Raw genomic sequence first — 57,671 nt, forward strand, 5'->3', positions numbered from 1 at the left:
TTTTTATTTATGAAATTTTTTCAAACCCCAACAAATATTATAGAGCCTTAAAAATCACAGTTTCTTACCTTCTTTTAAAAATAAAAAAAACTAGGTAATCACTTAATTTAAGTGCTTACCTAGCCATTTAGCTGAAATGAAAATCGATCACTTCTATATAAAATCTCGGTATATTCTAATTGGATATTTCGATCTTTATCCCAATTATCTGATTCTACTAATATTAATGGTACCAAGTTTTCACAATGTAGCATGAGTCTCTCATATTTTCCTGGGAAAATTGTTGATAGTCGCGTGAATTTACTTTCAAAACGTTGAATTCCGTTTAACTTATAAAACTGATAAATTGAAGATAGTTTATTCTGTTCTTTTTTTATTTCCGGAAAGAGCTCTGAATTCACATAGGAACGATGAATTGCAGCTGGCTCTCCATCGATATATCTTAGTCTTTCAACAATATATAGTGAAGCATTTTCTACCATTTGTATGGATTTAAAAGCCAAATCGTTTTTATCGATTTGTTCAAGCCGAGTTAAAATGGAACGATAGTCCTTCGTCTGTTGTTTCATTTTTTCACTAAAACTTACATCCCCAGTCAGTACTATATCGAGTAATTTCTTTTTGGGTTTTACGAAATGCCCAATACCTTGTCTTGATTCAATTAATCCCATTTGTTCGAGATAAACATACGCATCTCTTACTCGTTTCCGAGGGATTGAAAATTGTTCAGCGAGCATATTTTCGCTTGGTAGTTTATAATTTTCTTTGGATTTAGTATTCAGAATTTTTTCTATTAGGTAATCTCGCACTTCAATTTGTTCCATTACCCCACCCTCTAAAAACCTAGAATATTTACTTCGTTTCTACAGGTAAAAATAATTCTTTTATTTCTTTCCAATTACGAACCCTTCTGAATTCGTTGCAATATTCATTGTAGCTTTGTGAATATAGGATCCCTTCGCCGGAAAAGGATCTTAGCTGTCTTACGTTATCATCAATTAGATAATCTGCTTTTACTACTTTTTTATCTCCACAGAAAATAAAGTGAGCCGGGTTTAAAAATGGGAAATGTTCTAATAACCATTCATATTTCGCATTAAAGCACCCCGGCACATCCATAGCTGCAGTTGCGATATAAATTTCATAATGTTGATTTAGTTCTTTTAAAACAGGGACTGCATCTTCATCCTCTAATTCAAAATCTCGGAAAAAATCCGGCTCATTAATCATATAATAGAATTCTTTTGCTAGATTTGGATATTGAGCTTCAAGTTTTGCAATTTCAAAATCTTCTCTGGCAACATTTAAATTAAAACGTTTATTCACTTCTCGATGAGCTTTCCCAATAAAATCCGCTAATACTTGGTCCATATCAACAGCTATACTCTTCATGAATACCTCCAAATAATAGGTTTATATCTTTAGTCTAAAAAAGAAATAGACGAAAGACAAACGATAATGAACAAATTTACATATTCTTTACCAACCAACAAAAAAAGTGACAAAAGCGTAATATATACACTTTCGTCACTAGTTACATTTAAATTAATTTGCTGGACTTTCTTCAGGAGTGGTCGGTTTATTTCCTTTGTCTTTTGATATGATTTGGAGTACAAACATTAGACCGAATACGACTAAACCACTAATATCTGAAACACGCTCTGGATAAATCATTGCTAGACCAGAGACTATTACAATAATTCGTTCAATCCAGTTAATTTTACGATACCAGAATCCAATTACCCCAGCACCAATTGCAATCATACCTAGTATTGCTGTGATTAACACCCAAACAACTTGTAGTATTGTTACATCAATCATAAGTAGTTCCGGTGATAATACAATGATGTAAGGTATAATAAATGCCGCAATTGCCAGTTTTGCAGAGTTAACCCCCGTTTTAATCGGATCTCCACCGGAAATACCTGACGCTGCGAATGCGGCAAGAGCAACAGGTGGTGTAATGTCGGCAATAATACCAAAGTAAAATACAAAGAAATGAGCAGATAATAAAACTGTAACTGGTATTAACGCCTGCGAAACGTCCGGCGCTAATAATGTAATAATTGCAGGCGCCGCAATTGTTGATGTAATTACATAGTTAGCTGTTGTTGGTGCCCCCATACCTAAAACAAGGGATGCGATCATAACAAATACAAGTGTTAATAGGATATTGCCTCCAGCTAAATCAACTAATGTATTTGCTAAACTTAAGCCTAAGCCTGTTTTAACAACAACACCAACGATAATCCCTGCACAAGCCGTCGCTGCAACTACACCAAGGGCAGTTCGAGCACCATCTACCAATGCTTCTACAAATTCTTTTGGTCCAAATTTTACTTCTCTATTAATGACCCCAACAATAATACAAGCGACAATCCCATATAAAGCTGCATGTATAACAGGAGTCCCTGATACCATCAGAACGATAATTAAAATAATAGGAATTAAAAGATATAATTTTTTAAATACTTCTTTACGGTTAGGCATTTCATCATCTCTTAAACCACGTAAGCCTAAACGTTTTGCTTCAAAGTGTGTCATTATCCAAATTCCCGCAAAATATAAGATAGCCGGAATTAAAGCTGCCTTTGCAATATCCCAATAAGTCACACCACGTCCGATAAATTCAACCATTAAAAACGCAGCTGCACCCATAATTGGTGGCATTAATTGTCCACCTGTAGAAGCTGCAGCCTCTACCGCTCCTGCAAACTCCTTCTTATACCCGAGTTTTTTCATCATTGGAATCGTATAGGAACCAGATGTTACTACGTTTGCAACAGAACTACCAGAAATAGTCCCTTGTAAAGCTGAAGAGAAAATTGCCACTTTAGCAGGACCACCAGTTAATTTACCTGCAACCGATACTGCTAAATCATTAAAGTATTGTCCAACTCCGGTTTTAACAAGGAATGCACCAAATAGTAGAAAGGCAAAAATATAAGTTGCTGATACACTAATAGGCGTCCCTAAAATACCATCTGTTGAGAAGTACATTAGGTTTACAATACTTTCTAATGATTGACCTCTATGAGATATAAAATCAGGCATGTTTCTACCAAAGAATGCATAAAGCAAGAATAAAACAGCGATTATCGCTATTGGTAAACCTACTGCACGTCTTGCACCTTCCAATACTAAAAGAATGACAATTAGACCAACAATAAAGTCCAATTGATTAATTTGTCCAAGACTCGTTACTAGCCTCTCGTAATTCAATGTCCAATAAAGACCGGAAATAGCCGACAAAATCGCTAATATATAATCATAGAAAGCAATTTTTGTTTTCGAACCTTTTTTGCGAGCAGGAAATAATAAAAAGATAAACGTTAAACCAAAACCTAGATGAATCGTTCTTTGGATGTACGCAGTAAATTGCCCAAAAATAGCTGTATATAATTGAAATAATGAGAATGCTAGTAATCCAAAGAAAACAACCCATTTCATTATCCCCATTAAACGTCTAGTATTGGATTCACTATCGTATTTTTCCAACAATTCCTGCTGTTGTTCTAAAGTTAGTGTTTCTAATTGGTCTGTCGCAAGCTGTTTTTTCTCATTTCCCATCTGCTATCATTACTCCTCTCAGCTTGTCATATAAAGATATATTTTTTACTTCAAATAAATAAGAACTACCGCGAATTAACGATTTCTTTAAATCATACTCTTCTCCTTTATACTGGAAGAATAAGTCGTAATCCACATTTCCTATGAGCAATGTAAAATTGTCGATTGTTTTATCTTTATAAGACAATTTGTACTTCCCATCTTCAAAGGTTAATGTTTGATCCTCTTCAGCATGAGCTGGCATTCCAACATTTACATCTTCATACTCCATTGACACAAGCTTCAGTCTGTTTGAATCAGTTATTTCATACGTTTCTAAAACATCTGTCAAATGAATAGAATGAGTAAATCGTATTTGAAATAAATTGTCTTTTGAAACATTTATGTAATACATATGTGGATTATTCGTTCTTGTTTCTGTAAATGAGAAAACCTTAAATATCGGTATAAACATTACGACGATGATTAGAACGATTATAGTCGATATAAGGAGGGTTAACCGTTTCAAATGCACTCGCCTCAATTTTAAAGATTAGCTTAGTAATACGCTCATTCTGATAACCACCGTTTATCCAAAGTGAAAAAAATTTCCTTCATGTCAAAAAAGGGCTTGAAGTAGCGTTTGCCTTCAAGCCCTTCGCTTCACTTAATTATTGTTCGTCAAAGAATTTTTGTGCACCTGGGTGAACTTCAATTCCGACACCATTTAATGCAGTTTCAGCTTTAATTAATGATCCCTTAGCATGAGAGATTTTATCTGTATTTGCATAGATTGCTTTAGTAATACCGTAAGCAACTTCTTCAGGTAGATCTGTAGTAGTAGCAAGCATTGCTAATACTGATACTGTTGGTACTTCAGATTCTAAACCATACGTACCAGCTGGAATAGTATCAACTGCATAGTATGGATATTTTGCTATCAATGCTTCAGCTTTATCAGCAGCAACAGGAACGATACGAACATCAGCTGTAGCGCCTAATGCTTCAACTGCAGCAGTTGGATATCCTGCTGTGATGAATGCAGCATCGATTTGTCCAGATTGAAGACCGTCAGTAGATTCTCCGAAATCTAAGTTTTGAGGTTGGATATCATCCATCGTTAAACCGTGAACTTCAAGTAATTGTTCAGCATTTGCATAAGTACCAGAACCAGGAGCACCTACAGATACTTTTTTACCAGCTAACTCTTCATATGAAGTAATGCCAGAGTTTGCAGTAGTTACTAAATGAATTGTTTCTGGGTATAAAACACCAATTGCTACTAGGTTATCCATAGCAGCTCCATCGAACATTAACTCACCATTTTTAGCATAGTAAGCAATGTCAGTTTGCATAAATGCAACTTCAGCAGTGCCATCTTTTAAAGCATTAACGTTTGCAGTTGAAGCTTGAGAAACCTCAGCAGTTGTTTTAATGCCAGTTTCATCTGTAATTAAATCTGCAAAAGTACCACCAAGTGCATAATAAGTACCTTGCGTACCACCTGTAGCTAAGCTTAAGAACTCAATATCAGAAGTTGTTTCTGTTTCTGATGAAGTACCTTCTTCACCTGTTGTTTCTTCACTAGTATTCTCTTCTTCAGTAGCAGTTTCACCGCCGCCACAAGCTGCTAATACCATAATTAGCATTAAGCTTAACATTGTAAGCAACCAAAATTTACTGTTTTTCAAAAGAACCCCTCCTGTACAAATTTTGTTACAGTACAGTCTAAATGTAACAAGTAAATTACGAATGTGTCAACAAATTTTAATATTCTGTCAATAGATTAATATTGTTAATTCGAGTTTTAAATTACTTTTAACAGTTAGTTTTAAATATATCTGAAAAATTTATTTTTATAGAAATTTTAGATATATAGTTGATTGACCTTTATATAAGCATTTGTTATATAACATAATTATGTAAAAAGATGAAGCAAAATTAACCAAACTACAGGCTAATCGCTTCATCTTTTTAGTCATTATTCAATTGGCGTAATTACACCGCAGCCAATACGGCCACCTGATTCTCCTGATGGATCCGTCTTATAATCATCAGCATTTTCGTGAAGGACAATTGCACTTCCATCCTCATCTAATAATGAATTTGCCATCCCCTTCTGTAAAGTGAGATTCTTCGCTAAATATTCTGATGCTACAACACCATTTTCAGGAGTAACATTTGGCAAATCGCCAGCATGAGGTCCTTCAGGATTTTCTACACCATGTTTCATTTCCGTTGGATTAAAATGATCCCCAGCAGATTCAAAAGTTGGTGGTTCACATTTTCCTACAGCATGAATATGGATGCCACGCTCACCTTCTGGAACATCCTTTAAGTTAAGAGAAATCATAACCCCTTCATTACTTTCAGTAAAATTGACAACTCCTAATTCATTACCATCTGCATTCACCATTTTTGCTTCAGCTTGTAATGTTTCTGATGTTTCTGGAGTTTCTTGTGTTTCTGACGTTTCTGGGGCAGATACAGGTATTGTAGCTTCATCATTTTGACCGAATCCAAAGAAGCTACATCCGCTTAACAGAAGTACACTCAACCCTAGTAACAATAGGTTCTTTTTCATAAATATCCCTCCTATGGAACAATTATTACCAACAAAAAAAGGAAATATTCGCTCTTTGTCGAAATTTGTTGTTGATGCTAAATATTGGTCGGAATTTATAATCAAGTATTAATAGACGATATAATGTAAAAGGAGGGGTTCACATGGAATTAAGTTCTATTATGTCTACTCAGGTTGCTTCACTTCAACAAACCTTACAAATGAGTATTCTTGATAAGACCCTAAATTTAGGTGCAGAAGGTACTGCAAAATTGCTTGAAAGTATGCCTGAGCAACCCGCTGCTTCACATCCTTATAAAGGTACTGTCATTGACGTATCTGTGTGATGTAAAAAGAGCTTTGACATCAACTTGTCAAAGCTCTAGAAAACCGACAAAATACCTCGAGAGTTTAAATTATTGAGGTATTTTGTTAACTTTTGTATATAAATTACTTTTAATCTTTTCGAATTTATTTTTTAGCAATTGGTATACTCTATAGTCTTATTACCATAGTGTAGGTTTCACGACCATTAACCACAACATGATTAATAGTAGAAAAATATACATCCATGTCGCTTTCCGTAGTTTTTTAATAAACTGTTCTTTATTAAAATTTGACGTTCCAAAAGTTACTAAAGTTGGTTTAAATGCTTTCGCTAAAAAGACTATAGAACCTACCATTACAGCAATTGTCATAACAATCCATGAAGTTAGCCAAGTCCATGCACTTAGCCAAACTAATAATACCCCTGAAATGACTAATACATGTCCAGCATGCTTTACAACAGTAATTGAAATTTGAAAAGCTTGTACAAATCCACCTAGCTGCACTTCATCAGTGTCCTCCATCTTTTTTAACATAGGTAAAAGAGCCACTAGAGGTCCAATAGAAACTACGGCACTCACTACATGAATAAATATAACAATTGAAAATAACATTTTGTTCACGTCCTTTGCTTCCTTAGCAACAGTATACCATCGTGAAAGCGCTTAAAAATCGATAAATGAATGACAATTTCATGGGTCTGCTAGATATTTGTTTCAAACTAATAAACATTTTGTTAATTAGGTATTAATTATTTGTTAAATGAAATAAACTACATACAATAAAGAAATCAAACATTGTATGATGCATGTAGAAGCATATTTTAAAGTTATGCTTTATAAAAAGATTGGGAGTGATTATTATAGGAATCCATAAATTTTTCACAAGCTTGAATGATTTAGAACGTATTTTCCGTGCCCCAGGACGCTTCAAATTTGAAGAACATAACGTAGCAGCACACTCTTGGAAAGTTTCTCAATATGCCATGTTTTTTGGTACGTTAGAGGAAATGAATGGTGCTAATGTGGATTGGAAATCATTATACGAAAAAACGATCAATCATGACTTTGCTGAAGTATTTATCGGAGATATTAAAACACCAGTAAAACATGCAAGTGTAGAGTTAAAACAAATGCTTGCCCACGTTGAAGAAAAAATGATGGAAAAATTTATTCGGGAAGAAATACCTCCCGATTTTCAGGAAATTTTCTTTGAACGAATGAAAGAAGGAAAAGATGCAACATTAGAAGGGCGTTTACTGGAATTTGCCGACAAGCTAGATCAGTTTTATGAATCCTTTGCTGAATTGAAAAGAGGCAACACGGATAAGGAATTTGTTATTATGTATCAACAGGCTTTACTAAAATTATTACAAATGCCTCTCGAAGTAAGTGTGAATTATTTCCGAACAGAAATATTAAGTGATGTGATGGAAGAAGACACTCAAATAAATATCGCTTCTTTAACGAACGAAATATTGAATAAAATTAAATAAATTCACGCTCAAAGTTTTCCGCCTAAGGAAGGCTTTTTATTTTGTGTAAAATTATATTTGATATTTTAAATAAAAAGAATACATTATATTACTTTATAGTATTAAATGGTTGACTTTTTTCTTTAAATGTACTTACTTGCACTCTTTTTTCGAATCATATAATATAACAATAAAGCTGCGTTGTTCGTACAAATATTAAGTTTTAACCTTTGAACTGTAATAGGGAGTTTTAATCGAAGTTGGAATGGCGAGCGTCACACTGCGGTGAATGACGATATACAGGAAAGCTTCTGCGAACACCCACTTTGAGGAGTGGTGGTTTAAAACTTTTTATTAATAAACTACGGCAAGGCGGCTTTGCCATACATAATGTATAGCAAGGCTAAAAAACATCCCTTTCATGGGGTGTTTCAGACTGTAGACAAACTCAAAAATTTGAGATTGTCTACAGTCTTTTTCTATTTACAATCCATATTAAGAAATCGTCGTTACAGGCACTACCCTTTCCACGAGCACGGCCTCAGCCTTCACTCTCGCTACGCTCAAAGTCCAGGTTCTTCTGCTCGTGCTCATAGGAGTCTTCGCGCCTGTAACGAAAATCGACTTATATATACAGTAGTGTAACTTTAGGTGATGATCACCCTGATGACGAAAAATCAAATCAACGAAGGTGAACAATTTGAAATGCTAACCATTGAAAAGCTTTTACTACAGGACCATCAATTCCGCTTTATTCTGCTCTTTTATTATTTATAAATACCGTCATACCATTGTTTCGCCGCTTGAACTTCATTCATCGTTAATTGATGTCCCCGATTTTCCCAATAAATTTCAACAGTAGCTCCTGCACCTTCTAACAATTCCTTTAAATCCACTGATTCTTGTTGAGGGCAAATAGGATCGTTTGTTCCAGCTGCAATAAATATCTTTGTATCCGTTAATTGAGGCAATTCAATCCCTCTCCTTGGTACCATCGGATGATGTAAAATTGCACCTTTTAATGCATTTTCATAGTGGAACAATAAACTTGCTGCAATATTTGCCCCATTTGAATAGCCAATCGCCATGATATTTGAACGGTCAAAATTGTATTCTTTCGATGATGAATCTAAAAATTGATTTAATTCATTTGTACGGAAAATTAAATCTTCTATATCAAATACACCTTCAGCTAATCTTTTAAAGAAACGTGGCATACCATTTTCTAACACATTTCCTCTTACACTTAATACAGATGCTGTTGGGTCAACAATATCAGCTAAAGCTAATAAATCATTTTCGTCCCCACCTGTACCGTGTAGTAGTAATAATACAGGTTTATCTTTATTTGTTCCTTCTTTAAAAATATGTTGCACTTTTATTCCTCCCTTTCTTTAGAGGCTCTTACCTTAAATAAATTGCCAAGGAAATAAATATTTCGAGATTTATGTTATTCCACTTAATCCAACGTACGGACTTTAATTGGTATCAATGACATTTCTAGTCGATTACGATATTGTTCATATTGAGGTGGCAACATTAGCTGACTACCCATTGTTTCATACGTTTCGTCATGGGCAAAACCTGGTGGGTCAGTTGCAATTTCAAATAATATTTCACCAGATTCCCGGAAGTAAATGGCGTTAAAATAATTACGATCCTTTATTTCTGTTACTCGTTGACCATGTACCATCGCATATTCCTGCCATTCAAGATGATCTACATCATCTTTTGCTCGCCATGCAATATGATGTACCGTTCCGACTCCCATAGTCCCTCTAGTTCCCGTTATCATTTTTAAGTCAATAATGTTTCCAATATCCCCAGTAGCTTTAAAGCGTTTTAAGCCTCCTTCTTCCCCTACAACTTCAAGTCCCAAAACTTCAACTAATGTGTTCGTTGTTTCTTCTGGACGGCTTGAATAAAGAATAGCTCCTCCAAATCCTTTTATCGCTACTTCTTTCTTAATATCACCTATTTCCAAAGGATTTAGCTCACCATCATTGCGTTCAACAATTTCAAGATGAAGTCCATGAGGATCATCAAATTGTAAATATGTTTCCCCGAACCTTTCCAACACGGCATAGTCTACATTAAATTTAGTTAATCGATTTTTCCAAAAGTCTAATGCACCTATTGGCACAACATAAGTAGTCACACCTACCTGCCCATCACCGATTTTACCATTATACGCATTTGGCCAAGGGAAGAAGGTAATAATTGAACCTGGCTTACCACCTTCATTTCCAAAGTATAGATGATATGTTCCTGGATCATCAAAGTTAACTGTTTTTTTCACTAAACGAAACCCTAATACTCCAGCATAGAAATCTACATTTTCCTGTGGATGACCGACAATTGCTGTAATATGGTGAATCCCTGAAGTTTGTTTTTTCATATTAAATCCTCCAATTTAATCCCAATTATTACTCGTATTCTTTCTCAAATTTTTTATCGCTTCGTACAGTATCAAAATGTCTAACTAAACCTTCAATCTCTTCTCGTTTACTTTCAAAGAATGGAGGTAAAGATAGTTTTTCTCCGAGTGTTTCATATGGCTCATCTTCCATAAAACCAGGGCCATCAGTTGCTAGTTCGAATAAAATGTGCGGTGCAACATTAGAATAAAGGGAACCGAAGTAAAATCTTTCAACATAGCCTGAGTTTGGAAGTCTGAACTCTTGAAGACGTTGTTGCCATTCATCTAATTCAGCTCGATTTTCCACACGGAATGCTGTATGGTGTACTGTGCCAAAGCCTTGTCTTGCCTGTGGGAGCACCGTATTATATTCCACAATGACTTGCGCTCCATTACCACCTTCACCCATTTCAAATAAAAAGAACGAATCTTCTTTAGCAACTTCTCTCATATTAAATACATTAATCAATAGTTCTTTAAAGTAATCTAAATAGGCAGTACGTACAAATATTGGCCCTAGTCCTGTAATTGCATATTCTAATGGGATAGGTCCATTTTGCCAAGGAGTCCCAGCTGCTACGCCTTTATTATTTTCATCTGAAATAAGTTGATATTGTTGATCATCAAAATCTACGAAGGACAATACTTTTTTGCCAAATTGCTCTTTGATCCCTGTATTTTTTACTCCAATACGGTTAAAACGTTTTAACCAATAGTCTAGTGCTTCATCGTTTGGTACGCGGAATGACGTTTTTGAAATTTCATTTGTTCCGTGTACGCCTTTTGGAATGCCAGGAAAATCAAAGAATGTCATATCTGTCCCAGGGCTCCCTACATCATCGGTAAAATATAGATGATATGTTTGAATGTCATCTTGATTTACTGTTTTCTTTACTAAGCGTAGTCCTAGTGTATAAGTAAAAAATTCATATATTTTTTCTGCGCTACTTGTAATAGCAGTTACATGGTGTATCCCTTTTAAATCGTTCATTCTCAATTCCTCCAAAATTTATAATTTATCTCGAATTCGAGATATATGTTTAAAAAATATAGATAGTTTTTCAACTATCATTATTGTGACTTCCTATTTCTTATTTATACTAAAGCAAAGAATTAATCGATTATGCAATTTAATTCGAAATTGAATATCTTTAATTCGAGATAAATTTATCATATATTTTTCATTCTGTCAACATACCCTAATCATTTTTATAAGCAATTTCGAAAAAGTACATGAAACATATTCAATTAAATTAAAAAAAGGAAATCCAATGAACCTCTTGGATTTCCCTTATAATTTATATTATGCTGCTGGGTTAACTTCTAATTCAACTTTGATTTTAATATCTTTACCAACAAGTACGCCACCAGTTTCAAGTGCAGCATTCCATGTTAAGCCAAATTCTTCACGATTAATTTTAGCTTCTGCTTCAAAACCATAAACTTCTACACCCCAAGGATTAGTACCTTTACCACCAAATTCAACTTCAAAAGTAACTGGTTTAGTTACATCTTTAATTGTCAAGTCACCAGTTAATTTGTAGTCATCTCCATCTTTTTCAATGCTAGTAGATTTGAAAGTGATGCTTGGATATTTTTCCACATCAAAGAAATCTGCTCCTTTTAGGTGGTTATCACGATCAGTGTTGCGAGTATTGATGCTAGCAACATCAAGTGTGAAAGTGATTTGTGCAGTTGTTAAATCTGATAAATCTTCTGCTTCTACCTCTGCAGTATAAGCGTCAAATTGACCTTTTACTTTTGATACCATCATGTGTTTTACTTCAAAGCCTACTTGTGAATGTGATTGATCCACTGTAAATTTTGCCATTTTAAAATTCCTCCAATTTGTTTGATTTTTCTTATCTCGACTTCGAGATATATGAAAAAAAATTTGAAAGCAGTTGTAATTAACCACCTTCTAAAGAATATACAAAATTAATCGATATTTTCCCTCGCCATTTTACTTCGAAGTTCAATATCTTCAATTCGAGATAAATTTATCATACATCAATTCCTCTTGTCAATACATCTGATAAAATTATTTTTCATAAAAATGAGACAATTGCTCCAAAAATGAGGAGCAATCGTTTACCATAGCCTATATCTCAGGTGTTTTTTTGAGCATAATAAGGTTGCTCCAGTTTAACTTGAAGCAACCCACCTATTATTTTTTCTTTCTAGATGTTTTTTCCCATTGAACTAAAGAAGGATATGGATCGAAGGCCCACTCGGTTTTACCATTAAATTTGTAAATTCCATAGTGTAAATGTGGCGGGAACTTCCCTGACGTACCTTCTTTCCCATAGCCAGTACTTCCAACTCCGCCAAGAAGCGTGCCTGGTTCAACAATATCTCCAACCTTTAAATCTTTATTATAATAGGCAAGATGTGCATAATAATGGTAACTATTATGATTATCCCGAATACCTATTCGCCAACCACCAAACTCGTTCCACCCCATAACCTCTACAACACCGTATGATGTGGAAACAACAGGCGTGCCATAACCTGCAAATATATCTGTTCCTTCATGAATGCGTCTTCCGCCCCAACCTCTGCTTGCCCCCCAAGTTCCACGATAGCTATAATTGTAGCCACGAACCGGCAATGGGAAAACATGGGTATCTAATTCGATTGTATCGTAATGTTTATAAAGTTTTGCTATGGTTAAAATTTGATTAATAACCTGTTCACTTTTGTAGTATTCCCATAAGGCCATTTTAAAGTCGTCTTCACTTGGCCCATATTGGCTCAAATACCGTGCCATTGTATACATAACATCATCATCGCTCTGATTGTCTGCTTTACCGTCACCATTTCCATCCAGACCTACGCCACCAAAGTATTGAATTGATGCTATTGATGTATCGGTTTGATTTGGATTAAAAGGTCCTGCCCAAACTTCATCTGAAAATTGAATGGCGACGACACTATCTCTTTTCGGGATATCCTTTCGAACGGATTGAATATTACGTTCATACTGATCAACTGCAGCTAGATAATGCCAAGGCACAAAAACGTCTTGATATTTCATATAATAGTCCATGCGCTGTTGCATAATTTCTTCCCCAGATGGTTCTTTTGCATTTGCTGATGCTTCATTTAAAAAAATTATGCTCCACAGCATGGGAAAAGCTAATAAGGGAATTAAAAACCGAACCAATTACGAAACCTCCTTTCCGTTCTAATTTAGAATAACCCGATTTTTTTAAACCATGTACTTTGGATACATATTGAAATTGATGTTGGTCAAACTAAAATTCAACATAATCAATTATTTCCGCATCGTATTTTTCGAGCAGTTTTTTCCAATTTTTAATAACTATGTGTTAGGATAAATATTAAAAAGAGATAAAAAATTGGGGGGAATATTTGTGGAGACTTTGAAAACTAAAGAACAATTTGAACAGTTGAAGAATGAAGAACGTGTCATTTTTATGTTTTCTGCAAACTGGTGTGGCGATTGTCGTTTTATTGAACCAGCATTACCATCTATCGAAGCAGATTATCCAGAGTATGAATTTGTAAAAGTAGATCGTGATGATTTTATTGATTTATGTGGGGAATTAGATGTTTACGGTATTCCAAGTTTTATCGCTTTTAATGAAGGTAAAGAAATCGGCAGGTTTGTAAGTAAAGATCGCAAAACACAAGAAGAAATTGAAGCATTTTTGGATGGGTTATCCAAATAAAATGAAAAAATCCCCACCGGATTTTAAGGTGGGGATAAGTTCTTTCACTTAACTAATGATACCCATTTTCACCAAAAGGCTGGAGCTTTTCTAGCCACTTTTCTTCAAGCTCTTTTAAAGCTTCTTTCATGTTGAAGTAAGGGTCTGATTCATCCTTTTTTAGCTTTTCTAATATCTCGATTGAAAATGCATTTTTTCCGAAATGATTCCAATCTTGTTGAAGCTCCTTATGATTAAATACATTATTTTCAAGGCTAAATTTAACCCCGTTTATGGTTTTTAAATTTGGCGTGCTGGCAATAAACACTTTTCCATTTTCATTATTTTTTATTTGATAAACTCCCGCAATAATCTCGACTTCCTGATACTGTTGTTTTAATTCCTTTTTTCGATTCATTTTTTTACCTCATTTTCTTTTCAACTATTTTTTCACCCAATAGGCACTGCCATCATCTTTTCGATCGATAAATCCGTACTCCACCAGGTATCTCCTTATTAACACATAATCCTCATATACTTCATTTAAAATCACGTTTAACTCTTTTTCTGTGTAAACTTTATCCATATTTAATCGATTAACTATTTCACGTAGAACAATTAAACGTTGTTTTTCTTTTGGTGGAAATTTTATAAGAGGTCCAGTTAATCCCTTTGGGAAAAACTTAACTAACACTTTTTCCTGCTCTTTTTCAGTAAAAGCATACCGATCATCTATCATCGTTGCATGTTTATGTGGGGCTACAAAGGCTGGGGCATAATCGTCTTTTTCCTTCAACAACTCCATAACTGCCAGCATCGTTTTTGCTTGTCGTTCTTTTTCCTTTAATACAAAACGATGATGACGAATTGTCGAACTACTACCTATCCCCATTTCTTCTTGTACTTCTTTATCACTTTTCCCTGCATAAAAGTGCTTCAAAAGCTCTGTTTGATGTTCAGTAAGACCCGTTATTTTTTTATCAAGATTAAGTAAATAGTGAAAAACAGATTCGTGTTTATTTTCGATGTGCAATCTCATAAATCGCTCTGCCTCATAAAGTACATTACCTTCTGGGTAGATAACACCTTTTTCAACCTGTTCGCCGCATAATAAGCATCGATATTGATTCGTGTCTTCAACAAAGCCGCGCTTTATTTCTTCTAAACTAGCGTTCCAAAAATCAATTGATACGTCCATTCATATTTTCTCCTATTATAAATTTAAACATTATAAAAATATGTTTATTGTTTTAGCAAACAAAATTTAATTTTGTTTTATTATCATCAATTTAACAAATCGAACGTGGTTAGTCAAGTTCACAAAGAAAAAACTACTCGATAGTCCTACGAGTAGTTTCACATTAATACATATCTAATACTTCTGCTCAATTCAAAGTTGTAACACCACTTAATATTTATGTAACATTTTTACAAATACATTAACATTTAGTGATGTTTTTATAAATCTACTAACCTCTCGAACTTTTAATAGTATACTTAACGTAACTATTGTATAAAAAGGTGGGGGAATGTATGAAAAAGCTATTTACACTATTTTTTACTGCATTATTAACGATATCATTTGCATTAGTTACAAATGCAAATAGTCTTGCTGCAAAAGACTATGTAGATTTTAATGAAGGTTTGTACTGGGCTGATGAAATGACCTGGGCAATTGATAAGGGCGTTCTAAACGGATACCCTACTGAAAAAAAGATTAAACCGAACAATACCTTATCAGAAGCACAATTCCTTACAATGTTATTCCGCGTATTGAATTCTGAAGAACTAGACACTTATATCCAAAATCTAAATACCAACGATTGGACGCCTCAATATGCAATGGCTAAGAAGTATAATCTTGCTGTTTCCTATAAAAATACAGCCAATTGGAATAAACCAATCCGTCGTGGTACTGTAGCAAAACTATTTGCTGAAAGTCTAACAGGTAAGGAAATGTCTGAAAACGAAGCTGTTCAATGGATGTACAACCAAAACATTAGTGATGGACAAGCAGATAGAAATGGCGACTTTCCAAAAACATACGACTCTTACCTACCGAATTCTACTTTAACGAGGGCACAGGTCGTTGTGTTTTTATACAATATCTCAACAAGCAAACAAATTGACCAATCCTTAAAGGTTATTGAAAGAAAAGATGTTGTTCAAGAGAAGTTAAATGAATTCTCATTTAATGGTATTGAAATAAATGACTCCATAGATAAAGTGAAACAAATTTATGGCGAACCAAAGCGTATAACTTATAACGATGACGGCTTAGAAATACACACATATTATCGAAACAATTATGATGACTTTTTGATTGTCGGTCTTGATGAAAGTCATCATGTTGCTTATTTATATTCTAACCAAGTATATACAGCAAGATATTATGGCTTGGATCTTCTTAACCAAGAAAGCATCACATCTATTTTTGGCAAAAGTTATTCAGATGAATTAACAAAGACAACATATCAAGGGAATAGTGTTACTTTTTATTACGATACACATCTTCAAGGTATGCCTGTTAGAGCATTACAAGTTAAAGATCCAAATTGGTCCTTAACAGATGCAAATTTTGAAACAAGTGATTATTTAATCTTTGATGTAACGAATAGTTACCGAAATGTCTACAATTTAAAACCATTAAAATGGTTCGAACAAATTTCGAATACAGCTTACAAACATAGTAAAGATATGTATGATAACAATTTCTTCGACCATACAAATTTACAGGGTCTTGATCCATTTGATCGAATGGCAAAGGATGGTTTAGATTCATTCTCCTATGCGGGTGAAAATATTGCGATGGGTTATACAAATGGTATTGATGCTACTGAAGGATGGATGAATTCTAAAACTGGTCATAGAGAAGCGATTTTAAATGCTAACTTCACCCATTTAGGTGTTGGTTCTTATCATTGGTTCTATACTCAAAACTTCTATACACCACAATGATACAATCTATTCTAGATCAAATGTCTCAAGCTTATTGCACACAAGGCAATAAGCTTTTTCCTATTTTCGAGTAATAAAAAAGTCCTTTTATCCTAACGACTATTTCCCAAGATGTAAGAATACATATATATGACAACACTTTATATTGGGGGTATTTGGTTGGGAAATGTAAAGGCATTCGCAACATTTCAGCAAGTTGGTGAAGAGATTTACCGAACAAATACGTATCTACAATTTGGCTCATCAAGAAAGTCCCTAGGTGCAGTTGTCATGTTAAATCCCGGATCTTCTCAATTAAAAGGAGAAGCACGGAAAAAGCTCTCGATGAATGGTTCCCATACGGATGAAACAACGATTGATGAAACGATGAGACAGCTTATTCAATTTATGGAGAATACTCATTCCAAATTAAATGGAAGACTCCATATTTACAATCTGTTCTATGTGAAAAAAACAAATAATAAAGAAGCGATAGCGCTTTTCGAACATTTAAAGAATACAGGGAAATATCCAACAATTTTTCCTCCCTGCTTACTTGAATTACAACAACATCCGTGGATATTGATTGGCTGGGGAGTTGAGAAAAAGAAAAGTTGGGTTCATTTTGAAAGGGAAAAGGCGAGATGGCTTGAACTTATAAACGATAGCGGTGTTCCTTATTTTGGTGTCTTATCGAAAGAAAATGAATTTTATCATCCTAGTCCGAACAATTCGGATAAAGCTTTAAGACTCCAACAATTAGTTGCGGTCTATAACAAAAAAATAAAACTAAATACACTCCTTAAAAAAAATTAACGTTCACATTAAAAAGAGCCGATATATTAAATTTTCGGCTCTTTCTTTAATTTTATTGGTTATTTAAATTCCGCTTATTTTTCTTCATTCGATCTACCATAAATCCACCTTTAAAGGATTTCGGCTCATATGAAATGATAAACGCTCTTGGCTCAATGGATTCAACTAGTAAAAACAACTCTTTTTCACGATTTCGCTTTGCTAAAATTTCGTATTTATAGCGATCACTGTCGCGTCCTTCACCAATATACGTGGTTAATGCAAAGCCATTTGCACGTATAGAATCGATCAGCTCTTGGTTTTTATTTTGAGTGTTAATTGTAATATAGACGTAGCCAATAGCCAATTTATTTTCTATTCGTGTTCCTAAAAACATCCCTAAACCAAAGCCAACTGCATATACAACCATTGCTAGTAAACTTTGATCACCATTAAATACCAGGGAAAGACCAAATACATAAATTAGCATTTCCATAATGCCAAAAATTGCTGCTAAAAACGTAATGTTTTTTACTAAAAATATTGTCCTTAATGTTAGTAATGGTACATAAACTAATTGCAATATTAGTATCAATACTATATTCACCATATAAAACGCCTCACTAGTAGTTGTATATTTTATAATTTACCCATCGTAATGCAATGTAATGTACTCAGTAAAATAGAAAACATGCCTTATTTTCGACTTACCTTAGATAAATTTTTTAATACGTTCTTTCAATTATTTCTTGGGGAATTTATGCGATTACTCGCTATTAAGCATCCATTTTACTTGAATCATATGGAATTAACAACCCATAGGACTCTCTCCCTTTTGATGTAAAATGCTTTGTATTTATTATAAAAAAGCACACTAAAAACAATATAAAATAGAGCTCTTCAAATTTAATAAGAAAAAGCAGAACGTTTAAATAGACATCCTGCTTTCTATTGATTTAATTTATTAGCGCTTCCTTTATCTCCTCAATTTGTGCAAGATGCCGTTTTTCGTGATACCCAATAAAGGAAATCCATTGCCCTAACGTCAGAGAACTGAAAACTGGATGCGGCATTGCCATTTCAGTTAAATCCTGTTCGCCATAGGTTTTATATTTCCTTACGATTATATCCCTTGTACCTTGCAGCTTTTCTTTTAATGTTACCAATGATTGAAATTCTTTGTTGGGAACTAAAAATTCTGGTGCATCCACTTTCTGTGAACGATCAATTATTAAATGAACCCTTCTTATCTTGACTGGATTCTTTTCATCAACCTTTTTGATATCAGGAAAGCTATCTATTGCGACTTTTTCCATTAAATAAAGGTGCTCCAAAACTTGTGCAATTGTCCATGTCCCCTCTGCTACTACCATGTTCAACTGCTCATCTGAAAGCCCCTTCACACTTTCCCATATTTCTCCCCTAACTTTTTGTGCATTTTCCATAACCAACACCCCTTTTTTTTGATTACTGTTATTCTATTAAACATCTTATTTGATTAAAACGGTACTCAAAAGAAAAAAGAGTGAGAAAAAATTCTCACCCTAAGCACTATTATTTTATTTTGGAGGTGATGGTACGTTGAGATTAATAGCATTGGAAGAATAAGATTCTGTTACGGTTTAGAGAATCAAAAACCCAGCCTCTTCTTCCCCCTCTCCAGCGGAAGCCGATGATTGAGTTACCGAAAACAAGCATCGGGAAAAACCAAAAACTATTACCGTTTCTCATCCAAACAAACGTATTACGGAACATGCAGCGTCTAATGCTACCTACACCACCACGTCGGGAAAACTCCTGTTGCTGAGTTGTTGTGAAAGTTTGTGGTGTGAAGCTTGGTGGTGGTGCTGTTGGCGGGCTTAATTGACTACCTACATCAAATGGTGGTGTACCTGGGAAACCTCCTGGCTCGCCTCCCGGAAATCCTCCTGGAAATCCTCCTGGAAAACCTCCCGGAAATCCCCCTGGAAAGGATGGACCTCTGCCATCACCATCAAATTGAACTAAATAATCATCATCAAAATCAAAAGGATTCAATTCTGTAACCTCCTTTCTTCATAACTATCTTCAATTTATGTAGAAGGAAAGTGCCTAACAAGGGTTATCGCCCTTCCACGAATGTCTTTTTATAATGAAAGCCCATTTATATAAAGGAAAGTGGTTTCGCGAAAAGGTGAGGTTAGAATTTTTAATTTTGAATCCCCTAAAGAATCCTCAAATACTTTCAGGAAAAAGGTTGTCCCTAGATAAACCTGAAAATTAACATTTCTAGTAAAAAATAAATAACTTAGGAATATTATCTTAAAAGTTGAATATTTATTTATAGTCAGTATCTTTTTGAGTAATTGGTAGTGTTTTAACTTCAAGTTTTACATAGTCACTCAAACTATCAACATGAAGGAGCTGATGAAGATACTTCAATTCGTCATCCCAAAGAAAAACTATAGTCTCTGTTTAGTAAATCCACGCGAACATGATTTATTTAATCTTTATATTAAATACTCTGGTTTTTCAACAGAAAATAAAATTCAGATTAATTATGAACCTACCTTAATGATGACAGATATTCTATATGGTGAAAGTTACGCTATTTTAGAGGAAAATCATGATTGGGACGTAGACACAACATTTTACTATGAAACACTTTATGTATCTAATGATGGCATTGTATTACAAAAATTTTATCGAAATGAATTAAAAAACGTTCGGACTCTACATGCTCATCCATTATTTACAACACCTATTTGGGAAATTGAAGAAACATATTATGAATTAATTGATCCAGAGGATATAATCCGCATTGTCTTTAAAGATATTTATGCAAAGGAAGCCCCTGCAGACTCAAGTATTTATCGTGAACTTATTAGTAAAAGCGAACTTTTCGAGCCTTTTTTTGAAGATTTGTATACAGAGATGGGACGCTTTCATCGTGGGGATAAATGCTATTCAAGAGAAAAATGGGACTTTGCAGAACTTCTTCAAGCAAATTATCATGTTCAATTTGTTCAATCAGAGGGATCTGATATTATCTTGTCAAATTGTTCTGGGTTAATGAAAACATTGAAGCTTTCAAAACAACAAATGGCAGAGTATTTTATCAAATTTCTTAAATAGACCTGTCTATAATTCGACCTATTATATAAAATAAACCAATTATCTCTTCGAACGTTTCGAAGAGTTTTTTTATTTTCAAGTGTAAACCAATGATTCCCAATATCACTATTAAACTTTTAGATTTTTTATTCTGCTTAAATGTATTAAATTCTCTTGTTATAGGATTTTCATTGTAGCTGAGTCGATTATACCATTTATTTTTTTATAATTTTATGACATTTTTTTCTATTTAGTGATTATAATATTCTACCTCCTATCATAAGTTTTAAAAAAACAAGTTTCATAGCATAACTAAAGGAGGGGTCTTTACATGTTTCTAGCTTTTATCCTTCTAGCGGCGTTTTGCCTATTTATTGGATTTAAAACAAAAAGAATGTTTTACTTAACCGTTCCTGTAATCGCATTCATTGTCTATTTTATTGTTCAAATTGCAATGGTACCACTACCTTTTATGGATACCGTTAAATTTATCTTTAGTTTACAGTAGTCAACTAAAAAATTATTAAGCGCCCTCATTCACAGTTAATTCCATCTTTTTCGTTGTGACTAAAGTGATCGAAGGTTTTCCCTTTGCCTTCTTTTGAAGAACAAAGTGAAGATAGATATTTTACTAATCTAATTGGTTAACGATGGAAGGAGGAGTTTTTAAACCTATCAGCTATTATTTTTTGTCACTGTTAAAGATTATGGGGAAATTCAATAAATAGGGGTGATATTGTGAAAAAGATCGATAAAAGTGTTGCAGATGCTTACTTTCGTGAAAAGAACAAATATATGATTATCTACTTTATCATCTGGGCTCTTGTATCCTTTGGAGCAGTTGCGATCGCAGAGCCATTAAGTACTTTTTCTTTTAACGGGTTCCCATTCCATTACTTTATGGGTGCACAGGGGGCTTTAGCTGTGTTTATTATTTTACTTTTCGTCAATGCAATCGTTGGGGATAAAATCGATAAAAAATACGGTATTGATGAAACCAAGAATGAAGAAATCGGTAAGCAAAGTACACAAAATCATTAAGGGGAAATTTCTTTTAGAAAAGGGGGATGACTATTGGATATACAATTTATAGTTTCGACGGCTCTCATTTTAGCGACATTTGCATTGTATATTGGTATTGCAGTCTATAATAAAGCGAACGTCACTTCGGATTTCTATGTTGCTGGTCGTGGAGTACCTCCGTTATTTAATGGTATGGCTATCGGTGCTGACTGGATGAGTGCGGCCTCATTCATCGGTATGGCTGGTACTATTATGGTACTTGGCTATGATGGATTAGCTTATATTATGGGGTGGACTGGTGGTTATTTACTATTAACGTTCCTACTCGCACCTCAACTAAGAAAATCTGGCAGTTATACAGTTCCGGAATTTATAGGAGACCGCTTCAAGAGTAATACAGCACTTATTATTGCGGCAATTTGTACAATTATTATTAGTTTTACTTACTCCATCGGACAATTATCTGGCTCCGGTGTAGTAATCGGACGCCTTTTCCAAATTGATGCTGGCATCGGAACAATGATTGGGGTAGTTTTAATTGCCATCTATGCAGGTTTTGGTGGTATGAAAGGAATTACTTGGACGCAAGTTGCGCAATATATCGTATTAATAGTTGCTTATCTTGTTCCTGTTATCTTCATGTCTCTTCAAATTACAGGTAATCCACTACCATGGTTATCCTATGGTGAGATTGTTAGCAATTTAGGAGAACTAGATAAAGCCCTTGGATTATCCGAGTACTTCGCTCCGTTTTCAAACGGAACAAAGTGGCAATTCCTTGCACTAATGTTCACGTTAATGGCGGGTACTGCTGGTCTTCCACACGTTATCGCTCGTTTCTATACAGTATCAACGATGAAAGCAGCACGTTGGTCAGGCGCTTGGGCATTACTGTTCATCTCATTACTATATTTCTCTGCACCTGCATATGCAGCTTTCTCTCGCTTCATTTTAATGACTCAAGTAGCTGGAAGCAAAATTGCAGAACTTCCTGCTTGGACGAAAACTTGGGTAGATACAGGTTTATTAAAAGTAGCAGACCAAAATGGTGACGGTATTCTACAATGGACAGAATTAGTCATTGGAAATGATATCGTCGTAATGGCCACACCAGAAATTGCGAACTTAGGGATATTTGTTGTTGGATTAGTTGCTGCTGGTGCAATGGCAGCTGCCTTATCAACAGCAGGTGGTTTATTAATCGCCATTTCTTCTGCCTTTGCACACGATATCTACTATCGCATTATTAAACCGGATGCAACGGATAAGCAACGTTTAAATGTTGGACGTATTACGATCGTAATTGCGACATTACTTGCTGGTTTAGTAGCATTAAACCCTCCTGGGGCGATTACTCAAATCGTTGCTTGGGCTTTCGCACTTGCAACAGGTACGTTCTTCCCAGCATTAGTATTAGGCGTTTGGTGGAAACGTAGTAACTCAAAAGGTGTTATTGCAGGCTTACTAGTCGGTTTAGGTGTTACACTAGCTTATATTTTTGCTGCGAAATACGGTGGCTTTACAATTTTAGGTATCATTGATACAGGAGCCGGAGTATTTGGTGCGATTGCTGCCTTTGCTGCTAATATTATTGTCTCTTTAGCCACTAAGGAGCCTTCACAGGAAATTCAAGATTATGTAGAAAACTTACGCTATCCAGAGCAAATGACATACAAAGATGGCGAAGTTCATGTAAACGAATAATACTAAAAGACCCAGTCTCCATATCCTTTGGGGCTGGGTCTTCTTATATTCTTTAATTACTTTCTCTTAAATAAAGATGTGCTTCTTTATTAATAAACTCTGTATCAGGAATTCGCTCATTCTTCTTATTTAATGCGCTCATTCTATTGATAATAGGTGCTAATTTATCTTCAATCGGCTTATTCGATTGGAATTGGACACCATAAGAGTAAATACCACCAAATTCTTCTTCGATCCACTTTAGAAAACCTTCAATTTCGAATGGTTGACCCATTAAGGTAAATTCGAATTTAAATTTCATATTTGAGTTGATTGGCAGCTTTAAATTCGATAAATATTTAATCCCTTCTAGTCCGATATTATCTAATAAGATAGGTGTTGCGCCAACATCTACTTTTTGGTTATTTACTTCCGAAATAGTCATTTTCGCTAGAACGAAGTTAGGAAACTGAAATCTGAAAAACTTTCTTTTTTCAATACCACCTTGCTTGAAATTCAATTTATTTTTTGGCTTTAAATAGCCAATTTTCATAAGGTGCTCATATTCAGATTGGGATACTGGTGGGGAAAATAAATATCCTTGGATAAAATCACATTCCTGTTGCTTTAAAAACTCTATTTGATGTAATTCCTCTACCCCTTCTGCAACGACCTTCATCTCCAGAGTTTTTGCAAGATACAAAATTGAAGATATTATGCCCCTATCCATTTCATTTTCATGATGAATATTTTGCACAAACAATTGATCTATTTTTAATGTATCCGGATGGAATTTCCTTAATAAATCGAATGACGCATACCCTGTTCCAAAGTCATCAATTGCTATTTTTATTCCTAAATTCTTTAGTTCTTCAATTTTGGAAAGAACGATTTTATCGCTCCGTAATAATGTACTTTCCGTAACTTCTAGCTCAAGGAACTTAGCTGGAATATCATTGATTTGAAGCTGTTCTTTCACTAATTCAACTAGTCCATTACGCATAAAGCGAATTGGTGGGACATTTACTGATAATGTCCTTAGTAAAAAACCTTGTTCTTTCCATTCTTTTAACAATGATAGAACCCTTTTAATCACCCAATCCGTAATCAAGTTGATCGTTTGATTTTCCTCTGCGATAGGGATAAACTCACTTGGGGATATTGCACCCCATTCATTATGATTCCAACGTATTAAAACTTCCGCTCCGTAAATTTGACCACGTATTGGTTCAACTTTTGGTTGAAAATATAATTCAAACTCTTCATTTAAAATCGCTTTTCTCATGTCACGATCAAGTACGTATTTTTTGTAGGAAGAAATATCCTTAGAATATGTAAATAACTGATAGTTTCCCTTACCCTCTCGCTTTGCAAGATAAAGAGCTGTATGGGCATTTTCAATTAAACTAAGCTTTTCCTCTCCTTCTTCTGGAAAAAATGAAATCCCTATACTCATCGAAACATAGATTTCATAATCTTCAACTATAATAGGCCGCTCAACCTCATGAATTATTTTCTCAGCCAATTGAATTACTTGATCTTTATGGTGAAAAGCACTTTGGGTAACGACAAAGTCATTACTACTAATACGTGAAATATGTCCATTGGAAGGAAGTATGTCCTTAAGTCTATTCGCAACGATTTTTAAAACTTCATCGCCTATTTCATAACCAAGTGAGTCATTAATCATATTAAATCGGTCAATATCTAAATAGAGCAATGCAAAAGGTCTCCTATTTTCACAATAATAATCTAGTAATTCATAAAGGCTTTTTTGATTTGGCAAACCTGTTAATTCATCATACTTTTCTATAAAAATTAATTTTTCTTCGAGTTGCTTTTCCCTTGTAATATCATGAATGATTCCTAGAAGTTGCTCCACTTCCCCATTATTGTTGTACTTTATGGAAATTTGTTCTGATAACCACTTCACCTTTCCATTTCCACTAACTATACGATAGACAGCTTGCGCCTTATTTCTTTGGGAGAGCTGACTCTCAATAATTTGAGTAACTTCGCGATCTTCAGGGTGTATAAATGTTGTAAAAGTTCGCTTATTAACTTTTTCTAAAGAGACTTCAAAAATACTTGCGATATTTTTAGAAATGAAAGAAAAGTCCCCGTTGATGGAATTTTTCATCCAAACTCCAGTATTCAATCCATCAAAAAGGTCACGTAGGCTTCCTATTGTGCTCAATTTCTCTGATACATTTTCAATGATCAGGTAAACACCTTCGACTTCATTGTTCTCTTGTTCAATAGGGATAAATGTTAATAAAAGATCATATTTCTCTTCTTGAAAAGTAAAATTTATAAGATGCTTTTCAATTTTTCCTTCTAATGCTTGTTCCATAGTAAGCGCTAATGATGTATATGTATCTGGAGGCAGTATTGTTTTTAACTCTCTCAAATGATTTGGTTCAAACCCTAGAATATTTTTTATTGCTTCATTATTGATTGAAAATATGCTTTTGTCTGTTGCAAAGATGATTGTTGTATTCGGTTGGTATTTTGCAAATTTCGAACAATAATATAGGATATTCTTTTCTCTTACGGTTTCCATCTGAAGATCGGTTTCACCTTTATTTAAAATTTTCTTTATTATGTTAGATTTTTTTGAATTACCAAACAAACCAATACCTCCCATCTATAATTTGCATTATATACAATGTAGCAAATAGTCTATTAGTTTATATTTATAATATTAATTAAATAGGAAATTAGACCTTTTGTAAATATTGGGAGAACAACTTTTTATTTTGGATTTTTTTAGAGAAAGATGAGGTTTCGATAACTTTAACAATCTAAAGGGGTCTCTAGGTTTATTTAAGTCAATATTCTCAAATTACTATGCTAAAGCGGGTAGCACAGTTGTAGAAAAAAAAGCATTAAAATAATTTCTAATTTTTAAAATTTTTTTCTAAAGGATATATACATCTTAAAATTTTTTACCTATATTATTAGTAGTAAATGAAACATCTCTAAATTTTTTTCGTATATATATTATAAAACTTACAATTCTTCTGGAGGGAAACAATTCTTATGTTTGATAAATTAAAGAAATCTTTATTTGGTAAAAGTCATCGTCGTTATTCTTATTCTTCAAGCCATAGAGGATACTCCCATCGCGATAAATATTACGGCCACAAGCATTATAAAAGAAAGCGTAGAAGCTTTAGCTCAGGCTTCTTCGGATCTAGAAGTCGTAGCTTCTTTAGCAGCTAATAATGTTTCATTTTATACAAGACAAAAAATATCATAACCTTTTTAAAAAATATGTAGAAAATAAGACTTCATTTTCTCTTCAAGATATTCTCGGAAATGGTTCCTATGGATTTGCGTATCTTTTATTGGATGAGGTTACAGGTAATCAATATGTACTAAAAAGAATGCGAGCGAAACATCGAAATGACGATAAGCAGCGAGCAAAATTTCAACAAGAAATTACTATGTTAAAAGAACTAGATATTCCAAATGTACCAAACATTCTTTATGATGGAGTCTTAGAGGATATCCCCTTCTATATTATGGACTTTGTGAATGGTTCTACCTTTGAGCAGGCCATATTTGAAGAAGGTATAACCTTTTCTTTGAAAGAGTCTCTCGCGATTGTTAAGGATTTGCTTGAAATTGTGAATAATATTCATCAAAAGGGAATTGTCCATCGTGATTTACGAATTCCAAATATTTTAATACAACATAACATTTTATATATTATTGACTTTGGTTTAGCAGCATATATTAAAGATGATACGAGAATGGAAGATATAGAAAACCCTAAAAAAATTGAAAATCACTGGAGTGATTTATACTATATAGGGCACTTTCTTCTATATTTACTTTATTCGAATTATTCGCCAACTGAACGAAAAGAGAGACGTTGGCAAGAAGAATTGGAGTTACCTCCTGTAGTAGAAGAATATATTGAACGTTTACTATTAATACAGCAACCATTTTCAACTACAGAAGAAGCCATTAAATCTATTCCAACTGTATAACAAAGGCGCAGTCATGATGACTGCGCCTTTTTGATTATTTTAAATCAGCATTCTCTAAATATCTATAAAGTGTAGATTTACTGATTCCAGTTTCTTGTTTAATATCATGTAAAGTATAGGTACCTGATTGATACATAGAGATTGCTTTTTTTATATTTTCATCTGATTTTCTTGGGCGTCCTATTGCTTTTCCTTCATCTTTAGCCTGTTCCATACCAATGATTGTCGATTGTTTAATGATATCCGTTTGAAAATGTATCATTTTTTGAATCATATCTTGAAGAGAAAAAGATATTAAATCCCTACTATTTAATCCCTCGTCTAAAAATTCAATGGTTACCCCATCTCTTTTACATAATTTTAATAGTTCCATCAAGTGTCTTGTCGTATCAGCTAAAACAAACATTCTTTCTACTAAAATCACATCATTTGGTTGGAGGCTCATAAGCAGTTTCTCAAGCTCCATTCGTTTTTTTGGTTCTCCATGCAATTCTTTAAATATATAGTCACAGTTACTTGCTTTATTAAGTTTTTCTAACTGTATACTGCAATCTTTATCATTATATAAAGGTCTTACATAACCAAATTTCACTTTATCTCTCCTAAACACATTCCCAAAAAGGTTCCTTTTTAGGAATTGGAATGTTATGATAATCTCAGAATTATGATTGTATTTTTGCAAATACTTATCTTACTTTAAACAAGCAGGATAAATAATAGTAAAGGAGTTTCCCATGCAAAGTTTAAAACAACAATGGTTTGGCAACGTGCGTGGTGATATTTTATCAGGTATCGTTGTAGCACTTGCTCTTATCCCAGAAGCAATTGCCTTTTCTATCATTGCAGGCGTTGATCCAATGGTAGGTTTATATGCATCATTTACAATTGCAGTCCTTATCGCCTTTGTCGGAGGACGTCCTGGTATGATATCAGCAGCAACTGGTGCGATGGCACTTGTAATGGTTCCGTTAGTTCGAGAGTATGGTGTTGAGTACTTATTTGCGGCTACTATTCTTACAGGAATTATACAAATTATTTTTGGTTCTCTAAAGATTGCAAAATTAATGAAATTTATTCCGAATGCGGTCATGATTGGGTTCGTTAATTCATTAGCTATATTAATCTTTATGGCACAAGTACCGCACTTTGTTGGCATTTCAACAATGACTTATGTTTTTGTTGGGATTACATTATTACTTGTATATACATTACCACGTTTTATCAAAGTAGTTCCAGCACCACTGATCGCTATTGTTGTACTAACATCAATTGCTCTATTTAGTGGAATTGAATTAAGAACGATTGGTGATTTAGGGAATATTACGAAAGACTTACCGTCATTTATCATCCCTAATGTTCCATTTACCTTTGAAACATTACAAATTATTTTCCCTTTTTCCATTTCTTTGGCCATTGTTGGGTTAGTTGAATCATTATTAACTTCACGAATTGTTGATGACATGACAGGAACAGAAAGCAATAAAAATCGAGAAGCTCGTGGGCAAGGTATTGCTAACTTCGTTAATGGTTTCTTTGGTGGTATGGCGGGATGCGCAATGATTGGGCAATCCGTTATTAACATGAAATCCGGTGGGCGTGGTCGTCTTTCCACTTTAATTGCCGGCTTATTTTTAATGTTCCTCATCCTTGTATTAGGAGACTTAGTTGTAAGAATTCCAATGCCAGTGCTTGTTGGTATTATGATTATGGTAAGTATCGGTACTTTTGATTGGAGTTCGTTTAAATATTTGATGAAGGCTCCGCGCACTGACGTAATTGTTATGCTAACAACAGTTACAATTGTAGTTTGGACTCATGATTTATCAAAGGGGGTTATTGCTGGTGTTATATTAAGTGCAATCTTCTTTGTGGTTAAAATTTCAACTGTGAAAATTGAACCAGATGGACACCGTTATGAAGTACACGGTCAGCTTTTCTTCGCATCAACAGAAAGCTTTGTAAATTACTTTAAAAATAAGCACTTTGAAACGAATCAAATCATAATTGATTTTTCCAATAGTCGTATTTGGGATGATTCAGGTGTAGGTGCTTTATTAAAGGTAGAGGATTTGTTACGTGAAAAAGGGGTCCTAGTTGAAATCATTAATTTAGATGCCCCTAGCAAGAAAATCATGTCTAAATTAAATGGTATGTCTTCATCACACTAAGGGGGATATCTTATGTATAAACACATTTTACTTGCTGCAGATGGTTCGGAAAATGCTATTCGTGCAACAAAAGAAGCTGTTAAAATTGCTTCATGCGACAAAGAATCAATAGTTGAAGTAGTTTATGTGATTGACTTTGAAAAAGCAAAGGCTGAGGTTATTCATTTAAATTCTAGCGAAACCATCGAATTAGAACGTCGCAAAAAAATAGCAAAAGTAGAAGAATTACTTCGTGAATCAAATGTAACCTATAAAATTAAGTTTTTGCATGGCACACCCGGTCCTGAAATCATTAAATATGCAAATGAACAAAAAGTGGATTTAGTCGTAATAGGAAGCCGTGGATTGAATGGCTTGCAGGAGATGGTATTAGGAAGCGTAAGTCATAAAGTAATGAAGCGTGTTCAATGCCCAGCATTAATAGTAAAATAAATGCATTTTAACAATCCTAGAAAGATAAACTAAAAAGTTCCATTGAAAAAGCACGAATTCAAAATTAATTGATTCGTGCTTTTCATTTTTGTTTAAATCATGTTAAATCAGACAGAGAAGGTCAGATAAATCCGTCGCATCATTTAATGTAAATATAGATTCCATCCATTTCTCTTCTAATTCTTCATTTTTCAAAATCGACTTACACTTTTCTATGATTTCTTGTTTCGTGACTTTGTTATTTGGTGAACCCTTTGGAGTTGTTGATGTTTCCTCAATCATGTCACCATTTTTAAACACAATCTTCACTTTTGTATACCTTGGAACAGTTGAAGGTTCCTTCACATTTTGTCTTACAGTTTTATTAATAATAGTTTGGGAAACTGAATCAATTGGGCTCCCCTCAAACTGTTTAAACTCTAAAGGTTGCCCTTGTAAAATAAGAGAAACGATATATTCAATACTAAAACGACCTTGCTCGCCGGTTTTAGGATTATGATGGATAAGTGCAGCATCCGTATTGTTTGAAAAGGTTATGATAATTTCTTGTATATCCTCAACATTTAACTTTCCAATTCGTAATGCCGCATCCGCGCCAAAATAAGCTGCTGAACAAAATGGATAAATTTTAAACCAAAGTCCGGGAGAAGCTATTTTCCAACTATCATTCCACCCATCAAGTAAAGTGGAAGAATAATTTTCTGTACCTTCTCCATAGACTTCGAAATAGTTCCCTTTGCCATCAAAGCTATTCGAATTGTTTACAAAGTTAACCATTGTTAAATTCACGCTTAATACTGCTGCACGGGCAGCTAGCCCCGCATGAAGTGGTTTCGTTTCTGTTCCAAAATGACAGCGTAAGCCACTCGACTGAGTTGCTGCAAAGCCCAAAGCCTGTGCAAGCTGATCACGAGAAAATTGAAGCATATATCCACCAGCAAGTGCAGCTGCTAGTACACCAATTGTACCTGTATTATGCCAGCCTTTTTCATAATGACTATCTTTAACCGCACGAGCAATTCTTGCCATTACCTCTACCCCAACCACATAAGCTTCTAAAAAGCGTTTCCCTGTTACATCATTTGTAGAAGCCAATGCTAGTAAAGTAGAAAGTAGTACAGCACTTGGATGACCTCGCACCTCCGTATGAACATCATCAAAATCAAGTGCGTGGGCTAAAAAGCCATTTACTAATGCTGATTGCAAAGGAGTAGATTTTCGTCCTTGACCAATAATAGGCGAAACTTGAAAGCCACCTTCGAGTTCGATTAATTTTAGGAGTTTATGTACTCCTGCATCATCCTTACCAGCATAACTTGAGGTTAAATAATCTAACACACCCAATTTGGCGCATTCGATCGCTTCCCCATCTGGTGTCGCATGATAGATTTTATCAACGAACTTTTCGGTTAAACTCATTTTAATAGCTCCGGTTTATTTAATGCTAAAATTGAAAGCTCCGTGAAATAATTTGCTGCTACTTCTAACGCTTCCTCTTTCAACTTAAATTCTGGATGGTGCCACGCTTTAGGTCCATCAACACCCATCCATACGAAAAATCCAGGAATTTTTGTTTGGTAGAATGCAAAGTCTTCACCTGCTGGTACTTGTTCAGCTTCAACAGCTTTATATCCAGCGACTTCTGCTGCCTCTTTAGCAATTTCTGCAAAGCGATCATCGTTATCTACTACTGGTAAATATGGGTACCATCTGAATTCAGCACGAGCACCAAAGCTTTCAGCAATTCCTTCCGCTAAAGCACGCATACGTTCACCGATTACTTCACGCGTTTCTTCTTGGAATGTACGAACTGTTCCTTCAAGCTCTGCTTTTTCCGGAATAACATTCCATGTATTTCCTGCTTGAAGTTTCGTTACAGATACAACGATATTATGGAATGGATTCATATTACGACTAACTATACTTTGGAATGCTGATACAATTTGACTAGCGATAACAATTGGGTCAATGGCGTCATTCGGAATACCTGCATGACCGCCAACGCCAATAATATCTAATTCAAATCGGTCAACACTTGCCATTAAAGAGCCTGAACGTACACCAATTGTTCCTACTGGTAATTCAGGCTTGTTATGCATACCAAATATTGCAGATACACCTTCTAATACCCCGCGTTCAGCAACATATACAGCACCTTGTGCAATTTCCTCAGCAGGTTGGAAGATAATTCGCACCGTTCCCTTTATCTCTGAACGACGAGATTGTAATAAAATCGCTGCTCCAATCATTGATGAAGTATGAAAATCATGACCACACGCATGCATGATGCCTTCATTTTTTGATGAAAACTCTACACCAGACTGCTCCAAAATTGGTAATGCATCGATATCTGCACGTAAAGCAATTGTAGGACCATCTTGATCACCCTTAATTTCAGCTACAAGACCCGTTTCTAATGGGTAATCTAGAATCGTAATTCCTGCATCTTCTAGCCATTGACGAATCCGTTTCGTCGTTTCATATTCTTTAAACCCTAATTCTGGATTTTCATGTAATTCTCGACGATATGAAATAAGTTTTGATTGTAAGTTTTCTACAGTAGTACTCATTGTACAGTTCCTTCTTTCATTAATGTTTTTCGCTTAATTGTTGAATAAACGATTTCGTCCGTGCGTGTTTTGGGTTACCAAATAATTCACTTGGATGGCCTTCTTCGACAATATAACCATCCGCCATAAAAATAACATTGTCTGATACTTCACGAGCAAAATCCATCTCATGTGTAACAATAATCATCGTTGTATCTTTCACTGCAATTTGTCTTATTACTTGGAGTACTTCAGAAACCAACTCTGGGTCAAGTGATGATGTAGGTTCATCAAATAAAATAACGCTTGGCTTTAATGCAAGTGCACGAGCAATACTTACCCGTTGCTGTTGCCCTCCTGATAAAGTAGCTGGATAATTATTTGCCTTTTCAGCAAGACCTACCTGAGCTAAGTATTCCATACCTATTTTATTAGCCTCTGCTTTAGGTATATTTTTCGTTACAATTAATAATTCAGTTACATTTTGTAAAGCCGTTTTATTCTTAAATAAATTGTAGTTCTGAAATACCATCGCAGATTTCTTTCTCAATTGTTGTATATCCTGTTTTTTATAATTTGCTACATCAACAGTTACATCATCAATTGCTATTGTTCCTGCATTGGGTGTTTCTAAAAAATTTAAGCAGCGTAATAACGTTGATTTTCCTGAACCTGATGGACCAATGATAGATAATACTTCTCCACGCTTAACTTCAAAATTAATATCTTTTAGTACTTCTAAATCGTTAAATGATTTTTTTAGTTGATTGATTTTAATCATATTATTCGCTCCTTATGTCCGATAAGGTTTCTCTAAGAGATTCTCAAGCTTACTTTGTAAGTATGAGTAAATGATAACCATTCCCCAATATACAAGGGCTACTGCCAAATAAGCTTCAAAGTATCTAAATGTATTCGATGCTTGCATTTTAGCTTCTGCAAATAGTTCTACTACCCCTAAAGTAAATGCTAAAGATGTTTCTTTAATTAACGAAATGAAAATATTACCCGTTGCCGGCAGTGCATTTCTAAATGCTTGAGGAATGATAATGCGACTATAGGCTTGAACCTTTGTCATACCACCAGCTAAGCAAGCTTCCATTTGTCCTTTATCAACAGATAAGAAAGCTGCACGGAATATCTCTGCAGCAAATGCCGCTTGTTTAAAACCAAAACTAATTATTGCAGCAGTAACCGCGTCCATCTGAGTAAAGACCGGGAAAATCTGAGGCAATCCATAGTAAATTAAGAATAATTGTACGAGCATTGGAATTGCTCGGAAGAATGAAATGTAAACGGCTGCTATGTAATTTAGTACTTTCACCTTACTATTGCGCATGAAAGATAATACTAAACCGATTACTATAGTTAAAACCATTGCTAAAACTGCCATCAATAATGTAATTGGTATATATTCTATAATTTTAGGAATGAGTGAAAACATATAACCCACATCGAAATTCATCGCTTTGATCATCTCCTTATATTTAAGCCATTAGTTTAAAAGGCCGTCTTAAAAGTATTAATACTTTTAAGGACGGCCATTTTTAATTACAATTTGACTTATTCTTTCTTTGAAACATCTTCACCATAATATTTGATTGATAGTTCAGAAATTGTACCATCTTCATGTAATTTTTGAACTTCTGCAGTGATTGCTTCACGTAACTCTTCATTTGACCCTTTTACAAATGGGAACGCAACAGCTTCGTATACAAATGGTTCTCCAACAAATTTTAATGGTAAATCTGCTTTATTAATTTCTGCCAATAAAGATGGCTTAGCATTTACATACCCTTCAACTCGTTTGTTAATTGCATCATTCATAGCTCCATCACGAGTTTCGTAAGTACGAATACTAATCTCACCATTTTTATCATATGCTTCTAAGTTCTTAACATTGTTAGAACCTAATACACCAGATACAGTTTTTCCTTTTCCGAAGATTCTAATAACTTTATTGGTTTTTTAGCTTCCTATATATGGGAAAAGTCATATTATTAGCAAACATATTCTAAAATATCATATATTTCCCAACTTTTTTACTAATTTTCTATTATTCGCCCTCTTTCCTTAACACCCTTCACCCAATATAAAATAGGCATGATAACAAAATAGATGAAAAGTAATCGATAAAGTTGAAATACGACAACTACAGTCACCTCAGCATGAACGGCTGAAGCTATTAACCCCATTTGGTCAAGTCCTCCAGGCGCAGTACTTAAATAACTTGTCGCAAAGGACATGCCTAGAGCTTCTCGAAGTATCCAGCTCGTTCCATACGTTACAATTAGGAGAATGATTGCACTTCCAAGCCCGAGAAGTAGTAATTTTTTTGATAACTTTAACATGTGTGGCTTTAATAATAAGCCGATATAAGAACCTAAGAATATTTGAGCGATATGATTCAAGTCTGTTGGAACTGACGGAACATCGATCGGTGTAAACTGTATAAAAATAACAAATAAAATAGGAAGGACAATAAAATAGGCTGGAAAGCGAAGTTTTTTCCCTAACATTACACTAAGCCCACAACCAGTAAAGAGAACTATGAGTAAAGGTAGATCATGGACATTCCACTCCACATGAATTCCTTGAACAAAATGACCAGATATTAAAAATGGAATGAAAATAATCACTGTTAATATACGTATTACTTGGAAATAGGTCACAGCAACTAAATTTACTTCTTTATCATCTTCTGCAAAGGCCAAAATTTGGGACAGTCCACCTGGTATACCACAGGATACCGCAGTCATCCAAGATACATTGCCAACTTTATGTACCCAATAGCTTAATAGAAAACAAAAAGCAATTAACAATAGATTAATACCAATCATAAAACCCCAAAGCAAGGCACTACCAGTAAACAATTCATAAGAAAAAGTACTGCCAATTGTATACCCTACAATAATAAGTCCTAAATTCCGAAGCCCTTTTGGCATAGATAAATCTTTAATAAAAAATTGCCCGATTAAATTAAACACTAATGGTCCAAGCATCCAAGGGATTGGAATACCGATTAAATCAAAAACAATCGCTCCTATGATTCCGATTACTAGCACTTTTACTATACTCATCATTCGATTCATCCTTACCAACCTTTCGTTCATAGTTTAGTTGTATTACCATTTAATTTCAATGACTAACGAAAGAAGATAGGAGAAATTTATGCCAAATTAAAAACTGTAGGCTTTTAAAAACACCTACAGTCATAGTCTTTTATATAAATTTTTGTGTAATCATACCAGCAGTATTATAAATTCTAACCTCTGCATAAGCTCCATTCACAAATGTAATTTGAGGTGGCATGTGACCACAATCGATATCGTAACCAACTGGAATACTTAATTCTTCCGCTAATTCCATATACACATCCGTTTCCTGATAATCATCAATTGGTTCAGTAACGGGATTACGTCCAAATATTATGGCACTACAATTTTCAAACCAACCAGCTAATCGCATTTGAACTAAAGTTCTTCTTAAACTTGTTAAATTCATTGTACAGTTATCAAAATACCAAATAATCGGTTCATTTTGTAAATGCACATTTTGAAAATTTGGTACATTGCCATATGGCGTTCCAATAAGATGTTGGATCACGTCAATGCAACCACCTAGTAAGCGACCTTTTACAAACATCGGACTATTTGATATTGTTTTCCACTTTGTATTTTCTGTTAAATGAAAGATAGAACTTGATCCACTATTATTACGCCATTCTAACTGATATTTTTCTGAAGGATGCTGGATTACTTCTTCACCTGGCTCCGTCCTCAATACTCTTTCCCACATTGCAGTAGTAGGGTCTATATCCTCTCCCCTTAACTCTATTAAACTTGGTCCATGCGCCGTCGCAATACCTGTTTTCAGTGTGATTGCTAGTAATAACAAGCTTATATCAGAATAGCCAATTACCCATTTCGGCTTAATCTTTTCAAACTCAATTAGGTCTAATATTTCTATTAGTAATTCTCCACCCCATGGAGGAAATATAAAGTGAATAGAATCATCCTGTAACATGGTATTCAATTCTAAAGCGCGTATTTCAGCCGATGCCGATCTCGCCTTATACTGCATCCAGCACGTATCTCCCACCTTTACTCGGTATCCTTTTTCCTCCATCTGGTAAATTGCAAGTTCTAATAAATCATAATTCATTCGATGTAATCCTGAGGAAGGTGCTGTTACCCCTATTGTCGCCTCCGTTGGTATTTCTGGATAAATGATACTCATACAATTCCCCTTTTCTTATAGTTTCCTTTGGTATATTTCGTAGTAATTTCATTTATAAAAAAGTAGTTTTTTTATATTTACGTTTGAAAGAACAAAAATAAAACCGATTTCTCATAAGAAATCAGTTTTGGTAGTTTCGTTTGAAATAAAGTTTGATTATTTAGTAGATTTATTCAAGAACGCCCAGTTTTATTATAGGATTTATTTATTCAACATCCTCTGAATTAACTATAAAATGCGTATGTTTTGCTTCCTTATTGTATGTTACCTGTATTTCAAAATCGACATCAACACCTTTTTTAAAGTCGGTCACCCTAAATAACACTCTTATAGGGTTATCTAAAATTTTAAGTGTAGACATATTTGTAGGTTTAAAATTAGTAGTTGTATCACCGTTTAGAGATATACCCTTTAAATCGTGTTTAGAGACGATAGCCAAACTTGCTGGCTCCTCTTTTGTACTGAATAGTACAAGAAGCTCTTCTTCCCCATCATCGTTAAAATCGTATAACCTCTTATCGGCGATGACAGCATCTGATGTATAATTATTAAACTCTGTTAACAGTTGACTTTCCAGTTTATTATTAGAGTAATCTTCTGTTACGTTATTATTTTCTCCACTATTTTCATCTACCTCATCATTTAAACTATCAACACATCCAACTAGAAAAACAAGAATAAGAAATAAATATATACTATTTTTCATCAACAAACACACCACCTTAGTAATAATTTACTATTTTGTATATTTTAACATATTAATGGAGATATTTAGCGCAATTTGAAGAATATTATTAAAATAGTAAATTAGTGTAATTTTCTATTTTAAATAAAAGGAGATGAACACATTATGGAAAAAACTTTTATTAGATTTGTGGCAGCAGTATTATATTTATGTTTTGTATTTAATCTTTTTTCATTATCTGCATGTACCGAATTTAACGCCGAGATGAAAGTTGATCCAGGGTATACGGGGCAAATTGATGGTTATGTTCCGGGAACATCATCAAATGGCCAACTGGTTTACAAAGTAACTGATGATGGTTCTGGCCAAACCTGGTATAGATATGTTCCAGTAGGTGCAATGGTTCCAGCAAAAGTTGGATGGCATTTTATAACAAGGGATTGGAAAGGACAGTAAAAGAGAAAGTTTAACACACTTAGAGAAAACAGTTTGTTTTTTCCAAGTGTTTATCACTTTCTCTGAATTCATGTTGTGTAAATGTCATCTTTGCCTTCGAATTTATTGTAATGTTTATATTTAGTCTCATTAAGCTATCTCTTTAAATCTTTAAATAGTTGGCTAAATTTTATTCTACTCTATTATTTTTTACTAATGTACATTACGTATCTTCTCCATAAATAGCAACGGTTTGACGAACAACGGAAAATGAATTTCCATCCCAGCTTAATAAATTTTCCACATATCCTAACCCATCAGCGTGATAACGGCCTGCAATCTGCTGCATTCCGAGCAAATCATACTTCCCATTTCTACCATAGTCTACTGGGTAAAGTGCACCTAAAGGATCTACCCAACCCTCGATTGGTTGTTTCAGAGTACCATCGGGATTATAAATTTCATTTAAATATTCTTCTCCCTTAAACATAAGGTCGATGGTATATTTTTTACTTGGATACTCACTAATAATATTCGCTTTATATTGATTAGCATATTGAACTTGATAGGAATGCTCTTCATTAAATTTAGTAGAGTTGAAAATTTCCTTCATAACGCCCTTTTGCATTGAATAAATATATGCAAATATTATTCCGCCGCTTCCTCCAGAATCAATCACGATAAAGATGTCATCAATGCCGTCTCCTGTAAAGTCTCCTAACCAAATCGTAGGATGGAATCCCATGTTTTCCGAAAGTGTATGCTTTTGAATATAATTTGATCTTCCATACTTTATATACAGTGTAATATCCTTTAAAAACGAAGGTGAGTCTGCTTGTTTTGTACCCGTTAAATAAATGAAATCTGGAAAATGATCGCCCGTCACATCCCCCACTTTATAAGAAACAATAGATTGTCCTTGTGGAATTTGTACAAGTGTATTAGGCATCATTAAAGATTGCCATATTTGATCCATTAATATCCCCTTTTCAATTAGTTTCAAAGCTTCACCACTATTTAATGATTCATATGAACAAAATGTACCTAAAAATATAAAAAACCTGAAAGCAAGTCGTATGCTTTCAGGTTTCATTTCCTTTTTATCCATGACAAAAATACCGCAACGATTAATACAAAGCCTAAATACCCCATGATGGAATAAACTTTGCTCACCAAATTTGTAAAACCTACAAAGCTTGCCATAAAACCAATAATTCCAAATAACACAACTGTCGGCTTATAAACTTTATCTTTAGGTGAAACTAATCGATTAATAAAGGAATACATCATTCCTACCGCTGTACTATAAATCATTCCAACTAGTCCAAGAGCCATTATAAAACCGACCAAAGGATGAATATCCCGCGCAATCTCTAAAATGGGCATATCTTTTCCGGCCACTACATCCATTTTTGCAAACATCGCTGCATTAATAAGTAAAATCAATATACCGAGCAAAACACCACCGAATATGCCACCCCATCCAGCGGTCTTTTTGCTTGTAGCAGTGCTTCCAATCACAATCATCATAGATACAGCCGATGCAATATTATAAGAAATATATAATAATGAGCCCATGTACCAGTTAGGGGCTGCTGATGGCTGCCTTTCTGCTAAACTCACTTGCTCAGACAGTGTTAGGTCCATCGAAAAAATAGAATATAGGGTGATTAATAGCATAAAGGCCAATAAATACGGTGTAGCAATGGCTATGACATTAATAATACTTTTCGTATTGAGCATAAGCGTGAAAATTGTTAATCCAACCATAAAAATGCTTCCCAGAACTGGGTCAATCCCTAAAATTTCTCTAAAAATAGAGGCCGTTCCTGCAAACATCGCCACCGTAACACAGAACAAAAAGAATGTAATTAAAATATCTAGAATTGTACCGATTGTACGACCAGAAATATAATGTAGAACCTCTTTATGAGAAGTTGTCCCTAATTGATAACCAAGCTGGGCAATGTTCATGCCAAAAAATGCTAAACCAAAGGTAGCAATGATAGCCCCTAATATTCCATAGTATCCAAAGCTAGTGAAAAATTGCATGATTTCTTGTCCAGAAGCAAAACCGCCTCCTACAACTAACCCTACAATTGCTCCACCGATTTGCAAACTTTTTTTCATTTATTCCCTCATTTCCAAAATAGAAGAGTATATCAACTAAACTTTCAGTCATATACCCATATAAAACAGGAAGGAACCTTATGAATGATAATATTTTGTAGCCATTGTGTATTTGTCGATTGCTTCAAGATTTACTTTATAGCCTATTCCACTTACTTGCGGAACTGTTATGTAGCCATTTTCTGTGATCACTTCTGGTAAAATGATGTCTTCTTCCCAATAATGATTTGAACCTGCTGTATCGCCTGGCAAAACGAAATTTGACAATGTAGTAAGAGCAATATTATGTGCTCTACCAATGCCAGACTCTAGCATCCCCCCACACCAAACCGGAATACCCTTTTCTTCACATAAATCATGAATTTTCTTCGCTTCAGTTATGCCACCAACACGACCTATTTTAATATTGATTACGCCACAGCTACCTAATTCTATTGCCTTCCGCGCATCTTCAACGGAATGTATACTTTCATCAAGACAAATGGGCGTATTCATTTGTTTTTGTAAAACCGCGTGGTCGATTATATCGTCAGAAGCTAGAGGCTGCTCAATCATCGTTAAATTAAATTCATCAAGTTGTTTTAACAATTCTGCATCTTGTAGCGTATAAGCAGAGTTTGCATCTGCCATCATCGGTGTTTCAGGGAAGTTTTTTCTCAATTCACGAATGACCTCAACATCCCAACCTGGCTTAATTTTTACTTTTATTCTTTTGTAGCCATCCTGTATCGCTTTCTCCACGACCGACATTTGTTCATCCAATGATTTTTGAATACCGATACTAATTCCTACTTCAATCTTGTCCTTTTTTCCACCTAGTGCGTGCGCTAAAGATTGATTTGTAATTTGTGAATAAATATCCCAAACCGCTCCTTCTATCGTCGATTTAGCCATATTATTTTTTCGAATGTTTTTAAACAATTTACTTACTTCATCTGGATGGGATATTTGTTTATTTAATATTAAAGGGATTAGGAAGTCTTCGAGCATATGCCAAGTCGTTTTTAATGTTTCTTCATTGTACCAAGGTGAATCGAAAGCGACTGATTCTCCCCATCCAACGATTCCACTCTCATCCTTTGCTTCCAAGAGCAAAAATTCTTTATGAACAAACGTACCAAAACTCGTTGTAAAAGGTTGCTTCAATTTCATCTTCAAATGTCGAATGGTAATGGCGATAATTTTCATGTAAACAAGCCCCTTTTTATATAGATATGTTTTCATTCGTTACAAATACATATTGATTAATATTTTTCACTTTTCCAATTGTACTCCTACATATCTATAAAAAAACAGTATTGTAATCAAATCGGTTCTCTTGAAATCATTGTTTAAATAAAAATTTCCCTTCAATCTCATCGTATTTTCTTATTTGTTCTTCATAATACTCTGGAAATTGGGCGGTCATTCCAGCAACAAGTGTATTGATAAAGGAAATGATGGCTGGCATGGCATCAATGGTTGACTGGGACTTTTGTGAAATTTTGAAGTGAATTGTTGAAAATCTAGTAATAGGAGAAAAATCCGAATCCGTTATCGCTATAATTCTAGCACCTTTTTTAGAGGATATTTCCGCAAAATTAATCGTTTCTTCCCAGTAGCGATGGAATGAAAAAGCAAGGAGAACTGCATTTTCATTTAAATCAGTTGTAGAACGAAATAAATCGTTTATTTCAGTATGAATCATTTTCACATTTGGTCTTAGAAGATTAAGCGTAAAATAAAGCCATTGAGCAGGAATAAACGATGATCGAAACCCTATTATATATATAACTTCCGCATTATGTAACAATTTCGTTGCTTTACTAAAGCTTGACTGTAAAATGTTTTTCGATGTTTCATTAATAAGTTCAGCGTCCTGAGACATGGTCTGTTCATAAAAACGAGCGCGATTGATTAATGGCTGTTTCGCACTTAAAAATTCACCTAGGCTACTTTTATTTAAACCTATTAAATGCTCTTTTAAAAACTTTTGTAATTGGTTATAGCCATCAAATGATAGTGAATAACAACAGCGAATAACAGTCGTTTCGCTAACACCTAAACACTTCCCAACTTCAGCTGCTGTATGCATTGAAACGTATTCAGGCTTCTCTAAAAAAAATGTGGCAACCCTTCGCTGTCCCTTTGATAATTTATAATAATGGCTTTTTATAATTTCTTGAATCCCCATTCAAACCCTCCGTTAGAGATTTTAACCTTTCAATAGGTTGCCTGAAACAGAAAAAAATGTGTTTTAGCAGCCGTTCTAAAATAATAAATTGTAAGCTAAGATTTTTGTATATTTAAAATAACATTTCCAACAGGACAATTCAATTTGTTTTCTGAATATTTCGTTAATTGTTCGTCGTTTCAAAAATCTAGGATTCAAGTTTTGATAGTGCTAAAATTGTATAATAATAGAAATTTTTCTAACAATGCAATTTAAAAAGGGGTTGTTTTATGTCACGGCAACACATCGGGGTGCTATTTGGGGGAGTATTGTTATTAATTGTTGCTATGGGCATTAGTCGTTTTGCATTTACGCCTATTTTACCGTTCATGCGAGTTGACGAAGGATTGTCCTTTGAAGCTGCTGGTTATTTAGCATCAAGTAATTACATTGGCTATTTTGTAGGTGCACTTGGAGCAGGATTTATTTATCGTAATAAAAAGAAATTTTTACTTTTCAACGTTCTACTCAATGTATTATCTATACTTTTAATGGGTTTAACCCATTCTTATCTACTATGGATACTTTTACGTTTTATTGCCGGTGCTACGGGTGGCTATATTTTCGTACTGACTTCAAGTATTATAATGGACTATTTAGCCTCCCACTTACTAAGTCGTTGGTCTGGATATTTATTTTCTGGGATTGGTTTAGGAATTGCTATTTCTGGGTTACTAGTACCTTATATAGAGGTATCTTTTGCATGGGAAGGGACTTGGATTAGTCTTGGAGTTTTATCTGGCATGTTCCTATTATCGACGATCGTTTTATGGAGAAATGTAGTTATTCGAGATGGTGAAAAGGTCGAAAAAACGCAAGAAACTAAAATACTTCAAGGCTTTATGCCGTGGCTAGTCATTGCCTATGGACTAGAAGGGCTCGGGTATATTATAACAGGTACTTTCCTAGTGGATATTATTTATAATATCGAAAGTATACGCGCCTTTGCTGGTTTCAGCTGGGTCATCGCAGGCCTAGCTGCAACACCCGCTGCACCCATTTGGATGGCGATGATTTCTAAATTATCGACTGTAAAGGTACTATCGTTTGCTTACGTTTTGCAAATAATCGGTATTTTACTTCCCGTTTTCTCGCAGACTGCTTGGAGTGTTTTATTATCAGCCTTTTTATATGGCTTTACCTTCGTAGGAATTGTTTCATTATCAACTGCATACGCACGAGAATTATTCCCAAAACAAAGTGGATCTGTCGTTTCTATCCTAACTGCTGTATATGCATTAGGGCAAATCGTAGGTCCAGTATTTGCAGGCTTTTTTGAATCGTGGTTCAATAGCTTTAAAGCACCGCTTGCTTTTGCTGGTTCAATGATTATCCTTGCCCTTGCCACATTAATCTTCGGTAAGCTTTTTAGTGATCGAAAGCTTCATGAGCATGTAAAAGAAGTACCCAATGAAGTAACGAAATAAAAAAGTCTAAAAGCTGCATTTCATTGTTGCAGCTTTTTCATTTCTAAATATCAGCATATCTATGACTCTCACCCATTTACATTAAGTCATTCTCCCAATTCATAATGGTTAATAGACTATTTCCTCATTATTTTTCTATAAAATTTACACATTTTTTTGCAACATTGGCTATTCGTCCATTTACAAAACTATTAAGTGAATAAGATGTTAACAAAGGAGGTGTAGAAATAAAGTCCAATCTCAATCCTTCTCACTATAATTTTTGAACAATGATCACATTGCTTGATGATATATACTAAAAAATCTTGATAGGTTCGAAAACTATACTAATTGCGGATTTAAAATAATATACCCATTGGACAATTAAGGAATTTCGAAACTATTTTTCTACTTAATCAAAACACATTAGGCCTAGAAAAAATCCCCTTTTAAAAGTCTCCCTAAGCACTATACAAAGTTAATTGAGACACACTGACTTAATAATTATTTCTAGGTTATCTTTACCACAAATTAACCACTTAATATCATCTCTTTCTTGGGATCCTTTAGTTTGCCTCCACTAAGGGATCCTTTTAATTTTCGATTATTTTTGGGTACGATATATAAAGATTAATACTTCCATTTTTACAGGGAGGTTATCTATCTTCTTGACTACCAACCCCTTTTCATGTTTATGTTCATATAACTACACTTCAATTTCATTAAGGAGAAAATATGAGCTCCAAGGTTTCAAAAGTTACCATTATCATTTTATTAAGTAATATATTTGTTTCATTTGTCGGAATAGGACTTGTTATCCCTGTATTACCGACAATCATGGATGAGCTTGATTTGAATGGATCATATGTAGGGTATATGGTCGCGGCTTTTTCCATTGCTCAATTTATCGTCTCACCATTTGCAGGAAAATGGGCAGATATCGTTGGAAGAAAACGAATGATTATATTAGGATTAATCATTTTTAGCTTTTCTGAGTTTTTATTTGGGATTGGACAATCTATTGAAGTATTATTTCTTTCTAGAATTCTTGGCGGTGTAAGTAGTGCATTTATTATGCCTTCCGTAACGGCTTTTATCGCTGATATAACGACTGTTCAGGATCGAGCGAAAATATTAGGCTATATGTCAGCAGCTATTAATACAGGATTTATTATAGGACCTGGTATCGGAGGTTTTCTTGCAGGGTTAGGCTCCAGAGCACCTTTTTTTGCCGCAGCTATTTTAGCGGGACTTGCTGCAATTTTATCTTTTATTTACTTAAAAGAACCAGATCGTGTACAAAACGAATCGAATATTCCCACTGAAAAGTTTGGAATGAAACGAATTTTTAGTGGCCTATATCTCATTCCCTTTTTACTACTCTTTACTTCGACCTTTGGGTTAGCATCATTCGAGTCATTATTCAGCTTATTTGTGGATCATAAATTTCAGTTTACACCATTTGATATTGCTATTATTGTGACAGGTGGTGGATTAGTTGGTGCAATTGTTCAAGTACTTTTCTTTGATCCTTTAACTAAGAAATTAGGCGAAATTGTTCTTGTTCGTTACTGCTTTATTTTTTCCGCACTGCTTGTATGGATTATGACTGTAGTGGAAACTTATTTAGCAGTTATGATTACGTCATGTATTATTTTTGTTGGCTTTGACTTAATAAGACCAGCTATTACTTCTTTTTTAACAAAAGTTGCAAGAAATGAGCAAGGATTTGTAGGCGGAATGAATTCCATGTTTACAAGCTTAGGAAATATTTTCGGCCCTATTGCTGGGGGTCTACTATTTGATGAAAATATCCATTACCCTTACTATTTTGCAACGATTATATTAATTCTTAGCATTTTCTTGTCAGCCTTTTGGGTTAACACCAAAGAAAACTCCATCAAATAATAAAAGCGATTCATCCCAAACCTACATTTGATGATGAATCGCTTACATTGTTACAAAAAATGGAATCTCTTAACATACTAGATATGCCCATTTTATCTTTTTATTCTTTTTGTTGATTGCAATATCCCCATTTCTTCCCGATATTTCGCAACCGTTCTTCTTGCAATTTGGATCCCTTCAGCAAGTAAAATATTTGCAATTTTTTGGTCGGAATAAGGCTTTTTGATGTTTTCATTTTCTATAATTGACTTAATTTTTTCTTTAATCATAATAGTAGATTCCGTCGAACCATTATTCATTTTCAAACCGCGCATCAATAACATTTTTAAAGGAAATGTCCCTTTTGGTGTTTGAATGTACTTTTTGCTTATTGCACGGCTAACTGTTGATTCATGCACATCCATTTGTTTTGCCACGTCTTTCAATCTTAGCGGCTGTAATGCTTTCAAACCATGCTTAAAGATTGCTTGTTGTTTTTCCAATATAATTTTTGTCACTTTATATAGTGTTTCGTGTCTTTGTTCGATTCCCTTTAGTAAAAGCATTGCATCCGAAAATTTTCCTTTTAAATATCCTTTTACATCTTCATTCGTTTTCATTAACTCATCATAATAAGTATTAATCGAAATTTGTGGTAAGTAGCTTTCGTTAATACGAATAATATATTCTCCATGGAATTCTTCTACTATAATATCCGGGATGATATGTTCAGTCCGAACCGTATCAAATTCATTCGCTGGATATGGATTTAGCTGTTGAATAAATGAAAAAATATTTTTGACCGTTTCTTCAGGAATTTGATATTGTTCAGCTATATGTAGGAATCTTCTATCTGCTAATTCTTCCAAATGTAGTTGTACAAAGACCTCTGCTAATTCCGGGGCATTCTTTTGGTGTTTTATTTGTAATAATAAGCATTCCTTTAAATTTCTTGCGCCTACTCCATACGGTTCAAAGCCCTGTAATATGGTGAGCAATTCTTCACATTTTGAAATCGGGACAGTAAACATTTCAGCTACTTCATTCATATCACATTCTAAATAACCGTGGCTATTTAAACTATGAATATAAAATAAAATAATTTGCCTTTCCAATGGTGTTAGATTTTTAACCATAGACAACTGCCCAGTCAAATATTTTTCTAAAGATTCCTCGGTACTTCTTAATAGATTAAGAGAATCAAATTGTTCATGTTCAACAGCCTTTGATTTTTCATATTGATTACGATCTAACCGGGCTAACTCGATGAATTGTTTTTCTTCAGAAAGAGGGGCCTCTGCTTCTAAAACTGGATTTGCATTTACTTCATCATGTATATAATCTACGAGCTCTTGCATTGAATATTTTAATATCTCTAAAGAATGCTTTTGTTGTTGATTTAAAATATATTTGGTTTCAAGCTTTTGTTGTAAATTCATTGATAAAGCCACATTTACGCCCCCTTTCCAATATGTAATTTTATTACAATCGAATATTTAATCGCTTCATACGATACTGTAAGCTTTGTCTACTAATTCCCAAGCTCTTTGCAGTATTTGTAATGTGATTTCCATTTTTTATTAAATTTTGTTCGATGTATTGTTTTTCAAATAGAGCAAGTTGCTCTGTTAAATTTGTATTTGTACTCATTTTGTTGGATTCAATAAAAGGATGAAGTGCAACTTCTTCTTCTGACTCACTTCTTCGATATTGATACGGTAAATGATGCATTTCAATCCTGTCTTCATAATTTATTAAATTCATCGATGCTTCGATTACATGTTCTAATTCACGAACATTTCCAGGCCAGCTATGAGACACAAAGAATTGTAAAACTTCTTTTGATACGCCCTTTACATTCAATTTAAATAAATCATTATATTTTTTAATAAACTCATCAACTAATAAAGGAATATCTTCTCTACGCTCTCGAAGCGGTGGAATCAATAACGATACAACAGCCAACCGATAATACAAGTCTTTTCGTAAATGATTATTAGCAACTGCATCTATTGGATCCTCATTTACCGTTGCGATAACACGAACATCCACTGGAATTTCTTCTGATCCTCCAATTCTTCGTACTTTTCTTTCCTGAAGAACACGTAATAACTTTGCCTGTAGTGCAAAATTTAGCGAATTCAGTTCATCCAATAATAGTGTCCCACCTTGAGCAAGCTCAAATAACCCAGGATTATCGATGGCTCCTGTAAAAGAACCTTTTGTCGTACCAAACAATATTCCCTCTATTAAGGAATCTGGTAACGCTGCGCAGTTTTGCGTAATAAAAGGTCCTGTTGCTCGATCACTCTCGGCATGAATACTTTGCGCGAATAACTCTTTTCCCGTCCCTGTTTCACCAATTATTAAAACGTTAGAATTTGTTCTAGTTGCTCTTTTTGCAAAGCTTTTTACTTCTTCTAACTCATGACTTTGACCGATAATTTGTTGAAACGTAAAATCCGTTTTCGTTTGCCTTACTTTTTGCCGCATTAATCGTTCCATTTTCGTTACGTCTGTTGCAATTTCCACCGCACCATAAATGTTACCTTCTAGTTCTATTGGAAAAGTATTATTTACTGTTGTAATTTCAACACCGCGATTATTAAAATAGGTTTGTTTCACATTAACGATTTCTTCGCCATTCTCTAGAGATTTTAGTAAGGTACTGCTTTGATTTTCTTGGAAATGAAAAACCTCTCGGACATCCTTGTACAACACATCTTCCTTTTCCATAGCTTCCATTTCGCACATTTTATTATTATAAATAATCGTTTTTCCATCTTCATCCACAGCGTGAATACCAACACTTACACGATCAATAATTTCTTCATAAAGCTTTGTTAGGATTTTTTGATTCAAAAACTATCACCTCTACTCCATCATAACGCAAAAAAATTTGGCGAAAAAGATTAATTGTTCAAAAATTTTGCGCAAAAAGATTTTTCTAACCCATTACTTAAGCCGAGATGTCACCATTTAAAAGTTGGCATGAAAATTGCTATATATTTTATAAAGTGTAACTGAAAAATGACTTATAGAATAGTATATATTTCTTTCAATGAAGTGTTTTTACTTACTCTTTGGAAATACTAAAATGTCGCAAGGGTAATTTTATTAATTTTGTATTTAATTTTACTCATCATTTTCAGATACGAATAAAAATTTAGGAGGAATTTTATATGACAAACGCAACATCATCTAACTTAATTGAAAAAACGGACAAATTCGGTGCACATAACTATCATCCACTACCAATTGTTGTTTCAGAAGCTGAAGGCGTTTGGGTAAAAGATCCTGAAGGCAACAAATATATGGATATGTTATCCGCATATTCTGCCCTTAACCAAGGTCATCGCCATCCAAAAATTATTAAAGCTTTAATCGATCAAGCAAACCGTGTTACTTTAACTTCTCGTGCATTTCATAATGATCAGCTTGGTCCTTGGTATGAAAAATTAACTCAAATGACTGGCAAAAACATGGTTTTACCAATGAATACTGGTGCAGAAGCTGTAGAATCAGCAATTAAAGTTGCTCGTCGTTGGGCTTACGAAGTAAAAGGTGTTGAAGATAATAAAGCTGAGATTATCGGCTGTAACGGAAACTTCCACGGACGTACAATGGGCGCTGTTTCGTTATCTTCAGAAAAAGAATATCAACGCGGTTTTGGACCAATCTTACCTGGATTTAAATTAATTCCTTATGGTGACGTAGAAAGCTTAAAGGCTGCTATTACACCTAACACTGCCGCTTTCATCGTTGAACCAATTCAAGGTGAAGCCGGAATTGTAATGCCTCCAAAAGGCTTCTTAAAGGCAGCAGAGCAAATTTGTAAAGAAAATAATGTATTATTTATCACGGATGAAATTCAAACAGGTCTAGCTCGTACGGGTAAAATGTTCGCTCACCAATGGGATGATGTAACACCTGATGTAATCATTTTAGGGAAAGCTCTTGGCGGTGGCGTAATGCCAATTTCAGCTGTAGTTGCAAACAGTGACATCCTTGGTGTACTAAACCCAGGTTCTCACGGTTCTACTTTCGGTGGTAACCCTCTTGCTTGTGCAGTTTCATTAGCTTCTTTAGAAGTACTGGAAGAAGAAAATTTAACTGAACGTTCTTTAGAATTAGGTAACTACTTCCAAGAGCAGCTTCGTGGGATTAATAACCCAGTCATTAAAGAAGTTCGCGGTAGCGGATTATTTATCGGGGTGGAATTAACGGAACCAGCTCGTAAATATTGTGAACAGTTAATGGAAAAAGGCTTACTTTGTAAAGAAACTCATGATTATGTTATCCGTTTTGCACCACCATTAATTATTTCTAAAGAAGAAATTGATTGGGCATTAGAACATATTCAATCAATTTTTGCTTAATATTTTCTTAAGTATTAATTTGTAATATAGGTGAACTATAGAAAAAAGCCGAAGTTACATTGAGCATTACTCAATAGCTTCGGCTTTTAAAATAAAAGGGAAATACCTTCTATGTTGTTTCGTGCTTTTATGATTTTTACTAAAAATTCATGTTCGTTAGTTTTTCTTAATGGTAATAGTCCAAGTTGCAGTATCGATTTGTTCGAAATTTGTTACTGAATGCCCCGCTTCTGCAGCCCAACGTGGAATAGATTCTGTACCTTGCGTACAGTCAAATTCTACAATGAGTTCATCTCCTGAATTTAATTCAGTGATTGCTTCTTTTGCTTCAATTAAAGGGAAAGGACATACCATTCCTAATACTTCTAGCTTTTTTTGCATTTCTATTTTCCTCCTTTATGTTGTTGGTACACTTTGAAGTTTTGTAGCCTTTGCTTTTTGACGAGGACGGACAAAAACAAAATAGCTAGCAGTCCAAGTGCCTAGTATCATAAATGCAAGAGCAATCCATCCTTGCCATGTCATCATCGCTGTCATGACTAAACCATTACCAATTGAGCAACCACCAGCAATACTAGCACCGAAGCCCATTAAATTACCACCGACGAAGCTATTAATACCTGTTTTCACATCAGGCATTCTAAAGCGAAATTCATTACTAGCTTTTGCAGCAATAAACGACCCTACGAAAATACCAAGTACTAAAAATACACCCCAGTTTAAAAAGCTATTATCGCCCGTTGTTAAATATTGAAGAATATTCGCTGAAGGCGTTGTAATACCTAATCCAGAAATTCGACCAGTTGCAACACTTAACGGCCAAGCCAGTATTGCAATAACCCCAACTAAAGTTGCAGTTACAAATGGATGCCAACGTTTCTCAAATAGAATATGAGCTAATCCAGTACGTTTTGGTTTTAATAATGGAATTGAAACTTTTGGTTTTGATAGTTGTTTATATACGATAAATAACACAATGGCAGCAAAAGGAATAATGATAAACCAATGATTTACCCCAAACGTTCCTGCAATAGAATTGGAAGGTAATTCAGAACCACTTTGTATTTTCTGATTTAATGGCAACAATACGCCCGTTTTCATAATTGCAGCCATTAGCATATAACCAGCTAAAGCAATCCAGCTCCCTATTAGTCCTTCTCCAGCACGATACCATGTACCTGTCGCACAACCACCGGCAAATATAATTCCAATACCAAAAATAAATGATCCTACAATAACCGCTACTATCGGAAGTGAGCCCGCAGAATATTCAAACACACCAAAATCTATTAGTAAAAACACACCAATACTTTGTACTGCAATGGCAATTAATAAGGCATAAAACATACGATTATCCTTTGCGATATACATATCACGGAAACCGCCCGTTAAACAAAATCGCCCTCTTTGCATTACAAATCCAAGTAATGCCCCACAAATCAGTCCTGTCAAAATCATATACGTCACTTTATTGACACCTCCATTTAATTCTTAGTAAATTGGTAAGGATATAATACCTTGTATTCAGGTAGGATTACAATAGTAAATATTTATCAAATGTTTACTAAATTTTTGATATTTTAATACTTTTATAGACAAACTTTCTTACCATAAGAACTTCATCGCAACTTTACCCTTATTAGGCTATAGTAATAATACAAAGATTAAAGGAGTACATATGATGATAAAAACCATTTACATCTCTGGTTATAGACCCCATGAACTAGGCATTTTCAATGACAAACACCCTGGCATTCCTATTATTAAAAAAGCGATTGAAAACGAGCTAAGAACCTTAATTGAAGAGGGACTTGAATGGGTCGTGCTAACAGGGCAACAAGGTGTTGAAACTTGGGCTGCAGAAGTGATACTTGAATTAAAGTCTGAATTTCCTCATCTAAAATATTCCGTCATTACCCCATTTTTAGATCAAGAAAAAAACTGGAACGAAATTAAAAAAGAAAAATATATTTATATAGTAAGTAAAGCGGATTTTGTCACAAGTGTTTCGAAACGCCCTTATGAGGCACCCTGGCAGTTTATTGAAAAAGACAAATTTATCATTCAACATACCGACGCTTTATTATTGATTTACGATGAGGAAAATGAAGGCTCCCCTAAATATGTAAAAAAGCTTGCTGAAAAATATGCTGAAAAATTCGATTATCCTTTACGAATTATTAACGCCTATGATTTGCAAGTTATTGCAGATGAATTGCAACAAAAGGATTGGTAATAAAATTTATAGAATTTCATAAGCTATTTAATAATTTCCTAAAAAATATTCTGACATTTATAACAAATTTTGTTATAATAGTCGAATAACTTAATTTTCCATTTATTTAAAGGAGTTGATTGGATGAAAGAATTCAACATTGTCAATGAATTAAAGCCAATTAATGTGTCTCACGATACTTATCGGCGAGAATGTAGTTACACTCGTGGAATTCATATTCCGGAAACTGATTTTATGGAAATATTGGATATGATGTCCCAAGATGTAAGATTATATTTTGAATTTCATAATCCCGGTAAACCCATCCAGCAAGGGACTTACTTAAATGGGCATGCAGGATTAGCAAAAACCATTGCTCATTATTATCAGAATAAGAACTCTGTCCGCGCAGATGGAATTAATAACGGCAAAGATTTTTACGTGAAAATCATTTAAAATTTCTGAGGTGAATATAATTGAATACCCAATAGGAACATCGCTTGTTCTCGATAAGCTAACGCTTTTTCGTTCAGGCGGTGTTTATTTTTTTTAAAGGTTTTATTTGACATTTCAATTGATAATGATTATCATTATCGTATAGAAATAAATTTTTGAGCTGTACCCCCCTATTTATATCTCTAAAATTTATTTCTCAAGTAAAAAGGAGTCTAATAATGCTTTTTTCACACCACTTGACTCCTTCATTGACTATTCGCGTCACAAGACGCATAATGGCTGTGACGCTTTTGAGTTACAGCCTTATTTGTTTTTATTCAATTCTTTTTTTGGGCATAACTTAATATAGTAATACTAAGGGAGTTGATAGAATGGACTATCGTATTGAAAAAGATACACTAGGAGAAGTACGTGTTCCAGCTGATAAAATTTGGGGAGCACAAACACAACGTAGTAAAGAGAATTTCCAAATTGGGCAAGAAAAAATGCCTTTAGAAATCATTCGTGCTTTTGCAATCTTGAAAAAGGCAGCAGCTATTACGAACAACAAGTTAAACAAACTATCAGAAGGTAAAACTAATGCCATTGTTACAGCTGCTGATGAAATTCTATCAGGCAAGTGGGATGATCAATTTCCACTTGTTGTTTGGCAAACCGGAAGTGGTACTCAATCCAATATGAATGTTAATGAAGTCATTGCCCACAGAGCAAATCAATTACTAGAAGAACAAGGCTCAGAAGAACGAGTACATCCAAATGATGACGTTAACAAATCGCAAAGCTCTAATGATACTTTCCCAACTGCACTACATATTGCTGCGGTTGAAATCGTGGAAAACTATTTAATGCCTCGTCTTCAATTATTAAAGGCTACATTAAAAGAAAAATCAGAGACATTTAATGACATTATTAAAATTGGTCGAACTCACTTACAAGATGCTACACCATTGACACTTGGTCAAGAAATTAGCGGATGGTACCATATGCTAGTAAAATCTGAGAAGATGATTATGGTCAATACACAATTTTTAAAAGACCTTGCAATCGGTGGTACAGCCGTTGGTACTGGTATTAATGCACACCCTAAATTTGGTGACATGGTCGCTGAAGAAATTAGCAATCTTACTGGAAAAGATTTTGCTTCGTCAGAAAATAAATTCCATGCATTAACAAGCCATGACGAAATTGTTACAGCTCATGGTGCTTTAAAAGCATTAGCAGCGGACTTAATGAAAATCGCAAATGATGTTCGTTGGTTAGCTAGCGGTCCTCGTAGTGGAATTGGGGAAATTACAATTCCTGAAAATGAACCTGGTAGCTCAATCATGCCAGGAAAGGTAAATCCAACTCAATCTGAGGCGCTAACAATGGTCGTTACACAGGTTATCGGTAATGATGCTACCATTGCTTTTGCGGCAAGCCAAGGTAACTTTGAGTTAAACGTATTTAAACCGGTCATTATTTATAACTTCTTACAATCAGCTCGCCTACTTGCAGATGCTATGAAATCATTTAATGATAACTGTGCTGTTGGCATTGAGCCGAATATGGAAGTATTAGAACGAAACTTAGAAAATTCCTTGATGTTAGTAACTGCTCTGAACCCTTATATTGGCTATGAAAATGCGGCGAAAATCGCGAAAAAAGCACATAAGGATGGTTCTACTTTAAAAGAAGCTGCCCTATCTCTTGGGTTGTTAACAGAAGAGCAGTTTAACGAATATATCGATCCTAAGAAAATGATTTATCCAAACGCTGAGTAAATAGATTTAAAAGTTAACCAGGTTAGGAAAACCTTATGTTTTCCTAACCTGGTTTTTATATTTAGGAATCAGGGATTTCTTGAAATATAGGGTGATACTCACTTATTTTCTCTATAAACCTTTCAAACCGCTGCCTACTGGTATCGTACCTCTCCCATTTGTTTTTAATATATAGATTGGCCTGCAAGCTCCATATCTGATACGATCTCGCTTATTTCATCGAGGGTTAAATTTGAATCAATCAATAGAATCGAATAATTTAAGCCTTCTTCCTGCCAGCTCAAGGAACGGAAATCATTCATTTCCATATAGAAGCCTTCCTGATTTCGAACCTTCACTTTTTGTTCACCGGGAATTATCTCTACTTCCTCCCCAATTTCCTCTGGAGATTGAAACACCGTCATCGAAAGGTACGGTAAACCATCCTTTTGATAATCAATATTTACTTCGTTTCTATTAAACTCTCCCTCTAGTTCAACCACCTCAATCCTTGAAATAGTAAGGCCGTTCTCCTCTTTCACATAAAGAAATGGTTTCTCTATCTTCATAACCGCTTCCTCAAGAGTAACTTCTTGCGCATCACTTACTCCGAGGAGATCTTGGATTTGAACATCATCCGGTAATTCAAGCTTAAAAGTATCTTCCGGAATATCAGCATCAAGGTCAAGTTTGGTATAGGTCAATTCCACCTTAAAGTCTCCAGAAGAAGAAATTGATTTTAACACCAACCAATTCTCCTTATCCACCCATATCTCTTGATCGCCTAGCAAACTATTATGTTCCTTTGCAGTTGCTTTAAGGTGATACGTTGTGCGACCAATAATTTCTTCCTCTCCTTCTGCCGAAATCTCATGGGTATTTTTAATAATAGACAATACTTGTTCAGCCTGCTGCTTAGGTGAAACTTGGTTAAGTGCAAGTAACTCTTCATCTTCGACCATAAATGCCTGCTTTAAATCAGGTTGATAGCTAATAAGCTTCTTTCCATCATTTATCGTAATGTTATATTCACTTCCATCTTCATTTTTAGTTTCTATCTTTCTTTTCCCATCACTAACCCATTCCTTTAAAAGGATTTTTTCTTCTTTACCTGCTTCCCCAATCAAGGACATTTCTACTTCAGCATAATAGTTAACTACTTCTCTTTCCTCTTTTAACGCATTATTAATCACCTGTTCTGGTGAATATTGATTTGCCAACTCCGAAGAGCATCCAAAGGTTCCCATCATAACTATTCCTAAAAAACCTATTGTTTTGAACGCACTAGCTATCTTCATCCTTCTCACATCACTTTCTACTTTTTTGGTATTCTACAAATTACACAAGTGCCTACTCCAGCCTTTGAATAGAGCTGAACGTCCCCCTTATGTTTTTCAATAATTTGCTTTGTAATGCTAAGACCTAATCCTGTTCTTTGAGAATCACTTTTACTTCTGGCTTGATCCACTTGAAATAGAGGGTCAAATACGTAATCAATTTTATCTTTAGGAATTCCGTCTCCTTCATTTTGCACTATGAGATACACGCTTTCCTTATCATAAAAATCGGCTCTTTTTAGAACAAAATCAAACAACCATTCCACACTAGGTGTTTGTCCAAAGGAGGAAACACCCATCCAAATTCTCCCACCAGTCGGCGTATGAGAAATAGCATTGCTCATCAGATTGTCACAAACTCGCATTAATTGTTTAGGATTTACTTGGTAATTCCCGATTACATTACTAGAAACATTTAAACGAATTTTCTTTTTTCTGCAAAGGGGCTCATAATCTGACACTAGCATTTCAAAGAATTCGTTCCCCTCCACCTCTACGAACTCCATCTCATAGCTCGGGGATTGTAGTAAGGTATACATGAGTAAATCATCAATCATCTGTTTCATATATTGCGCTTTTTCCATGATGATTTGACGATACTCATCCCGTTCCTTGATCGTTAATTCTCTTTCTGAGAAAAGAGACTCCGCATAGGCGCTAATAGAGGTTAGCGGTGTTTTTAAATCATGGGAAATCGTTGCAATCATGTATTCCTTTTCTCGCTGTTCCTTTTCAATGATTTCTCGGGCTGCTTCTATTTCTTCTCGCATCTTGTAAAAATGTGAAGTCAGCTCTCCAATTTCATCCTTTCCGGTTGGAAGCTCTGAAACTTTCTCCTGCCTTGCAAAGGCCGTCATTTGTTTCATTAGCTGATACAGTCTTTTAGTTAATTTTCGATTTACTAGAGATGCAACTGTTATGAAAATGATTAAAAATATAGCAATAAATATTCCAATCATTACCCAGCTTCGGGTCGCAACTCCCTCCATCCACCGATCACGCGCTAGCTGAATCTCGTAAAACCCTACTAGCTCATTCCCAGATAAAACGGGTTGCTTATAACTATAGGCCCGATAACCTTGTTCTAAAGAATAAAGATTTTTATAAAGAGTTTCTTTTGTTAGTCCATATTGCATAGAGGTAACTGTTGGATCAGATGAATATAGAACAAATCCATCATGATTGTATAAAGTAATCTGTACTTCATTACTTACTATTTCCTCTACGTGGGAACGTTCAGCACCTGGTTGATACAATATTGGATCGTCTAAAATAGAGGTGAGACTTTGTAATTTTATGGAGGCAGCAAAATATTCCTCAACCTTCTGTTCATTATTGTAGGATTGAATCCACGCGAATAATAGATAAGCTACCGCCAATGGTAGGACCATAACAATAAAATATAATAGAAGTAACCAATGCTTTATTTTCATGATGGATCTCCTATAAACCGATAACCTTTACCCCAAACCGTCTGAATAAAATATGGCTTTTTAACTGGATCAGCGAGTTTTTCACGTAACGATTTAATATGGACGGTTACGGTATGAGTACCTTCCATGTCCGACTGCTGCCACACATGCTGATACAATTCCTCCTTTGAAAAGGTTTTCTGAGGGTTTTGAGCCAATAATTTCAGAAGCTCAAATTCCTTTGATGTTAAACTAATTTCTTTTTGATGAAGCATGACCTTTTCTTGCTCCCAATAAATGACTAAACCGTGCAAATATTCGACCCGTTCAATAATTGTTTCTTCTATTCCTTGATATCGTCGCCATCTTCGCAGCAATGATTCTACTCTTGCTTTAAGCTCTACAAGACTGAATGGTTTAGCTAAATAATCATCTGCGCCTAGTTGGAGCCC

General features: G+C 34.6%; 57 protein-coding genes and 1 other RNA gene (1 of these 58 running past the window's edge). 20 read left to right on the forward strand and 38 right to left on the reverse strand.

Annotation, left to right across the window (positions count from 1 at the left end; all coding sequences use genetic code 11):
* Positions 1 to 119 precede the first annotated feature (119 nt).
* The 6 genes from CD30_RS12170 to CD30_RS12195 all read right to left on the reverse strand — a co-directional run bounded on the left by CD30_RS12170 (position 120) and on the right by CD30_RS12195 (position 6,133).
* On the reverse strand, positions 120 to 824 hold the full coding sequence (locus tag CD30_RS12170; RefSeq protein ID WP_036177314.1) for a GntR family transcriptional regulator: 705 nt from the start codon (positions 822 to 824) through the stop codon (positions 120 to 122).
* Positions 825 to 852: 28 nt separating this feature from the next.
* Complete coding sequence (locus CD30_RS12175; protein WP_036177317.1) at positions 853 to 1,392, reverse strand: 5' nucleotidase, NT5C type; 540 nt, start codon at positions 1,390 to 1,392, stop codon at positions 853 to 855.
* Between the two features lie 153 nt (positions 1,393 to 1,545).
* Positions 1,546 to 3,570: a TRAP transporter permease gene (locus tag CD30_RS12180; protein WP_036177319.1), complete on the reverse strand. Its 2,025-nt coding sequence runs from the start codon at positions 3,568 to 3,570 to the stop codon at positions 1,546 to 1,548.
* A complete protein-coding gene (locus CD30_RS12185) occupies positions 3,560 to 4,078 on the reverse strand; it encodes a DUF1850 domain-containing protein (protein WP_036177321.1) in 519 nt (172 codons plus the stop codon). Before CD30_RS12185 ends, CD30_RS12180 begins: the two co-directional genes overlap by 11 nt.
* A gap of 142 nt (positions 4,079 to 4,220) precedes the next feature.
* Positions 4,221 to 5,240, reverse strand: coding sequence for a TAXI family TRAP transporter solute-binding subunit (locus CD30_RS12190; RefSeq protein ID WP_036177324.1), 1,020 nt, complete (start codon positions 5,238 to 5,240; stop codon positions 4,221 to 4,223).
* Positions 5,241 to 5,530: 290 nt separating this feature from the next.
* Positions 5,531 to 6,133: a superoxide dismutase family protein gene (locus CD30_RS12195; RefSeq protein WP_036177326.1), complete on the reverse strand. Its 603-nt coding sequence runs from the start codon at positions 6,131 to 6,133 to the stop codon at positions 5,531 to 5,533.
* Positions 6,134 to 6,276: 143 nt separating this feature from the next.
* Here CD30_RS12195 and CD30_RS12200 point away from each other — a divergent pair, with 143 nt between their 5' ends.
* Positions 6,277 to 6,459 carry a putative motility protein gene (locus CD30_RS12200; RefSeq protein ID WP_036177330.1) on the forward strand — a complete coding sequence of 61 codons (183 nt, stop codon included), beginning with the start codon at positions 6,277 to 6,279 and terminating at the stop codon, positions 6,457 to 6,459.
* 159 nt (positions 6,460 to 6,618) lie between these two features.
* On the opposite strand, the gene CD30_RS12205 is transcribed toward CD30_RS12200, so the two are convergent.
* Positions 6,619 to 7,053 (reverse strand): hypothetical protein, encoded by a 435-nt coding sequence (locus tag CD30_RS12205; RefSeq protein ID WP_036177450.1) that lies wholly within the window; start codon positions 7,051 to 7,053, stop codon positions 6,619 to 6,621.
* A gap of 239 nt (positions 7,054 to 7,292) precedes the next feature.
* Between CD30_RS12205 and CD30_RS12210 the strand changes: the two genes are divergently transcribed.
* Both CD30_RS12210 and ssrS read left to right on the forward strand, forming a co-directional pair.
* Positions 7,293 to 7,934 (forward strand): YfbR-like 5'-deoxynucleotidase, encoded by a 642-nt coding sequence (locus CD30_RS12210; protein WP_170933659.1) that lies wholly within the window; start codon positions 7,293 to 7,295, stop codon positions 7,932 to 7,934.
* Between the two features lie 169 nt (positions 7,935 to 8,103).
* A non-coding RNA gene (gene ssrS / locus CD30_RS19840) (6S RNA) lies at positions 8,104 to 8,296 on the forward strand.
* Between the two features lie 384 nt (positions 8,297 to 8,680).
* Here ssrS and CD30_RS12215 read toward each other — a convergent pair.
* The 5 genes from CD30_RS12215 to CD30_RS12235 all read right to left on the reverse strand — a co-directional run bounded on the left by CD30_RS12215 (position 8,681) and on the right by CD30_RS12235 (position 13,462).
* A complete protein-coding gene (locus CD30_RS12215; RefSeq protein ID WP_036177333.1) occupies positions 8,681 to 9,289 on the reverse strand; it encodes an alpha/beta hydrolase in 609 nt (202 codons plus the stop codon).
* Positions 9,290 to 9,372: 83 nt separating this feature from the next.
* Complete coding sequence (locus CD30_RS12220) at positions 9,373 to 10,311, reverse strand: ring-cleaving dioxygenase (protein ID WP_036177336.1); 939 nt, start codon at positions 10,309 to 10,311, stop codon at positions 9,373 to 9,375.
* A 28-nt stretch (positions 10,312 to 10,339) separates the two neighbouring features.
* Entirely contained in the window at positions 10,340 to 11,323 is a 984-nt protein-coding gene (locus CD30_RS12225) for a ring-cleaving dioxygenase (RefSeq protein ID WP_036177339.1), read from the reverse strand.
* Positions 11,324 to 11,635: 312 nt separating this feature from the next.
* Positions 11,636 to 12,163 carry a YceI family protein gene (locus CD30_RS12230; RefSeq protein WP_036177342.1) on the reverse strand — a complete coding sequence of 176 codons (528 nt, stop codon included), beginning with the start codon at positions 12,161 to 12,163 and terminating at the stop codon, positions 11,636 to 11,638.
* 336 nt (positions 12,164 to 12,499) lie between these two features.
* A complete protein-coding gene (locus CD30_RS12235; RefSeq protein WP_036177453.1) occupies positions 12,500 to 13,462 on the reverse strand; it encodes a M23 family metallopeptidase in 963 nt (320 codons plus the stop codon).
* A 247-nt stretch (positions 13,463 to 13,709) separates the two neighbouring features.
* Here CD30_RS12235 and CD30_RS12240 point away from each other — a divergent pair, with 247 nt between their 5' ends.
* The gene (locus CD30_RS12240; protein WP_036177344.1) at positions 13,710 to 14,027 is read left to right on the forward strand and encodes a thioredoxin family protein; all 318 of its coding nucleotides are present in this window, start codon (positions 13,710 to 13,712) and stop codon (positions 14,025 to 14,027) included.
* A 52-nt stretch (positions 14,028 to 14,079) separates the two neighbouring features.
* On the opposite strand, the gene CD30_RS12245 is transcribed toward CD30_RS12240, so the two are convergent.
* The gene (locus CD30_RS12245; protein WP_036177347.1) at positions 14,080 to 14,424 is read right to left on the reverse strand and encodes a GIY-YIG nuclease family protein; all 345 of its coding nucleotides are present in this window, start codon (positions 14,422 to 14,424) and stop codon (positions 14,080 to 14,082) included.
* A gap of 24 nt (positions 14,425 to 14,448) precedes the next feature.
* Positions 14,449 to 15,204 carry a DUF2087 domain-containing protein gene (locus tag CD30_RS12250; RefSeq protein ID WP_036177350.1) on the reverse strand — a complete coding sequence of 252 codons (756 nt, stop codon included), beginning with the start codon at positions 15,202 to 15,204 and terminating at the stop codon, positions 14,449 to 14,451.
* A 335-nt stretch (positions 15,205 to 15,539) separates the two neighbouring features.
* Here CD30_RS12250 and CD30_RS19570 point away from each other — a divergent pair, with 335 nt between their 5' ends.
* Both CD30_RS19570 and CD30_RS12260 read left to right on the forward strand, forming a co-directional pair.
* The gene (locus CD30_RS19570; protein WP_052126186.1) at positions 15,540 to 16,964 is read left to right on the forward strand and encodes a CAP domain-containing protein; all 1,425 of its coding nucleotides are present in this window, start codon (positions 15,540 to 15,542) and stop codon (positions 16,962 to 16,964) included.
* 159 nt (positions 16,965 to 17,123) lie between these two features.
* A complete protein-coding gene (locus CD30_RS12260; RefSeq protein WP_036177352.1) occupies positions 17,124 to 17,759 on the forward strand; it encodes a DUF1643 domain-containing protein in 636 nt (211 codons plus the stop codon).
* A gap of 52 nt (positions 17,760 to 17,811) precedes the next feature.
* Here the strand turns inward: CD30_RS12260 and CD30_RS12265 are convergent, their stop codons facing one another.
* The 3 genes from CD30_RS12265 to CD30_RS12275 all read right to left on the reverse strand — a co-directional run bounded on the left by CD30_RS12265 (position 17,812) and on the right by CD30_RS12275 (position 19,775).
* Positions 17,812 to 18,348 carry a DUF2179 domain-containing protein gene (locus CD30_RS12265; protein WP_036177355.1) on the reverse strand — a complete coding sequence of 179 codons (537 nt, stop codon included), beginning with the start codon at positions 18,346 to 18,348 and terminating at the stop codon, positions 17,812 to 17,814.
* A 346-nt stretch (positions 18,349 to 18,694) separates the two neighbouring features.
* Positions 18,695 to 19,183, reverse strand: a complete 489-nt coding sequence (locus CD30_RS12270) for a DinB family protein (protein WP_036177357.1) — start codon at positions 19,181 to 19,183, stop codon at positions 18,695 to 18,697.
* Between the two features lie 142 nt (positions 19,184 to 19,325).
* Positions 19,326 to 19,775 carry a hypothetical protein gene (locus tag CD30_RS12275; protein ID WP_052126187.1) on the reverse strand — a complete coding sequence of 150 codons (450 nt, stop codon included), beginning with the start codon at positions 19,773 to 19,775 and terminating at the stop codon, positions 19,326 to 19,328.
* Positions 19,776 to 20,144: 369 nt separating this feature from the next.
* Between CD30_RS12275 and CD30_RS12280 the strand changes: the two genes are divergently transcribed.
* From CD30_RS12280 to CD30_RS12295, 4 genes are all read left to right on the forward strand, one after another.
* Entirely contained in the window at positions 20,145 to 20,852 is a 708-nt protein-coding gene (locus CD30_RS12280; protein WP_036177359.1) for a hypothetical protein, read from the forward strand.
* Positions 20,853 to 21,162: 310 nt separating this feature from the next.
* The gene (locus tag CD30_RS20320) at positions 21,163 to 21,339 is read left to right on the forward strand and encodes a hypothetical protein (RefSeq protein WP_036177362.1); all 177 of its coding nucleotides are present in this window, start codon (positions 21,163 to 21,165) and stop codon (positions 21,337 to 21,339) included.
* A gap of 230 nt (positions 21,340 to 21,569) precedes the next feature.
* Positions 21,570 to 21,872 carry a DUF4212 domain-containing protein gene (locus CD30_RS12290; protein WP_036177365.1) on the forward strand — a complete coding sequence of 101 codons (303 nt, stop codon included), beginning with the start codon at positions 21,570 to 21,572 and terminating at the stop codon, positions 21,870 to 21,872.
* Between the two features lie 33 nt (positions 21,873 to 21,905).
* Entirely contained in the window at positions 21,906 to 23,558 is a 1,653-nt protein-coding gene (locus CD30_RS12295; protein WP_036177367.1) for a sodium:solute symporter family protein, read from the forward strand.
* A gap of 52 nt (positions 23,559 to 23,610) precedes the next feature.
* Here CD30_RS12295 and CD30_RS12300 read toward each other — a convergent pair whose 3' ends face one another.
* Positions 23,611 to 26,169 carry an EAL domain-containing protein gene (locus tag CD30_RS12300; protein ID WP_036177370.1) on the reverse strand — a complete coding sequence of 853 codons (2,559 nt, stop codon included), beginning with the start codon at positions 26,167 to 26,169 and terminating at the stop codon, positions 23,611 to 23,613.
* Positions 26,170 to 26,764: 595 nt separating this feature from the next.
* On the opposite strand from CD30_RS12300, the gene CD30_RS12310 reads away from it, so the two are divergent.
* On the forward strand, positions 26,765 to 27,535 hold the full coding sequence (locus tag CD30_RS12310; RefSeq protein WP_036177376.1) for a protein kinase domain-containing protein: 771 nt from the start codon (positions 26,765 to 26,767) through the stop codon (positions 27,533 to 27,535).
* A 34-nt stretch (positions 27,536 to 27,569) separates the two neighbouring features.
* Here CD30_RS12310 and CD30_RS12315 read toward each other — a convergent pair whose 3' ends face one another.
* Positions 27,570 to 28,127, reverse strand: coding sequence for a recombinase family protein (locus CD30_RS12315; protein WP_036177378.1), 558 nt, complete (start codon positions 28,125 to 28,127; stop codon positions 27,570 to 27,572).
* Positions 28,128 to 28,269: 142 nt separating this feature from the next.
* Here CD30_RS12315 and CD30_RS12320 point away from each other — a divergent pair, with 142 nt between their 5' ends.
* A complete protein-coding gene (locus CD30_RS12320; RefSeq protein ID WP_036177381.1) occupies positions 28,270 to 29,703 on the forward strand; it encodes a SulP family inorganic anion transporter in 1,434 nt (477 codons plus the stop codon).
* A gap of 12 nt (positions 29,704 to 29,715) precedes the next feature.
* Entirely contained in the window at positions 29,716 to 30,135 is a 420-nt protein-coding gene (locus CD30_RS12325) for a universal stress protein (RefSeq protein WP_036177382.1), read from the forward strand.
* Between the two features lie 102 nt (positions 30,136 to 30,237).
* On the opposite strand, the gene CD30_RS12330 is transcribed toward CD30_RS12325, so the two are convergent.
* The 8 genes from CD30_RS12330 to CD30_RS12365 form a co-directional block, all read right to left on the reverse strand.
* Entirely contained in the window at positions 30,238 to 31,554 is a 1,317-nt protein-coding gene (locus CD30_RS12330; protein WP_036177385.1) for an MmgE/PrpD family protein, read from the reverse strand.
* Positions 31,551 to 32,705 (reverse strand): M20 peptidase aminoacylase family protein, encoded by a 1,155-nt coding sequence (locus CD30_RS12335; RefSeq protein WP_036177387.1) that lies wholly within the window; start codon positions 32,703 to 32,705, stop codon positions 31,551 to 31,553. Before CD30_RS12335 ends, CD30_RS12330 begins: the two co-directional genes overlap by 4 nt.
* Before the next feature lie 19 nt (positions 32,706 to 32,724).
* On the reverse strand, positions 32,725 to 33,465 hold the full coding sequence (locus tag CD30_RS12340) for an amino acid ABC transporter ATP-binding protein (protein WP_036177390.1): 741 nt from the start codon (positions 33,463 to 33,465) through the stop codon (positions 32,725 to 32,727).
* A 12-nt stretch (positions 33,466 to 33,477) separates the two neighbouring features.
* Complete coding sequence (locus CD30_RS12345; RefSeq protein ID WP_036177393.1) at positions 33,478 to 34,149, reverse strand: amino acid ABC transporter permease; 672 nt, start codon at positions 34,147 to 34,149, stop codon at positions 33,478 to 33,480.
* A gap of 98 nt (positions 34,150 to 34,247) precedes the next feature.
* Positions 34,248 to 34,511: a type 2 periplasmic-binding domain-containing protein gene (locus CD30_RS12350; protein WP_052126188.1), complete on the reverse strand. Its 264-nt coding sequence runs from the start codon at positions 34,509 to 34,511 to the stop codon at positions 34,248 to 34,250.
* 218 nt (positions 34,512 to 34,729) lie between these two features.
* The gene (locus tag CD30_RS12355; RefSeq protein ID WP_211254626.1) at positions 34,730 to 35,764 is read right to left on the reverse strand and encodes an AbrB family transcriptional regulator; all 1,035 of its coding nucleotides are present in this window, start codon (positions 35,762 to 35,764) and stop codon (positions 34,730 to 34,732) included.
* A 142-nt stretch (positions 35,765 to 35,906) separates the two neighbouring features.
* Positions 35,907 to 36,923 (reverse strand): S66 family peptidase, encoded by a 1,017-nt coding sequence (locus tag CD30_RS12360; protein WP_036177395.1) that lies wholly within the window; start codon positions 36,921 to 36,923, stop codon positions 35,907 to 35,909.
* Positions 36,924 to 37,128: 205 nt separating this feature from the next.
* Entirely contained in the window at positions 37,129 to 37,629 is a 501-nt protein-coding gene (locus tag CD30_RS12365; RefSeq protein ID WP_141096060.1) for a hypothetical protein, read from the reverse strand.
* 144 nt (positions 37,630 to 37,773) lie between these two features.
* Here CD30_RS12365 and CD30_RS12370 point away from each other — a divergent pair, with 144 nt between their 5' ends.
* Entirely contained in the window at positions 37,774 to 38,064 is a 291-nt protein-coding gene (locus CD30_RS12370) for a hypothetical protein (protein WP_036177401.1), read from the forward strand.
* Between the two features lie 202 nt (positions 38,065 to 38,266).
* Here the strand turns inward: CD30_RS12370 and CD30_RS12375 are convergent, their stop codons facing one another.
* From CD30_RS12375 to CD30_RS12390, 4 genes are all read right to left on the reverse strand, one after another.
* On the reverse strand, positions 38,267 to 39,136 hold the full coding sequence (locus CD30_RS12375) for a hypothetical protein (protein WP_235802054.1): 870 nt from the start codon (positions 39,134 to 39,136) through the stop codon (positions 38,267 to 38,269).
* Positions 39,133 to 40,173: a YkvI family membrane protein gene (locus tag CD30_RS12380; protein ID WP_036177405.1), complete on the reverse strand. Its 1,041-nt coding sequence runs from the start codon at positions 40,171 to 40,173 to the stop codon at positions 39,133 to 39,135. The genes CD30_RS12375 and CD30_RS12380 overlap by 4 nt, the downstream gene beginning before the upstream one ends.
* Positions 40,174 to 40,251: 78 nt before the next feature.
* Positions 40,252 to 41,361 (reverse strand): o-succinylbenzoate synthase, encoded by a 1,110-nt coding sequence (gene menC, locus CD30_RS12385; protein ID WP_036177407.1) that lies wholly within the window; start codon positions 41,359 to 41,361, stop codon positions 40,252 to 40,254.
* A 136-nt stretch (positions 41,362 to 41,497) separates the two neighbouring features.
* The gene (locus CD30_RS12390) at positions 41,498 to 42,346 is read right to left on the reverse strand and encodes a MurR/RpiR family transcriptional regulator (RefSeq protein WP_036177410.1); all 849 of its coding nucleotides are present in this window, start codon (positions 42,344 to 42,346) and stop codon (positions 41,498 to 41,500) included.
* A gap of 269 nt (positions 42,347 to 42,615) precedes the next feature.
* Between CD30_RS12390 and CD30_RS12395 the strand changes: the two genes are divergently transcribed.
* Together CD30_RS12395 and CD30_RS12400 are read left to right on the forward strand one after the other, a co-directional pair.
* Positions 42,616 to 43,812 (forward strand): YbfB/YjiJ family MFS transporter, encoded by a 1,197-nt coding sequence (locus CD30_RS12395; RefSeq protein WP_036177413.1) that lies wholly within the window; start codon positions 42,616 to 42,618, stop codon positions 43,810 to 43,812.
* A gap of 714 nt (positions 43,813 to 44,526) precedes the next feature.
* Positions 44,527 to 45,699 carry an MFS transporter gene (locus CD30_RS12400; RefSeq protein WP_036177416.1) on the forward strand — a complete coding sequence of 391 codons (1,173 nt, stop codon included), beginning with the start codon at positions 44,527 to 44,529 and terminating at the stop codon, positions 45,697 to 45,699.
* Positions 45,700 to 45,791: 92 nt separating this feature from the next.
* Here the strand turns inward: CD30_RS12400 and rpoN are convergent, their stop codons facing one another.
* Positions 45,792 to 47,129, reverse strand: coding sequence for an RNA polymerase factor sigma-54 (rpoN, locus tag CD30_RS12405; RefSeq protein ID WP_036177419.1), 1,338 nt, complete (start codon positions 47,127 to 47,129; stop codon positions 45,792 to 45,794).
* Positions 47,130 to 47,160: 31 nt separating this feature from the next.
* Positions 47,161 to 48,540 (reverse strand): sigma-54 interaction domain-containing protein, encoded by a 1,380-nt coding sequence (locus tag CD30_RS12410; RefSeq protein ID WP_036177421.1) that lies wholly within the window; start codon positions 48,538 to 48,540, stop codon positions 47,161 to 47,163.
* Between the two features lie 320 nt (positions 48,541 to 48,860).
* Here CD30_RS12410 and CD30_RS12415 point away from each other — a divergent pair, with 320 nt between their 5' ends.
* Entirely contained in the window at positions 48,861 to 50,057 is a 1,197-nt protein-coding gene (locus CD30_RS12415) for an ornithine--oxo-acid transaminase (RefSeq protein WP_036177424.1), read from the forward strand.
* Positions 50,058 to 50,213: 156 nt separating this feature from the next.
* Here the strand turns inward: CD30_RS12415 and CD30_RS12420 are convergent, their stop codons facing one another.
* Positions 50,214 to 50,438, reverse strand: a complete 225-nt coding sequence (locus CD30_RS12420) for a sulfurtransferase TusA family protein (RefSeq protein ID WP_036177426.1) — start codon at positions 50,436 to 50,438, stop codon at positions 50,214 to 50,216.
* A 15-nt stretch (positions 50,439 to 50,453) separates the two neighbouring features.
* A complete protein-coding gene (locus tag CD30_RS12425) occupies positions 50,454 to 51,515 on the reverse strand; it encodes a YeeE/YedE family protein (protein ID WP_036177467.1) in 1,062 nt (353 codons plus the stop codon).
* A 223-nt stretch (positions 51,516 to 51,738) separates the two neighbouring features.
* Between CD30_RS12425 and CD30_RS12430 the strand changes: the two genes are divergently transcribed.
* From CD30_RS12430 to fumC, 3 genes are all read left to right on the forward strand, one after another.
* On the forward strand, positions 51,739 to 52,293 hold the full coding sequence (locus CD30_RS12430; RefSeq protein WP_036177429.1) for an SLOG family protein: 555 nt from the start codon (positions 51,739 to 51,741) through the stop codon (positions 52,291 to 52,293).
* A gap of 123 nt (positions 52,294 to 52,416) precedes the next feature.
* The gene (locus CD30_RS12435) at positions 52,417 to 52,728 is read left to right on the forward strand and encodes a hypothetical protein (RefSeq protein WP_036177432.1); all 312 of its coding nucleotides are present in this window, start codon (positions 52,417 to 52,419) and stop codon (positions 52,726 to 52,728) included.
* A gap of 371 nt (positions 52,729 to 53,099) precedes the next feature.
* Positions 53,100 to 54,491 carry a class II fumarate hydratase gene (gene fumC / locus CD30_RS12440; protein ID WP_036177434.1) on the forward strand — a complete coding sequence of 464 codons (1,392 nt, stop codon included), beginning with the start codon at positions 53,100 to 53,102 and terminating at the stop codon, positions 54,489 to 54,491.
* A 164-nt stretch (positions 54,492 to 54,655) separates the two neighbouring features.
* Here the strand turns inward: fumC and CD30_RS12445 are convergent, their stop codons facing one another.
* The 3 genes from CD30_RS12445 to CD30_RS12455 all read right to left on the reverse strand — a co-directional run.
* A complete protein-coding gene (locus tag CD30_RS12445) occupies positions 54,656 to 55,690 on the reverse strand; it encodes a LolA family protein (protein WP_235802055.1) in 1,035 nt (344 codons plus the stop codon).
* A gap of 95 nt (positions 55,691 to 55,785) precedes the next feature.
* Positions 55,786 to 57,240, reverse strand: coding sequence for a sensor histidine kinase (locus CD30_RS12450; RefSeq protein WP_036177440.1), 1,455 nt, complete (start codon positions 57,238 to 57,240; stop codon positions 55,786 to 55,788).
* Positions 57,237 to 57,671: the 3' portion of a response regulator transcription factor gene (locus tag CD30_RS12455; protein ID WP_036177442.1), read on the reverse strand. Its footprint extends 270 nt past the window's final position; 435 of the gene's 705 nt are visible here — the last part of the coding sequence; its start codon lies beyond the right edge, outside the window — the gene reads right to left on this strand; its stop codon occupies positions 57,237 to 57,239. The genes CD30_RS12450 and CD30_RS12455 overlap by 4 nt, the downstream gene beginning before the upstream one ends.

This window comes from Ureibacillus massiliensis 4400831 = CIP 108448 = CCUG 49529 (assembly GCF_000772965.1).
Lineage (GTDB): Bacteria > Bacillota > Bacilli > Bacillales_A > Planococcaceae > Ureibacillus > Ureibacillus massiliensis.

Bases quoted from the DNA above. Each gene is read 5' to 3' on its own strand.
- CD30_RS12340 (WP_036177390.1), bottom strand. From the start codon at position 33,465: ATGATTAAAATCAATCAACTAAAAAAATCATTTAACGATTTAGAAGTA.
- CD30_RS12380 (WP_036177405.1), bottom strand. From the start codon at position 40,173: ATGAAAAAAAGTTTGCAAATCGGTGGAGCAATTGTAGGGTTAGTTGTA.
- CD30_RS12265 (WP_036177355.1), bottom strand. From the start codon at position 18,348: ATGGTGAATATAGTATTGATACTAATATTGCAATTAGTTTATGTACCA.
- CD30_RS12280 (WP_036177359.1), top strand. From the start codon at position 20,145: ATGAAGATACTTCAATTCGTCATCCCAAAGAAAAACTATAGTCTCTGT.
- CD30_RS12310 (WP_036177376.1), top strand. From the start codon at position 26,765: ATGTTTCATTTTATACAAGACAAAAAATATCATAACCTTTTTAAAAAA.
- CD30_RS12170 (WP_036177314.1), bottom strand. From the start codon at position 824: ATGGAACAAATTGAAGTGCGAGATTACCTAATAGAAAAAATTCTGAAT.
- CD30_RS12175 (WP_036177317.1), bottom strand. From the start codon at position 1,392: ATGAAGAGTATAGCTGTTGATATGGACCAAGTATTAGCGGATTTTATT.
- CD30_RS12435 (WP_036177432.1), top strand. From the start codon at position 52,417: ATGAAAGAATTCAACATTGTCAATGAATTAAAGCCAATTAATGTGTCT.
- CD30_RS12245 (WP_036177347.1), bottom strand. From the start codon at position 14,424: ATGAATCGAAAAAAGGAATTAAAACAACAGTATCAGGAAGTCGAGATT.
- CD30_RS12375 (WP_235802054.1), bottom strand. From the start codon at position 39,136: ATGAAACCTGAAAGCATACGACTTGCTTTCAGGTTTTTTATATTTTTA.
- CD30_RS12415 (WP_036177424.1), top strand. From the start codon at position 48,861: ATGACAAACGCAACATCATCTAACTTAATTGAAAAAACGGACAAATTC.
- CD30_RS12425 (WP_036177467.1), bottom strand. From the start codon at position 51,515: ATGATTTTGACAGGACTGATTTGTGGGGCATTACTTGGATTTGTAATG.
- CD30_RS12355 (WP_211254626.1), bottom strand. From the start codon at position 35,764: ATGAGTATAGTAAAAGTGCTAGTAATCGGAATCATAGGAGCGATTGTT.
- CD30_RS12200 (WP_036177330.1), top strand. From the start codon at position 6,277: ATGGAATTAAGTTCTATTATGTCTACTCAGGTTGCTTCACTTCAACAA.
- CD30_RS12220 (WP_036177336.1), bottom strand. From the start codon at position 10,311: ATGAAAAAACAAACTTCAGGGATTCACCATATTACAGCAATTGTCGGT.
- fumC (WP_036177434.1), top strand. From the start codon at position 53,100: ATGGACTATCGTATTGAAAAAGATACACTAGGAGAAGTACGTGTTCCA.
- CD30_RS12235 (WP_036177453.1), bottom strand. From the start codon at position 13,462: ATGCTGTGGAGCATAATTTTTTTAAATGAAGCATCAGCAAATGCAAAA.
- CD30_RS12365 (WP_141096060.1), bottom strand. From the start codon at position 37,629: ATGAAAAATAGTATATATTTATTTCTTATTCTTGTTTTTCTAGTTGGA.
- CD30_RS12250 (WP_036177350.1), bottom strand. From the start codon at position 15,204: ATGGACGTATCAATTGATTTTTGGAACGCTAGTTTAGAAGAAATAAAG.
- CD30_RS12370 (WP_036177401.1), top strand. From the start codon at position 37,774: ATGGAAAAAACTTTTATTAGATTTGTGGCAGCAGTATTATATTTATGT.
- CD30_RS19570 (WP_052126186.1), top strand. From the start codon at position 15,540: ATGAAAAAGCTATTTACACTATTTTTTACTGCATTATTAACGATATCA.
- CD30_RS12195 (WP_036177326.1), bottom strand. From the start codon at position 6,133: ATGAAAAAGAACCTATTGTTACTAGGGTTGAGTGTACTTCTGTTAAGC.
- menC (WP_036177407.1), bottom strand. From the start codon at position 41,361: ATGAAAATTATCGCCATTACCATTCGACATTTGAAGATGAAATTGAAG.
- CD30_RS12330 (WP_036177385.1), bottom strand. From the start codon at position 31,554: ATGAGTTTAACCGAAAAGTTCGTTGATAAAATCTATCATGCGACACCA.
- CD30_RS12390 (WP_036177410.1), bottom strand. From the start codon at position 42,346: ATGGGGATTCAAGAAATTATAAAAAGCCATTATTATAAATTATCAAAG.
- CD30_RS12205 (WP_036177450.1), bottom strand. From the start codon at position 7,053: ATGTTATTTTCAATTGTTATATTTATTCATGTAGTGAGTGCCGTAGTT.
- CD30_RS12180 (WP_036177319.1), bottom strand. From the start codon at position 3,570: ATGGGAAATGAGAAAAAACAGCTTGCGACAGACCAATTAGAAACACTA.
- CD30_RS12225 (WP_036177339.1), bottom strand. From the start codon at position 11,323: ATGAACGATTTAAAAGGGATACACCATGTAACTGCTATTACAAGTAGC.
- CD30_RS12450 (WP_036177440.1), bottom strand. From the start codon at position 57,240: ATGAAAATAAAGCATTGGTTACTTCTATTATATTTTATTGTTATGGTC.
- CD30_RS20320 (WP_036177362.1), top strand. From the start codon at position 21,163: ATGTTTCTAGCTTTTATCCTTCTAGCGGCGTTTTGCCTATTTATTGGA.
- CD30_RS12320 (WP_036177381.1), top strand. From the start codon at position 28,270: ATGCAAAGTTTAAAACAACAATGGTTTGGCAACGTGCGTGGTGATATT.
- CD30_RS12230 (WP_036177342.1), bottom strand. From the start codon at position 12,163: ATGGCAAAATTTACAGTGGATCAATCACATTCACAAGTAGGCTTTGAA.
- CD30_RS12345 (WP_036177393.1), bottom strand. From the start codon at position 34,149: ATGAATTTCGATGTGGGTTATATGTTTTCACTCATTCCTAAAATTATA.
- CD30_RS12400 (WP_036177416.1), top strand. From the start codon at position 44,527: ATGAGCTCCAAGGTTTCAAAAGTTACCATTATCATTTTATTAAGTAAT.
- CD30_RS12270 (WP_036177357.1), bottom strand. From the start codon at position 19,183: ATGGAAAATGCACAAAAAGTTAGGGGAGAAATATGGGAAAGTGTGAAG.
- CD30_RS12360 (WP_036177395.1), bottom strand. From the start codon at position 36,923: ATGAGTATCATTTATCCAGAAATACCAACGGAGGCGACAATAGGGGTA.
- CD30_RS12335 (WP_036177387.1), bottom strand. From the start codon at position 32,705: ATGAGTACTACTGTAGAAAACTTACAATCAAAACTTATTTCATATCGT.
- CD30_RS12430 (WP_036177429.1), top strand. From the start codon at position 51,739: ATGATAAAAACCATTTACATCTCTGGTTATAGACCCCATGAACTAGGC.
- CD30_RS12420 (WP_036177426.1), bottom strand. From the start codon at position 50,438: ATGCAAAAAAAGCTAGAAGTATTAGGAATGGTATGTCCTTTCCCTTTA.
- CD30_RS12325 (WP_036177382.1), top strand. From the start codon at position 29,716: ATGTATAAACACATTTTACTTGCTGCAGATGGTTCGGAAAATGCTATT.
- CD30_RS12395 (WP_036177413.1), top strand. From the start codon at position 42,616: ATGTCACGGCAACACATCGGGGTGCTATTTGGGGGAGTATTGTTATTA.
- CD30_RS12350 (WP_052126188.1), bottom strand. From the start codon at position 34,511: ATGAATGATGCAATTAACAAACGAGTTGAAGGGTATGTAAATGCTAAG.